53 protein-coding genes and 2 pseudogenes (1 of these 55 running past the window's edge) are annotated in these 57671 nt (G+C 56.2%); 21 read left to right on the top strand and 34 right to left on the bottom strand.

Going from position 1 to position 57671, the window contains the following annotated elements; genetic code table 11:
* On the top strand, positions 1 to 516 hold the final stretch of the coding sequence (pnp, locus tag G547_RS0107445) for a polyribonucleotide nucleotidyltransferase (RefSeq protein WP_027329311.1). The gene continues 1614 nt to the left of window position 1, outside the view; only the last 516 of its 2130 coding nucleotides appear in the window; its start codon lies beyond the left edge, outside the window; its stop codon occupies positions 514 to 516.
* An 88-nt stretch (positions 517 to 604) separates the two neighbouring features.
* Here pnp and G547_RS0107440 read toward each other — a convergent pair whose 3' ends face one another.
* A complete protein-coding gene (locus G547_RS0107440; protein ID WP_027329310.1) occupies positions 605 to 1303 on the bottom strand; it encodes a ChrR family anti-sigma-E factor in 699 nt (232 codons plus the stop codon).
* Complete coding sequence (locus tag G547_RS0107435) at positions 1300 to 1881, bottom strand: sigma-70 family RNA polymerase sigma factor (protein ID WP_051235085.1); 582 nt, start codon at positions 1879 to 1881, stop codon at positions 1300 to 1302. The genes G547_RS0107440 and G547_RS0107435 overlap by 4 nt, the downstream gene beginning before the upstream one ends.
* A gap of 538 nt (positions 1882 to 2419) precedes the next feature.
* Here G547_RS0107435 and G547_RS20555 point away from each other — a divergent pair.
* The 3 genes from G547_RS20555 (at position 2420) to G547_RS20550 (ending at position 7429) form a co-directional block, all read left to right on the top strand.
* Positions 2420 to 4747: a DUF1631 family protein gene (locus G547_RS20555; RefSeq protein WP_051235020.1), complete on the top strand. Its 2328-nt coding sequence runs from the start codon at positions 2420 to 2422 to the stop codon at positions 4745 to 4747.
* Positions 4740 to 5090, top strand: coding sequence for a PilZ domain-containing protein (locus G547_RS0107425; RefSeq protein ID WP_027329308.1), 351 nt, complete (start codon positions 4740 to 4742; stop codon positions 5088 to 5090). The genes G547_RS20555 and G547_RS0107425 overlap by 8 nt, the downstream gene beginning before the upstream one ends.
* A gap of 140 nt (positions 5091 to 5230) precedes the next feature.
* On the top strand, positions 5231 to 7429 hold the full coding sequence (locus G547_RS20550) for an alpha-glucuronidase family glycosyl hydrolase (RefSeq protein WP_036187629.1): 2199 nt from the start codon (positions 5231 to 5233) through the stop codon (positions 7427 to 7429).
* A gap of 234 nt (positions 7430 to 7663) precedes the next feature.
* Here the strand turns inward: G547_RS20550 and G547_RS0107415 are convergent.
* The 5 genes and pseudogenes from G547_RS0107415 to G547_RS0107395 all read right to left on the bottom strand — a co-directional run.
* Positions 7664 to 9001 (bottom strand): annotated as a pseudogene (locus tag G547_RS0107415) (endo-1,4-beta-xylanase); the annotation flags it as partial.
* 18 nt (positions 9002 to 9019) lie between these two features.
* Positions 9020 to 9337 (bottom strand): annotated as a pseudogene (locus G547_RS24035) (cellulose binding domain-containing protein); the annotation flags it as partial.
* 202 nt (positions 9338 to 9539) lie between these two features.
* Complete coding sequence (locus G547_RS0107410) at positions 9540 to 9818, bottom strand: hypothetical protein (RefSeq protein WP_027329306.1); 279 nt, start codon at positions 9816 to 9818, stop codon at positions 9540 to 9542.
* Between the two features lie 96 nt (positions 9819 to 9914).
* Complete coding sequence (locus G547_RS23955; protein WP_281167762.1) at positions 9915 to 10964, bottom strand: glycoside hydrolase family 11 protein; 1050 nt, start codon at positions 10962 to 10964, stop codon at positions 9915 to 9917.
* A gap of 578 nt (positions 10965 to 11542) precedes the next feature.
* Complete coding sequence (locus tag G547_RS0107395; protein ID WP_051235016.1) at positions 11543 to 12721, bottom strand: hypothetical protein; 1179 nt, start codon at positions 12719 to 12721, stop codon at positions 11543 to 11545.
* 176 nt (positions 12722 to 12897) lie between these two features.
* Here G547_RS0107395 and G547_RS0107390 point away from each other — a divergent pair, with 176 nt between their 5' ends.
* Complete coding sequence (locus G547_RS0107390; protein WP_051235014.1) at positions 12898 to 13410, top strand: phosphate-starvation-inducible PsiE family protein; 513 nt, start codon at positions 12898 to 12900, stop codon at positions 13408 to 13410.
* 135 nt (positions 13411 to 13545) lie between these two features.
* On the top strand, positions 13546 to 14070 hold the full coding sequence (locus G547_RS0107385) for a GNAT family N-acetyltransferase (protein ID WP_027329302.1): 525 nt from the start codon (positions 13546 to 13548) through the stop codon (positions 14068 to 14070).
* A 51-nt stretch (positions 14071 to 14121) separates the two neighbouring features.
* On the opposite strand, the gene G547_RS0107380 is transcribed toward G547_RS0107385, so the two are convergent.
* From G547_RS0107380 to G547_RS0107360, 5 genes are all read right to left on the bottom strand, one after another.
* Positions 14122 to 15975 carry a glycosyl hydrolase gene (locus tag G547_RS0107380; protein WP_027329301.1) on the bottom strand — a complete coding sequence of 618 codons (1854 nt, stop codon included), beginning with the start codon at positions 15973 to 15975 and terminating at the stop codon, positions 14122 to 14124.
* A gap of 22 nt (positions 15976 to 15997) precedes the next feature.
* Positions 15998 to 17161 (bottom strand): GDSL-type esterase/lipase family protein, encoded by a 1164-nt coding sequence (locus tag G547_RS20545; protein WP_051235012.1) that lies wholly within the window; start codon positions 17159 to 17161, stop codon positions 15998 to 16000.
* Positions 17162 to 17350: 189 nt separating this feature from the next.
* Positions 17351 to 19162, bottom strand: a complete 1812-nt coding sequence (locus tag G547_RS20540; protein ID WP_036187626.1) for a monovalent cation:proton antiporter-2 (CPA2) family protein — start codon at positions 19160 to 19162, stop codon at positions 17351 to 17353.
* A gap of 13 nt (positions 19163 to 19175) precedes the next feature.
* Complete coding sequence (locus G547_RS22585; RefSeq protein ID WP_051235010.1) at positions 19176 to 20987, bottom strand: DUF4153 domain-containing protein; 1812 nt, start codon at positions 20985 to 20987, stop codon at positions 19176 to 19178.
* Between the two features lie 114 nt (positions 20988 to 21101).
* Positions 21102 to 21914, bottom strand: a complete 813-nt coding sequence (locus tag G547_RS0107360; RefSeq protein WP_051235008.1) for a rhamnogalacturonan acetylesterase — start codon at positions 21912 to 21914, stop codon at positions 21102 to 21104.
* A gap of 180 nt (positions 21915 to 22094) precedes the next feature.
* Here G547_RS0107360 and G547_RS0107355 point away from each other — a divergent pair, with 180 nt between their 5' ends.
* Both G547_RS0107355 and G547_RS0107350 read left to right on the top strand, forming a co-directional pair.
* Positions 22095 to 22490, top strand: coding sequence for a PH domain-containing protein (locus G547_RS0107355; RefSeq protein ID WP_027329299.1), 396 nt, complete (start codon positions 22095 to 22097; stop codon positions 22488 to 22490).
* Positions 22480 to 22794, top strand: coding sequence for a hypothetical protein (locus G547_RS0107350; RefSeq protein ID WP_027329298.1), 315 nt, complete (start codon positions 22480 to 22482; stop codon positions 22792 to 22794). The genes G547_RS0107355 and G547_RS0107350 overlap by 11 nt, the downstream gene beginning before the upstream one ends.
* A gap of 24 nt (positions 22795 to 22818) precedes the next feature.
* On the opposite strand, the gene trhA is transcribed toward G547_RS0107350, so the two are convergent.
* On the bottom strand, positions 22819 to 23484 hold the full coding sequence (trhA, locus tag G547_RS0107345) for a PAQR family membrane homeostasis protein TrhA (RefSeq protein ID WP_051235006.1): 666 nt from the start codon (positions 23482 to 23484) through the stop codon (positions 22819 to 22821).
* A 101-nt stretch (positions 23485 to 23585) separates the two neighbouring features.
* Between trhA and G547_RS0107340 the strand changes: the two genes are divergently transcribed.
* Positions 23586 to 24545, top strand: coding sequence for an HPP family protein (locus G547_RS0107340; RefSeq protein WP_027329296.1), 960 nt, complete (start codon positions 23586 to 23588; stop codon positions 24543 to 24545).
* Between the two features lie 22 nt (positions 24546 to 24567).
* Positions 24568 to 25275, top strand: a complete 708-nt coding sequence (locus G547_RS0107335) for a glutamine amidotransferase-related protein (protein ID WP_027329295.1) — start codon at positions 24568 to 24570, stop codon at positions 25273 to 25275.
* Here G547_RS0107335 and G547_RS0107330 read toward each other — a convergent pair whose 3' ends face one another.
* Positions 25276 to 26835, bottom strand: a complete 1560-nt coding sequence (locus G547_RS0107330; RefSeq protein WP_027329294.1) for a cation:proton antiporter family protein — start codon at positions 26833 to 26835, stop codon at positions 25276 to 25278. It lies immediately after the preceding gene.
* Between the two features lie 107 nt (positions 26836 to 26942).
* Positions 26943 to 27779: a 3-keto-disaccharide hydrolase gene (locus G547_RS0107325; RefSeq protein WP_027329293.1), complete on the bottom strand. Its 837-nt coding sequence runs from the start codon at positions 27777 to 27779 to the stop codon at positions 26943 to 26945.
* A gap of 228 nt (positions 27780 to 28007) precedes the next feature.
* On the opposite strand from G547_RS0107325, the gene G547_RS0107320 reads away from it, so the two are divergent.
* Positions 28008 to 29138 carry a helix-turn-helix transcriptional regulator gene (locus G547_RS0107320; protein ID WP_027329292.1) on the top strand — a complete coding sequence of 377 codons (1131 nt, stop codon included), beginning with the start codon at positions 28008 to 28010 and terminating at the stop codon, positions 29136 to 29138.
* The gene (locus G547_RS22580; protein WP_027329291.1) at positions 29135 to 30007 is read left to right on the top strand and encodes an alpha/beta fold hydrolase; all 873 of its coding nucleotides are present in this window, start codon (positions 29135 to 29137) and stop codon (positions 30005 to 30007) included. Before G547_RS0107320 ends, G547_RS22580 begins: the two co-directional genes overlap by 4 nt.
* A gap of 62 nt (positions 30008 to 30069) precedes the next feature.
* Here the strand turns inward: G547_RS22580 and G547_RS0107310 are convergent, their stop codons facing one another.
* The 3 genes from G547_RS0107310 to G547_RS0107300 form a co-directional block, all read right to left on the bottom strand.
* On the bottom strand, positions 30070 to 30828 hold the full coding sequence (locus tag G547_RS0107310) for an SDR family NAD(P)-dependent oxidoreductase (RefSeq protein WP_027329290.1): 759 nt from the start codon (positions 30826 to 30828) through the stop codon (positions 30070 to 30072).
* A gap of 132 nt (positions 30829 to 30960) precedes the next feature.
* Complete coding sequence (locus G547_RS0107305; protein WP_027329289.1) at positions 30961 to 31419, bottom strand: SRPBCC family protein; 459 nt, start codon at positions 31417 to 31419, stop codon at positions 30961 to 30963.
* A gap of 150 nt (positions 31420 to 31569) precedes the next feature.
* Positions 31570 to 33456 (bottom strand): serine hydrolase domain-containing protein, encoded by a 1887-nt coding sequence (locus tag G547_RS0107300; RefSeq protein ID WP_027329288.1) that lies wholly within the window; start codon positions 33454 to 33456, stop codon positions 31570 to 31572.
* Positions 33457 to 33857: 401 nt separating this feature from the next.
* Here G547_RS0107300 and G547_RS0107295 point away from each other — a divergent pair, with 401 nt between their 5' ends.
* The 4 genes from G547_RS0107295 to G547_RS0107280 all read left to right on the top strand — a co-directional run bounded on the left by G547_RS0107295 (position 33858) and on the right by G547_RS0107280 (position 38735).
* Positions 33858 to 34553, top strand: a complete 696-nt coding sequence (locus G547_RS0107295) for a 3-keto-disaccharide hydrolase (RefSeq protein ID WP_027329287.1) — start codon at positions 33858 to 33860, stop codon at positions 34551 to 34553.
* 3 nt (positions 34554 to 34556) lie between these two features.
* Positions 34557 to 36965, top strand: a complete 2409-nt coding sequence (locus tag G547_RS0107290; protein WP_027329286.1) for a PVC-type heme-binding CxxCH protein — start codon at positions 34557 to 34559, stop codon at positions 36963 to 36965.
* Between the two features lie 366 nt (positions 36966 to 37331).
* Positions 37332 to 38207: a hypothetical protein gene (locus G547_RS0107285; protein WP_157209814.1), complete on the top strand. Its 876-nt coding sequence runs from the start codon at positions 37332 to 37334 to the stop codon at positions 38205 to 38207.
* Positions 38208 to 38228: 21 nt separating this feature from the next.
* Positions 38229 to 38735: a hypothetical protein gene (locus G547_RS0107280; protein WP_027329284.1), complete on the top strand. Its 507-nt coding sequence runs from the start codon at positions 38229 to 38231 to the stop codon at positions 38733 to 38735.
* A 374-nt stretch (positions 38736 to 39109) separates the two neighbouring features.
* Here the strand turns inward: G547_RS0107280 and G547_RS0107275 are convergent, their stop codons facing one another.
* The 9 genes from G547_RS0107275 to G547_RS0107235 form a co-directional block, all read right to left on the bottom strand.
* Positions 39110 to 39607 carry a hypothetical protein gene (locus tag G547_RS0107275; protein ID WP_157209813.1) on the bottom strand — a complete coding sequence of 166 codons (498 nt, stop codon included), beginning with the start codon at positions 39605 to 39607 and terminating at the stop codon, positions 39110 to 39112.
* A gap of 141 nt (positions 39608 to 39748) precedes the next feature.
* Complete coding sequence (locus G547_RS20525; RefSeq protein WP_169449431.1) at positions 39749 to 41155, bottom strand: tetratricopeptide repeat protein; 1407 nt, start codon at positions 41153 to 41155, stop codon at positions 39749 to 39751.
* A 37-nt stretch (positions 41156 to 41192) separates the two neighbouring features.
* Positions 41193 to 41858: a hypothetical protein gene (locus G547_RS20520; protein ID WP_051235002.1), complete on the bottom strand. Its 666-nt coding sequence runs from the start codon at positions 41856 to 41858 to the stop codon at positions 41193 to 41195.
* 20 nt (positions 41859 to 41878) lie between these two features.
* Positions 41879 to 42286, bottom strand: coding sequence for an ExbD/TolR family protein (locus G547_RS0107260; RefSeq protein ID WP_027329282.1), 408 nt, complete (start codon positions 42284 to 42286; stop codon positions 41879 to 41881).
* Positions 42258 to 42683, bottom strand: a complete 426-nt coding sequence (locus G547_RS20515) for a MotA/TolQ/ExbB proton channel family protein (protein ID WP_051235000.1) — start codon at positions 42681 to 42683, stop codon at positions 42258 to 42260. The genes G547_RS0107260 and G547_RS20515 overlap by 29 nt, the downstream gene beginning before the upstream one ends.
* A complete protein-coding gene (locus tag G547_RS20510; RefSeq protein ID WP_157209812.1) occupies positions 42680 to 43921 on the bottom strand; it encodes a MotA/TolQ/ExbB proton channel family protein in 1242 nt (413 codons plus the stop codon). The genes G547_RS20515 and G547_RS20510 overlap by 4 nt, the downstream gene beginning before the upstream one ends.
* Before the next feature lie 119 nt (positions 43922 to 44040).
* Positions 44041 to 44850, bottom strand: a complete 810-nt coding sequence (locus G547_RS0107245; protein WP_084645763.1) for a DUF3450 family protein — start codon at positions 44848 to 44850, stop codon at positions 44041 to 44043.
* 39 nt (positions 44851 to 44889) lie between these two features.
* The gene (locus tag G547_RS0107240) at positions 44890 to 45390 is read right to left on the bottom strand and encodes a DUF2799 domain-containing protein (protein ID WP_027329280.1); all 501 of its coding nucleotides are present in this window, start codon (positions 45388 to 45390) and stop codon (positions 44890 to 44892) included.
* A gap of 195 nt (positions 45391 to 45585) precedes the next feature.
* On the bottom strand, positions 45586 to 47682 hold the full coding sequence (locus tag G547_RS0107235; RefSeq protein ID WP_027329279.1) for a winged helix-turn-helix domain-containing protein: 2097 nt from the start codon (positions 47680 to 47682) through the stop codon (positions 45586 to 45588).
* Positions 47683 to 47962: 280 nt separating this feature from the next.
* On the opposite strand from G547_RS0107235, the gene G547_RS0107230 reads away from it, so the two are divergent.
* Both G547_RS0107230 and G547_RS0107225 read left to right on the top strand, forming a co-directional pair.
* Positions 47963 to 48514 (top strand): hypothetical protein, encoded by a 552-nt coding sequence (locus G547_RS0107230; protein ID WP_027329278.1) that lies wholly within the window; start codon positions 47963 to 47965, stop codon positions 48512 to 48514.
* A 173-nt stretch (positions 48515 to 48687) separates the two neighbouring features.
* On the top strand, positions 48688 to 50004 hold the full coding sequence (locus G547_RS0107225) for a methyl-accepting chemotaxis protein (RefSeq protein WP_027329277.1): 1317 nt from the start codon (positions 48688 to 48690) through the stop codon (positions 50002 to 50004).
* A gap of 8 nt (positions 50005 to 50012) precedes the next feature.
* Here the strand turns inward: G547_RS0107225 and G547_RS0107220 are convergent, their stop codons facing one another.
* Complete coding sequence (locus G547_RS0107220; RefSeq protein ID WP_027329276.1) at positions 50013 to 51428, bottom strand: hypothetical protein; 1416 nt, start codon at positions 51426 to 51428, stop codon at positions 50013 to 50015.
* A gap of 162 nt (positions 51429 to 51590) precedes the next feature.
* On the bottom strand, positions 51591 to 52379 hold the full coding sequence (locus G547_RS0107215; RefSeq protein ID WP_157209811.1) for a hypothetical protein: 789 nt from the start codon (positions 52377 to 52379) through the stop codon (positions 51591 to 51593).
* 276 nt (positions 52380 to 52655) lie between these two features.
* Between G547_RS0107215 and G547_RS0107210 the strand changes: the two genes are divergently transcribed.
* Positions 52656 to 53450, top strand: a complete 795-nt coding sequence (locus tag G547_RS0107210; RefSeq protein ID WP_027329274.1) for a VOC family protein — start codon at positions 52656 to 52658, stop codon at positions 53448 to 53450.
* A 15-nt stretch (positions 53451 to 53465) separates the two neighbouring features.
* Entirely contained in the window at positions 53466 to 53960 is a 495-nt protein-coding gene (locus tag G547_RS0107205) for a VOC family protein (protein ID WP_027329273.1), read from the top strand.
* Positions 53961 to 54111: 151 nt separating this feature from the next.
* Here the strand turns inward: G547_RS0107205 and G547_RS23005 are convergent, their stop codons facing one another.
* Positions 54112 to 54549 (bottom strand): GNAT family N-acetyltransferase, encoded by a 438-nt coding sequence (locus G547_RS23005; RefSeq protein WP_084645761.1) that lies wholly within the window; start codon positions 54547 to 54549, stop codon positions 54112 to 54114.
* A 405-nt stretch (positions 54550 to 54954) separates the two neighbouring features.
* A complete protein-coding gene (locus G547_RS0107195; protein WP_027329271.1) occupies positions 54955 to 55272 on the bottom strand; it encodes an antibiotic biosynthesis monooxygenase family protein in 318 nt (105 codons plus the stop codon).
* A 576-nt stretch (positions 55273 to 55848) separates the two neighbouring features.
* Between G547_RS0107195 and G547_RS0107185 the strand changes: the two genes are divergently transcribed.
* Entirely contained in the window at positions 55849 to 56385 is a 537-nt protein-coding gene (locus G547_RS0107185; protein ID WP_027329270.1) for a hypothetical protein, read from the top strand.
* A 60-nt stretch (positions 56386 to 56445) separates the two neighbouring features.
* Here G547_RS0107185 and G547_RS23360 read toward each other — a convergent pair whose 3' ends face one another.
* The 3 genes from G547_RS23360 to G547_RS0107175 form a co-directional block, all read right to left on the bottom strand.
* Positions 56446 to 56811, bottom strand: coding sequence for a hypothetical protein (locus G547_RS23360; RefSeq protein ID WP_157209810.1), 366 nt, complete (start codon positions 56809 to 56811; stop codon positions 56446 to 56448).
* A gap of 95 nt (positions 56812 to 56906) precedes the next feature.
* Positions 56907 to 57329, bottom strand: a complete 423-nt coding sequence (locus tag G547_RS0107180; RefSeq protein WP_027329269.1) for an RNA-binding protein — start codon at positions 57327 to 57329, stop codon at positions 56907 to 56909.
* A 54-nt stretch (positions 57330 to 57383) separates the two neighbouring features.
* On the bottom strand, positions 57384 to 57671 hold a 288-nt coding region (locus G547_RS0107175; RefSeq protein ID WP_027329268.1), incomplete at its 5' end, for an IS3 family transposase.

Here is a 57671-nt window from a genome sequence, read left to right as displayed (position 1 = left end):
AAGGTGCTGGGCGAGTCGCGTGCGACCGTCAGCGACAACGCCCCGCGTTTTGAAACCCTGAAAGTCCATCCGGACAAGATCCGTGACATCATCGGTAAGGGTGGTGCGACCATCCGCTCTATTACCGAAGAGACCGGAGCCTCCATCGATATCGATGACGACGGTACCGTGAAGGTGTACGCGGATGACGGCGATGCGCTGAAAGCGGCCGTTGCCAAGATCGAGGAAATTACCGCCGAGGCGGAAATTGGCGCGATCTACGAAGGCAAGGTGGTGCGCATCGTGGACTTCGGTGCATTCGTCAACTTCCTGCCGGGCAAAGACGGTCTGGTTCACATCTCTCAGATTGCGGATGAGCGTGTCAACGCCGTTAGCGATTACCTGAAAGAAGGTGAGATGGTCAAAGTGAAGTGCCTGGATGTGGATCAGCGCGGCCGTATCAAGCTGTCCATCAAAGAGGCCAAGGCGGAAGAGCAGCCCGCTGCACCGGCCGGTGAGGAAACCTCCGAAGACTAGCGCTTCGGGGTGTGCCCTCCGTCAAAAAGCCCGCACTGAATCAGTGCGGGCTTTTTTCGTTTTGGGCTGGTATTGCTTGGGATTAGCGTCAAGCCCGCCAGGCAAACAGCGGATTCAGCCAACGCATCAGTGGACCGGTGAACTTCATGGGGGCGTCGAGCACGGTCAGGCACACACAGTCCTCGTTCTGCAGGGCGGTGGGCGAGTGCTTGTGGCTAGGGTCTCGCGCTATGTAGTCCCCGGCGTGATAAACACCCAGCTCGTCAGAGAAGCCGCCTTTCAGTACTACGGTCAGCTCATTGCCGCGGTGGGTGTGTACCGGCACCTTGGCGCCCGCCTTGATTTTCTGTAATGCCACCCGGGCGCTGCCCATATCCACCACGTTGGTCAGATCAAACTTGGCAATTTCCCGGGTCTGTTGTTGCCAGTTCAGCTCATCCAGAGACGCCGGGAGGTAGCGCTCCAGCGGGTTGTGGAACCCGGTGGACTCACGTTTCGGGGGCTCGACCGGCTCCGATTCGATTCGTGCCATCAGCGCCTCGAAACTCTTGTTCAATTCTTCCATTTGAGAGTGGTTCTGCTCCGGAATCTGGTCGTCATTGGCGCCGACGCTCGCGGGGGTGGTTTCTTCCAGCAGCACTCCGCCCAGGGCGTTGAGCTTTCGCAACTGGCTCTGGCACTGGTTGCAATATCCCAGATGGACCGACACGGCCAGGGCCTGGGCCAAGCCCAGACTGCCGGCGGAATAGTCCAGCAACGTGAGATCATCAGGGTGATGTGCACTCATAGTTCAGCTGCCTCTAGCATTACACGTAACTTCTTCATCGATAGCCGCAATCGGCCTTTCAGGGTGCCCAGAGGGACGTTGAGCTCTTCCGCCACCTCCTGGTGAGTTTTACCCTCGTAATACACCTTGCGCACCGCGATCATCTGTTCCTCTGGTAGCTCGCCGATGGATTCACGCATGCGCTTCTCGGTCGACATCGCCTGAATGGAGCGGATGGTGGTGTCTTCGGTCGGTATTTGCCACAGCTCTTCGGTATCAACGGTTATTTCCTTGCTGGTACGACCTTTCTTCCTGAGAAGATCAATCCGCTGGTTTCGGGTGATGGTAAATATCCATGTGGATGCAGATGCCAATGAGCCGCAGTACTTATCGGCGTTGCGCCACACGCTGGTCATTACCTCTTGAACCAACTCCTCGGCCTGTTGATGCATGCCCTGGTTGATGGCGTAAGCTTTTATTCGCGGCGCAAAATGGGCATAAACCTTCCTGAAGGCCATGGTGTCGCCCTTATGGGCAACCTGGGCCAACAGCTCTCCCCAATCGGGGCCGTCTCCATTGGCGGAGCTCGTGTTACTCATTGACTGTGCCTTAGTCCTCAACATACAGCGCCTCGCTCGTCCACTACTTATCGGTGTCGGCCGGGGTCTGCCGGGGTGCTGGGCAGAACATCGGGGTTTTCGACTAGTACGTGGAACTGTCTGGAGCGGATCACTGCCTGAATGAAAAGAATGCCGGCCGGGTGATCCCTGCCGGCCTGGTGGCCGTATCCTGGGCACTACTATTTCTCTACCGAGTATAAGAGATGAGCAGGGCGTTTGTCGCGACCGCCTGTCGACCCTCTCAGCGCTATTGGCTCTTATTCTCTTCAGTTTGTGCCAGAGCAGCGGTTCCTGCGGCGTTTAGAGTTAGCCCGTTTGCCCGACTTCGGTTGGGCTTTTTTTGCTGCCTTAAGACGCTGAAAAGTGTGACAAAAGTCCCACTCTGTGGCACATTGAGAACAATCTACCTATGCTTAGATAACCGGCCTGCACGATGTGGGTAGTGCGCGCAATCCTGGATGATGCCCCGACGAGGACCAAAACAGTGACGATCACGGAAAAGACCACTGGAGCCAACATGACCGATCCCCGACACTCCGGCGCCGACAAGGCATCGGCCAATCCGAATGATCCGCAGGCGGTGCAGCACCTCAAGCACTGCCGTGGCCTTGCTGTGGAGTACGCCCAGCGAGTCCTGCCGGTCTTCTGGCGAGAGTGGTGTGCCCGCCTTGAAGACTATGCCGATCGGGCTCGATCCAATAAAGAGGCCATGGCGCTGTTCGAGTATAAACGGATGCTTGAGGCCTCCCAGCACGAAATCGAGGACGACGTCTGTCAGCGGCTCAGTAACGGCTTCGTCAAGTTCAAAAACAAAATGTTGAACACCCTGACCGGGGAGGAGCGATTCAGCGGGGATATGCTCTCCCTGGTCGAGCACTCCGACCTGGAAGAAACCATCGCCATTACCTCCATTACCCACAGGGCCGATGGCTACTTTTCAGGCCAACTGTGGTCGCTGCATCAACGGATGGCGTTGCTTAACGGGGGCGAGAAGATTGACGAAGCAGGTAACCCGGTCAGCCCCGTGCAGTTTTGCGAAGCGTTGCGCAAAGCACTGCTGAACCTCACTCTGGACAACAAAACCAAAATCATCGGGTACAAAACCTTTGATAAAGAGGTGATTGGTCCTCTGGATGAGCTCTATGAGGAGATCAACCACTACTTTATTGAACAGAATCTACTCCCGAACTTACACTACACCGCCAACCTGGATGAGTCGTCCGAAGGCTCCCGCGGAGAGGATGCCTCTGCCGCAGAGGACGCCGCTCAGAGCGATGCGCCCACACGTGATGGCGTCCCCCAACGGCGGGCCTCCGACCGTCTGCTCAGCGGTATGGCCACGCCGGCTGATACTCAATACCAGGCCGGCCTGTACAACGCCATCCGCTTACTCCAGGGCCACTTGACTCAACAGGCGGCGCCCGCCCCCAATGCTGGTGGTGCGTCCGCTCCCTCCGCGGCGGGTGCGTCATCCGTTAAGCCCTACAGCAATGAACAGCTTGTGGGGGTACTGGAAAACCTCCAGGCCCAGGCGTTGACTCAGTCCCAGGCTCTGACTTCCCAGAATGAAAGTGGGCTGATTACAGCCCCCCAGTCGATTCAGAAGGTCAGCCAACAGATGCTGGAACAGATCGCGGCTGAGAGTGACGATCCGGGCAACGTCGATCCGGGCGACCTGGATACCATTGATCTGGTAGGGTTGTTGTTCGAATACATGCTATCGGATGACAATCTGCCGGACTCGGTCAAGGCTCTGCTGAGCTACCTGCACACGCCTTTCCTGAAAATGGCTTTTATCGACAAGGATTTTTTTGAGCAGACTGACCATCCTGCACGGGTGCTGCTCAACAGTCTGGCCGAGGCCGGTGCCCGTTGGGTGAGCAACGACGGTACCAGCCAGTACGATATGTACAACAAGATCAAAACCACCGTTTTCCGGTTGCTGGCGGAATTCAAAAACGACGTGCGCCTGTTCGCCGAAGTGCTGCTGGAGTTCAACGCCTACACCCACAACCTGGCTCGCCGCCAGGAATTGATGGAGCGCCGTGCTCTGGAGAAAGTTCAGGGCGAGGAAAAGCTGCGTGAGGCCAAGCAAAAGGTCAATGACGAGGTGCGCAAGCGCACCGACAACCGGGAGCTGCCCTCGGCGGTACTGCTCCTGCTGCTTCAACCCTGGTCGGACTACCTTTCCTTTGTCATTCTGCGCTACGGGGAGGGCTCCGATAGCTGGCGTCAGTGCCTGAAAGTCATGGACGAGCTACTCTGGACCCTGGAGCCAAAGACCCTGGAGGCGGACAAAGCGCGCCAGATCGAGATTCAGGGCGGGGTGCTTCGAGCTCTACAAGCCGGTTTCGACAACATCGGCTACGACCAGGGCAAGGGCAAAAAATTGCTTGAAGCGGTCGCGTCCCTGCAAAAAATGGCCCTGCAAAGTCGCCGTCCGGAACCGGCGCCAGCGCCCATGCGTTCCAAACTGGAAAGCATCGCGGCAGAGAAGGCCGGTCAGAGCCGGATAAAGGAAGAGCCGGTCACCGAGGAAGAGCAGAAGATCGTCGACAACCTGAAAATGATCGAATTTGGGACCTGGTTTGAGTACGAGGGGGGCCGGCGCCTGAAAGTCGCCTGGTACAACAAACGGACCCTACACTACATGCTGGTCGACCAACAGGGGCGCAAAGTCGCCATGAACTCCGGTTTGCAGCTGGCGCGTGATATGATCGCGGGGCGGGCCAGGGTTATTGCCGGCAGCACCAAGCCGTTCTTCGAGCGAGCCCTGGAGAACATCTACCAGCAATTGAATGCCAAGGCCGGCGGCGAGTCGGCAGAGGAAGCAGTGCATGGTTGATCATCAACGCCAATGGCAGCGCTACACATTGAGCGATGCCGTCGATGTTTACGACAACTTGCGGGATCTATATCTCGGGCGACTGGTAAACCTTAACAGCCATGGCTTCATGCTGATGGGTGATCAGCCCATGGAGGAAGACAAGCTCTACAAGCTGGACCTGCACCTCCCCAAGGCCATTAACGGCCGCAACAGCATCCACCTGGGTGTGGACTGTCTCTGGACCCGCAACGCTGATCACAACGGCAAACACTGGTCCGGCTTCAATATCATTGATGCCTCCCCCCAGGCGGCCGAGGACATCGAAAGCCTGATCGAACATATCGGTCAACCGGCGGAATAAACCCCTTCCATGACATTTCCCCCCGCCTCCTTCGGCGTCGTCCAGGCGTTGTGCCGACTTTCAATAAGGTAAAAATGACTATAATATGCTGGCGACCCCATAATCCATAAAATGGCCTTGATAGAGAGTAGGTTACCGCTATGAAAAAACTCCTGGCGTTAGGGCTGGCCTTGACCTGTACCTTGGCTACGCTGACTGTTTGCGCTGCCGACGGCTACGAAATGTGGCTGCGCTACCCCCCGATTGAGAATCGCTCGCTGGCCAAGACGTATCAACGCCAGTTCCGCACACTCGTCGTCACTGGCGATTCCGCCGTTGTCGCCTCCGCCGCCAAGGAGCTGGAAAAGGGGCTCGCCGACATGCTGGGCGAGCCACCGGAGCGCTCGGATGAGCTCAGTCGGCGCGGTTCGTTGGTCATTGGCACGCCGGAGAGTTCCGAATTGATTGCCGGGCTTGGATGGGGCGAGCGCCTCGCCAAGCAGGGGCCTGAGGGCTACCTGATCGAAACGACCCGAATCGGACGACGCCCGGTGACGGTAATCGCCTCAGAAGGTGAGCGTGGGGTGCTCTACGGCGCGTTCCATCTGTTGCGTCTAGTACAAACGCGACAAGAGGTTGAGCCGCTGGCCATCGCCGAAGCCCCAAAGGTACAACACCGGGTGGTCAACCACTGGGACAACCTGAACCGTCTGGTGGAGCGTGGTTACGCCGGTTTGTCTCTGTGGGAGTGGGGGACCTTGCCACAGTACGATGAAAATCCCCGCTACGAGGACTATGCCCGGTTCAACGCCTCCCTCGGCATCAACGGCACCGTTATCAATAACGTGAATGCCGACCCGCGCATTCTCACCGACCAGTTTCTGGAGAAAGTCGCCGCGCTTGCGAGCGTGTTTCGCCGCTACGGTATCAAGACCTATCTCTCGATCAACTATGATTCCCCGCGCGCCTTCGGTGACCTGGAGACCTCCGACCCCCTCGACCCAAAAGTGCAGCAGTGGTGGAAAGATCGGGTAGAGAAAGTCTATAAACACATTCCGGACCTGGGCGGCTTTCTGGTCAAGGCGGACTCCGAAGGTCAACCCGGGCCCCAGGGGTACGGACGCAACCACGCCGAAGGCGCCAACATCCTGGCCGAGGCCCTGGAGCCATACGGCGGCGTGGTTTTCTGGCGGGCGTTTGTTTACTCCCCGGAGCAGGGCGACCGCTTCCGTGAAGCCTACGACGAGTTCATGCCGTTGGACGGCAAGTTCAAAGACAATGTGATCCTACAAATCAAGAATGGCCCCATCGACTTTCAGCCACGCGAGCCTTTTTCACCGTTGTTCGGTGCTCTGAAAGACACCAATATTATGTTGGAGCTCCAGGTCACCCAGGAGTACTTCGGTTTCTCCTACCATTTGGCCTATATGGGCACCCTGTTTGAAGAGGTCCTGGATACCGATACCTACGCCAAAGGTGAAGGCAGTACCATCGGCAAACTGCTCGGTGGTGAGGTGTTCGAGTACGAACAAACGGGTATGGCGGCAGTCATCAACCCCGGCACGGACCGCAATTGGACCGGCCACCCGTTTGTGCAATCGAGTTGGTACGCCTTTGGCCGACTGGCCTGGGATTACACCCTGAGCTCTGAAGAAATTGCGCAAGAGTGGATGCGGATGACTTTTACCAATGACGGGGCCTTTCTGGATCCGATTGGTGAGGTCATGGCCATGTCACGTGAGGCGGGTGTCAATTACCGCAGCCCCTTGGGACTGACCCATCTGTACGCTCAGGGCCACCACTACGGCCCGGCGCCCTGGCACGATACCTCCGGTCGCCCGGATTGGACCGCGACCTACTATCACCGCGCTGATGAAGAAGGTATCGGTTTCGACCGCACCGAAACCGGCTCTAACGCCATTGAGCAGTATCATGAGCCGGTCACCGAACGGTTTGGTAATCTCGAAAAAATTGATGAAGACTACCTGCTCTGGTTCCATCATCTGGGCTGGGACTACGAAATGGATTCTGGTCGAACACTCTGGGAAGAACTGGTGCACAAATACGATAAAGGCGTCGAGCAGGTGCGTCAGATGCAAGCCCAGTGGCAGGGCATCAAAGGGTTGATCGACCAGCAACGTTATGAGCACGTGAAAGCGTTGCTCGAAATTCAGCTGCGCGATGCCATTCGCTGGCGGGATTCGTCCGTCGCGTACTTTCAAAGCGTGAACGGCCTGCCTTTGCCTGAAGGATCCCCCGAGCCTGAACACACGCTGGATTACTATAAAAAGCAGGAGCACCGGTTCTATGTGCCGGACCCGTGGCATCCGAAGGGCGACGACCGCACGGTCGATTACTGAAGCATTCGCTCCTACCGTTGAGGCGCTTCCGGGTTACCGGATTCGGAGGCGCTAACGTCTTTTCCATTCTGGGAAGCCGCGCTTGGCATTAACACAAAGCAATAGAGCCTGCTCAGGACGATGCGCTCGTCAGAGTGCATTTGCCGATAGAAAGGGAGGTTGTTTTTGTGAGGGTGGAGCAGGGGTGTGACAAGCTCTCGTTCCATGAGAGCTTGTCAGTTCTAGCGGTGGGTTTTAACGGTTCAGATAATCCATCAGCCATTCCATCGCGGGGCGAGGCTGGCCGTTGCTCTGGATCAGGCCTGTGCCTTCCCTCCAGGTCGCGCCGACTACGTAACCCCAGAGAGTGATGCCGACCACATCCGGATGATTATAGAAAATCGGGAAGTGTGTCTGCATGTATTCAAGCTGTAGCTGGTCGTTGGACTCTTGAATGTCATACTCGGAGATGTACAACGGCAGACCCAGCGAGGCAATCTGGTCCAGCTTGTCCTCGATTTCCTGTGCGGTCCAGACTCTCGGGTTATACAGACCATGTGCCTGAAGACCCAATGCATCCACGTAGCCGGAGTTCACTGCTGGGCGGATCATGTCAATGATGGCATCGGTATCCCAGGTCATGAAGTTGTAATCGTTGTAGATGAGAACCGCATTCGGGCAGTGCTCTCGAGCCAGGCGGAAGGACTCGGTAATCCAGTCGCTGCCAAAGGCATTTTCCGCGTAGTTGGCCGGTGCGTGAGAGGGTAGGGCCTCGTTCACCACATCGATCATCTCAGTCTCCGGGTAGCGGTCGCAGTAGTCGCGGATCCACTCTTCGATTTCCGCCCGCTGTTCTGACGCACTCAAACCGTCGATCCAACCCGGGCGTTGGCTGCCCCACACCAGTACGTGAGCCTTGACGGGAATGCCGTTGGCGCGCGCATAGTCGTAGATGGCATCCAGCGGACCCCAGTTATACTGGTCGCGAGTGCCTTCAACCGAGCCCCATTTGCCTTCGTTTTCCGGAGTGATCTGATCCCAGTACTGGGTGAAATCGGAGCGCACGCTACCGCTGGTGGTGATGTTACCCACAAAGAAACCCGGGAAGTTCGGGTTGCCCGGATTGGGGGCGCTGCTGCTTGAGCTGGAAGAACTGCTGGAGCTTGAAGAAGAGGAGCTTCCGTCAAACGGATTGCCGAAGCCGATGGACCCAGTGCAGTGCAGCATTTCCGAGTAAGAACCCGCACCGCACTCACCGTCCCAGGCACCGGTATTGTCTTGCTGATCTTCGGCTTGGTAGGTGACGCCATTGACAATAATGTAATCCACCTGCACGTCGCGATCACCGGAATCATTGGTGAAGGCCACGCGAAGCTCGCCGGAGGCGTCGGTGGTTACACTGTAATTCATCATGCCGGTGGCCAGAGTCCAGGTTTCAATGGTCTGGCCGCCGATTTCCAGACTGACGCTCTCATCGCCCACTGTGCCGCTCATCTGTACGGTGATGCTATTGCTACCGCCGTTGTCTGGCGAGCTGGAAACGCTTGAACTTGAGCTTGAGCTTTGGCTGCTCGCGCTGGAGCTATTGTCGTTGCCACCGCCCTGAACGCTAAAATCGGAAATGCTCGCGGGGCTTCCGCCGTTTGCACAGAAACCGAAGTTGGTGCTGCTCCCGGGAGCGACGGTTGAGTTGTGGGCTGCGGGCGTGACCGTGGTGCCGCTTTGATTTCCGTTCCACAGGTTGTTGATGGTACTGCCATTGAGGTTGAGATCCACGGTCCAGCTGGTGATGTTGGCATCGCCATTGTTGGCGATATCAACGCTGGCACAATAACCGGATCCCCAGTTGTTCGTTACAGAAAGGGTGGCCTCTCCCGGACCGGAGGTCACGGCATTGGCCGCGCCGGAAAAGAGAAGGCCTGCCGACATAAAGACAAGCGTATTGCGCAATTTGTGTTTCATAAAACACTCCTGTTGCTGTTATCAGATAGGTGTTGATGACAGGCAACGTACCGTTGCCGATTACCGGAAAATAGAAATTCCGCGTCAAATACATCAAGCATAGAAACGAAGTTATTGTTATATCGCTTCCTTACTACAACAGCTAAAATGTCCATTGAATGAGGATATTTCAGGGCTCGCTTTCCATTGCGTCACCACTTGAATCGTCGCTTCCTTGTGAGTGGGGATCGGTGCTTCCTGCATCGGCATGATACATGGGGTTGTCCTGATTTTTTTTGATACAGTTCTCATAGGCGCTACTATAATCGGCGGCGTCATTTTGCTCGGCTTCACGCGCGCACATTTCTTCTACGGAGTAGGCGTCACTCTGGTAAATGTCAACTTGAGCGAAACTGGATGTGCTCAGTATCAAAAAAAGAAAACTACTTAAAATTGCCAGCACCCTCATAGTTGCACCCCGTTAATGTCGAGACGGTTCTTGGAAAAAAGGGGGGCTCCTGAGAGCCCCCCGATGACTACCTGTGAGTGAGTGAAGGAGATTGACTTACAGGTTGCCGTACCCAATAGAACCGTTGCAATGCAACCATTCACTGTTGGAGCCACCGCACTGGTTGTTCTGCCAGACGCCGGTGTTATAGCTCTGGTTTTCAGACTGACGGGTGGAGCCATTCACCTGAATGTAATCCACTTGCACATCCCGGCCGCTGGCATCGTTTTCGTATTGCACTACGATGCCGCCGCTGGCATTGCCGCTCCAGGTGTAGTTACTCATGTTGGTAGACAGCGTCCAGCTGGCAACGGTGGTGTTATTAACGCGCAGGTTAATACGTTCATCACCATTGGTACCCCGGGCGCGGACGGTAATGTCGTTGGACCCGCTGCCGCCACCGGAATCGCCGTTGCTTCCGCCACCGGTGTTGCCACCGCCGCCACCGGTACCGGACTGCCAAACAGAAACGTTGGAGCTGCCACTGCTTTGCCAGCCCTCAGTGGCCAAGACCTGATAATTATGGCTGCCCAGGTTCCAGCCTTGACGGGCCCAAGCGTCCACGTGGTTCTGGAAAGTGATGGTGTTGTTATTGCCCTGTGGGCGTTTGGAGGTCCGAACACTCCAGTATTGGTAAAAGGTGGTGTTCCCTTCAATCGAAGGTTTGTTGACACGCTGTGTCCGGTACAGGTCGTAAGTGCCGCCATCGGTGGTCACGGTGCCGGCGGGAGTGCCACCCGGTGGACGGTAGCTTCCCCAGCTGTCGACGACGTAGTACTCAACCAACGGGCCGGTCGTCCAACCGTATAGTGTCAGATAAGAGTTGCCAGAAGGTGAGTAATTGCCGGCGTTATAGCCGATGATGCGGTTGGACGCGCCGGTGCTCCAGCCTTTGCCGCCCACGAAGTTGCCGGTGTTTGACCACTCGTAACTGTAATTGCCCTCGGAGCCGAGAGTCATACAGGCGGAACCACCGCCATCGGTCCAGTGGGTGTAGTAAAAGCCTCCATTGTTACCGGTCTGATTGTCACAGATGGTCTGGGCGGTTGCGGTTGACACACCCAACGCTGTGGCGCCAGTGAGCAGGGCGAAGGAGAGTGATTTCACCCATCCCCCTTGCTTTGATATGACGTCAAGAAACTTCATAATGAATCCTCTTTGCTTAAATTTATTGTGTGCTTACTGACCGTGCGTATTTATCGGTGCAAGTTATGACCGTGTTCACTGTCAGTAATGCTCGAGGCCTTGTCTGATATGACTCACTGCGCTGATTCGTGAGACCGAAACAGTCACCGGTTATTATTTGAAAGTTGCGGTGTAGTGCTCGGCGCCCATGCCAATCCGTGTCTTCCACTTGCCGAAGAGCGGTTGAACCAGCAGGCGAAGTGTCGTTAACCGTCACCTTAAAGTCAATATAACCATAATTGCCGAGAGGGTGTTACACTTTTATATATTCAGAAAGACTATAAGATGCTTCAGGCCGGGTTTGTATGAATGTCATACAGCTCTCTCGCCCAACATAGGAGAAATCATGCTTGTGGGTCGTTTGGTGATGAGAACGAAGAAGCGCCGGCGGGAAAAGGTCAATGGAGAGGTGTCGTCTGATATCGCTTTTAATATTTCAAATTGGTATATGGCGTTCAAAGAATGTAATCGTATTCAAAACGCTGTTTTTCTGTAATGGTCTAGTATTTTCCCGCGCTGTTTCCGGTTTGGCACCAACGATGGGTTTTCATTGACGAAGACGCACAGAGCTCTTTCTGAGCCAGCCTTGTGTCGGTGACGTAGTAGAGCGTGCGCAACCCAATGTCGGTGCGGCCGACATTGTGGTAAATCATGCCAACCAAAATGTCTTCCGGGCTGAACAGGGCCTGGTGTTGTGCGAAGTAGCGGGCGGCCTTTCCGAGCTCACTGTCGGTGAGCAGATCAATGGCGCGTCCCACGCCGATCTGATAGGCCTGGGTCAACAGAAGATCATAGAGAGCCTCACGCTTTTTGAGGGGAAGGTGACCGAATACCGCGTCAAACGGTTCCTTCAAGTTTCGATGGTTCTGCTCCACCAGCCTCAGGGCGCAGTCCACCTGCACCATTCGATGCAGCCGATATGGCTCGGGAACCTGACAATCGTTCAGAACCTTCGGTCGCAGCTGCATAATACCCTGAGCGGCTTGGCGGGAGAGTGCGTCTTTCTGCCCGCCACTTTCGATGATGGTCTTCCCGAGAAACGTCGCCATGGTCCCGTCGGGAAAGCTGAACCGACCTTGAGCTTTACGATGTTCGTAGACAACCTCAAACAGTTTGATCAGGGAAACCGGCTGATCCTTCGCGCCGACGGTCATGCCGTCCCAGGTGCCCCACAGCCGATACTCTTCGCTTGTTCCGGTCAGTCTGTCGATGGCTTCGTTCATATCAACAAACGGTTGGTGGCAGGCCAATGCGAACGGGTAGCCCCGGCTGGTGGTCGAGCCAGGGCTCCATAGCTTCACCCTGGACTCCGCCACCAGCCGGGCTCGCGTCTGGTTAAGCCGCTCGACAGTTTCTTTGGATGAGTCCGCGTTGTCGATATACGCGAGAAACTGGCCCCTTCGGTCAAACAGGATGTGGCGGTCAGGCTCGCTGCAGTAGCCGGTGCTGAACAGGACCCAGGTTCGGATGGTGGCAATATTTTGAGCTACGCCCTGGCTCTCCCAGTAGGGTGTCTGTCTCACCACCTCCAGCCAGCTGTCCTCCAGAGCAGTCGAGTTCTCAGGAGACTCGGTCGATGCAATTGCCGGGAGCTGTGAAGCCATGCCAAGAAGAAGGGCGAAACGCTTGGCGACGCTCTGCAGAAGTATACGGAGATGGCGTTCTGGTGTTTCATTCATAGGATTAAGCGTGCTTTTGGGGCTCTCCCAACGTAGCATGGATTCCAGTCTGTGGCGTCGCCGTTGCGCATATTCAGTCTACTCCGATTTGGCAACCCTCGGGGCAAATGGTGGTATATAATCCGGAAAGGAGCAAGGTGCTCCAGCGTCTATGTCTGCTTTTGTGGAGTGCATGAATGGCCGAGAAAGAAGAGGGGGGCGCCTCATCGACGCCCCCTGAGAAAAAGCATGAGTTGCACCAGGAACTACCGATTGATTTCCCGGATCAGTTCTTTCGGCAGCTCCACAGGATCATTCGGTTCGCCATTCGAGTTCTGGCCGTTCTGATGGTCGCCGTCATTCTTTGGGGCGTGGGTGATGTGATTTATATCATCTATGATCGCCTGATGACCCCGCCGCTTTACCTGTTGGATATCAACGATATCTTTTACACGTTCGGTGGTTTTATGGCCGTACTGATTGCCGTTGAGATCTTCATCAATATTCGCCTGTATCTTGGGACGAACATATTTCCCGTGCAGTTGGTGGTTGCTACTGCCTTGATGGCCATTGCCCGAAAAGTGATCGTGCTGGATTTCGACGAATTGACGCCTCTCTACCTGATTGGCATTGCTGCCACGACGCTCGCCTTGGGGCTAACCTACTGGCTGCTAAGGCAGGGCCAGCAATACGACCGGTGGGACGATTGAGTCCTGCCGTCGGGTTTCCTCAAGGGCTCAACTTCAGTGAGGCCAGACTTATTAATAAGCATTGCCATGCGATAGGTATTGTTTGACTCAGATCAACGGTCGTCTCTTCCCGTTATCAACGCACGGAGCATTACTATGGAACAGCCGATTCTCACAACCGACAGACTCACCCTGCGCCCCTTCAAACAGCGCGATGCCAAGCGTGTACAGGCGCTGGCGGGCGATTGGCGGGTGGCTCAAATGACGGTCAATATCCCCCAGCCCTATGACGCAGGCATGGCGGAAAACTGGATCGCGACGCTGGCACCGGCGTTCAACCAGGGCGATAAAGTCGTTTACGCCGTCACCCGGCGTGACGCCGAAGAGCTTGTCGGCTCGGTCAGCCTGACAGACTTTTCCGGGGAAACCGGCAGCCTGGATTTCTGGATGGGGGTCCCCTTCTGGGGGCGAGGCTACTGCACGGAAGCGGTTCAATCCCTGGTCCATTATGGCTTCAGCCAGCTCGGCCTGTCGGCCATCCATGCCCACTACATGCGCAACAATCTGGCAAGCGGCCGGGTATTGGCCAAGTGTGGATTTCAGCACAAAGGCGAAGTGATGCTGAACTCCCACGGCATGATGCGCCGCTTACAACAATGCGAGCGCTTGCGCGACCGCTAAAAAAAGCCCGCATTACGCGGGCTTTTTTTGGGATGGGTGTGGCGGGTTCAATCAGAACGCCGGTAGTTCATCCAGGGTGATCACCCGTTCGTGGTTATAGACATGCTCCTTGTGGGGCTGAGTGTTGTAGTACTCGCCGGTCCAGAAGTTGGAGTCGTTAGTCACGCCCTCGGGGGTATCGACGTCATTCCAGACCATAAAATACAACCACCAGGCTCCGTCTTCGGCCATCAGGTCCGGGTCCGGAATATTGCTGTTCTCACTCAGTGCGACCATTTTCCGTTCGTGGGGATAATTGGCCGTCAGCTCGTAGGTGCCGATCTGGGACTCATAGTTCTGAGCGCCGTCGTAAATATCGTGGCTGACGATATCCACGGTCTCGTCACCGGGGTACCAGGCGGCGCTCTGGCCATTCCAGACCCACAGCAGGTTGTCCAGACCGTGGTAATTGGTTAGCCGCTCGTACAGGTATTGCCACAGAATCACTTGGGCATAAGCGGCGGGCACATCGTCGGTGCGGTCGTTGCGGCCCCACCAGAACCAGCCGCCTGAGGCTTCGTGCAAGGGGCGCCACAAAACGGTCACGCCAGCGTCTTCCAAGGTTTGCAGCTCGGCGGCAATCATATCCACGTCCGCTTCAATGTTGGCAAAGCTGGTGCTGGTCCTATCCAGCTCACCTTCCACCACCGGAATCACAAAGTCAGTGTCTTCAGTGTAGAACTCGCCGATTTCGCCTTCCGGCGCGTTCGGGTCACGCCAGTGCCAGGTGAAAGTGACCAGGCCGCCGCGCTCCCAGTGCTCGATGGCTTCCTCGGTCTGATTCAGCCCGGAAATACCATTCCAGTACAGGCCGTAGTTCATAAAGTCGTAGCCCATGATGGCGGGCGCCTTGCCGGTGTCATTGATCACCCGCTGGAATTGGTCAATGGAATCCAGCCAGGTTTGGTCCATTTGCCCGGACAGCATATGGTTGCCCCATTGGGATTGCAGGTAGCTGTACACCGCTTCGGTGGTCTCGTTGGCACTGGGGTTGACCGGCTCGTCGCGCATCGGGCCTTGGGTGTTGCTGCCCATTCCGGGGCACATGCTTTCAGACAAGCACACCGAGCCGCCTTCGCTGCCCCAGCTTCCGGTGTCGGTATTGCACAGCGTAATTTCCGACTCGCCGATCAGGCAGTAGGGAAAGTCACCGGCACCGGGGTCGGCGTCAGAGCCGTGCACGATGCAGGAATAGCTGTTCTCCCAGCCCCAGCCGTCGCCGTCGGGGTCGGAGGCCGCCGAGCGGCAGTAGGGCCAACCGTTGCTGGTCGCATTGGGAATGACCTCGCCGCCCTCAGAGCTGGACGAGCCGCTTGAAGAGACCGAAGACGACGCGCTGGAGGAGAGTGAAGAAGACACCGACGAAGCGATGGATGAAGACACCGACGAAGAAACCGCCGATGACATGCTGGATGAGACAGCACTCGAGGCAACCGAGCTGGCAACGCTGGAGGACTGGCTCGCCGAGCTACCACCTCCGTTGACCGTCAAGCCGGTGAGTTCCGCCAGGTAATCACTGCCGGTGCTGTTGGCACAGAAACCGAAATTGACGCTGGCCCCCGCGCGAACCTCGCGGTTGTACCCCATGGGCGTGACGGTATCGCCACTGATGTTGGCGCTCCACAGGTTGTTGATCTGGGATTGCTTGGTATCCAGGGTCAACGCCCACGAACTGACCGCGGCGCTGCCATTATTGTTGACGCTCACAGAGGCGCAATAACCGCTGCCCCAATCGCTTTGAATGGACAGAGTGGCGCTGGTGCTGTTATCTCCACTGACGGTATTGGCTTGAGCCGCCCCGCCGCACAGTAACAGAGTGGCCGCCATGGCACTTCGCCAGGCGGACAGTTTGAAAAAGGGTTTCATAAAACGCTCCTGTTGTTATTGCTTAAAGATTGACGACGCCGCCATCACCGTACTGGTCGTTGCAGGTGATGCGTCCTATACAGCTTTGGCTGTTCTCATAGCCCCAGCCTTCGTCCTCAGTGGCGCACAAGGGGTGAAGGGTGCCGTACCAGTCGCATTGCTGGTTGGCTGTTTCGCTGGAGGATTGGTCACTGGAGGAGTGGCTTGAAGAGGAGGCGGCAACGCTGCTCACGGCGCTGCTGCTTTGCGCCTCGCCTTCTACGCCGTAGGGCGCTGGTTGGCTATCACAGGTGCTATAGCCAATGCAGCTTTCATTGTTCTCCCAGCCCCAGCCGTTGGTCTGGCCGTCGCACAGCGGGTAATGAGTGCCGTACCAGTTGCATTGAAGCGGGCCGGGGGCACTGCTGGATGAGGACGCCGAGCTGGAGGTTGAGCTGCTGAGGCTACTGGAACTGGCAACGCTGGATGAAGAGCTGGCGTTGCCGCCCTCCAGAACCTCTGCGAGTGGGCCGAACCAGGCGTCGGCGATTTTCTCGTCGCCGCTGGCGTTGGGGTGGACCCCGTCATAGGTGTCTGCGTTGTAATCAAAGCCGGTGTACTGATCCACCACAATGATGGGCGAGGCGGCGGTACTGAGGTTGTCGGCCCAGCCCGGGATCGCGCTGTTCAAGGCTTGCACCCGCTGGTTGCACTGAGCGCAGGCCTCGTTAGGGTCCATGGGAATAATTTGTGCGACCAGAATGGTCATGCCGGGATTACTCGCCCGCATCTGTTCCACCAGTGTGGTGAAAGCGTCCAGAATGTCATTGGTGGGGCGATTGCTCCAGACATCATTGGTACCCAGGTGCATGATCACCACATCCGGGTCTGTTTGCGCCAGCCAGTCGGGCAGCAGATTGTCGTAGGCAATGTTGGTGGCGAGGTAACCGCCGTGACCTTCGTTATCGCCGTCGTGCGCGACGCCACAGCCCTGAGGGGGCAGCGTGCCCACGAAGTCAATATCGGTATGGCCGGCGTCCTGAAGCTGATTCCACAGTAGGGCTCGCCAGCAGCCGGGGGAGCCGGTAATGGAATCGCCCAGTGGCATGATGCGGGTCTGGGCTGTGGCGGCGCCTGCGAATAGAGCGGTAACCATTGCCGATAGCAAAAGCAGAGTATGAAATAACCGCTTGTGAGAGTGCGTCATAGCGCTGTCGCTCCTGATGACAGTGAGTGAAGGTGGCGCGCTGATCCGCTTTTATTGGAATGACAATCGGTTACAACGGCCGGCGACAGTCTAGTGGCCAGGGCAGGGCCCGGAACATTAGCTGTGTCTCACTTTGCTCAGGTCATCAGAATAATTTGAAATAAGAAAAAACTTTCAAATTTCAACGCTTTATTCACTCTCCTCTTTTCGCTGGCGATCCTCCTCAAGAACGCGTCGCAGGCTTTCCAGGTTCTGGTTCACGGCTTGTCCGTAGCGCTTCTCATCGCCCCACAATGGCGCCAGTTCCTCAAAAGTGCGCTCGTCGTGCTCGCCAAACATCTGGGCGTGTCGGGCAGCCAGTTCCGGGGTTTGCCCCAATGCGATGAGCGCGTCTTCCCCCACCTTGAGCGCGGAGTGGAAGGTCTCCCGGCGAATGGCCTGAATGCCGCGTTTTCTCAACTCATAAGCGTGACTGCGATCGACCGCTCGGGCGATCACTTTCAGCTCGGGGAAGTGTTTACGGGCCGTATCGACAATGGACAGTGACTTGACCGGATTGTCGACGGCCACCACCAGCAATGAGGCGTCGTTCGCGCCGGCCTGCTCCAGCAAGCTGCGCCGGGACGCGTCCCCGTAGTAGACCTTGTTGCCGTAGCGGCGCACCAGGTCCACTTGCCCCGGGCTGCTGTCCAGAATCGTCAAAGGGATCTTGTAGCTGTTCATCATACGGCCAATAATCTGCCCAAAACGCCCGTAGCCGGCGATGATGACGCCCTTCGAGGGAGAGGGACGGTCGTATAGTCGGTCGGATTTTCGCTGGCGCAGGGAGGAGAAGCGGTCAAATGCCATAAACAGCAAGGCGGTGCCGACCATGGTGACGGCCACCACCAGATTGAGCACCTGGGCGTGGCCTTGACTGAGCACGCCGGCGGTCAGTCCCGCGGCGGAAATGACAAAGGCAAACTCGCCGCCCTGTGACAGCGAAATACCGAAGAGAACTTTCTCCGAAGGGCCGAACCGAAAAGCCGTGCCGACGCCATACAGGACCATGAACTTGATCAGCATCAGGGCGAGGGCGGCGCCCAGAATCAGGAGCGGCTGGTCGACCAGCAGTGGGTAGTCAATGCTCGCTCCCACACTGAGGAAAAACAGCCCCATCAGCAGCCCTTTGAAGGGGTTGAGGTCCGCTTCAATTTCATGGCGGAACTCGCTCTCGGCCAACACCACGCCTGCAATAAACGCGCCCAGCGCCGGTGATAAACCGATGGCGGTCATGGCGAGCGTCACGCTCACCACAATCAACAGAACAAAGCCGGTAAACAACTCGGACTGCTGGGCGTTGGCGATCACCCGAAACACCGGGCGCAACAGATAGCGAGCGATGACGATAATGCCGACGATCACCAACAACGTGATGAGTGCCTGCCAATACGCCGGAAAAGCGGACAACAGGTCATGTCCCACGGGCGTCTCGGCGCTCGAGCCGTTGCTTCTGGCCAACAGGGGCACCGCGGCCAGTATCGGAATCACGGCAATATCCTGAAACAGCAACACCGAGAAACTGTTTTGGCCCACGCTCGAGCTGAGCAGGCCCCGTTCTTCGAGCGTTTGCAGCACAATAGCCGTGGAGGAGAGTGCGAGCGCAAGCCCGATCAAAACCGCTTCCGCCGGAGCGACGGACATCGCCGTGGCCACCCCGGACAACGCCAGTGCGGAAAGCACCACCTGCGCCCCGCCCATGCCCAAAATGGCGCGGCGCAAATTCCAAAGCCGGTGAGGGCGAAGCTCGAGCCCGATCAGAAACAGCATGATCACCACCCCGAACTCGGCAAAGTGGAGTACCGATTCCGGATGACTGACGAAGTTCAACACGTGCGGCCCGAGCAGGCTGCCCGCCACCAGGTAGCCCAGCACCGAGCCAAAGCCCAGACGTTTGGACAATGTCACGACAATCACGGCGGCACAAAGGTAAACCGCGACGTCAATTAAAACATGCTGCATGGTCTTGTCTCAGTCAGCCTTGTGGATCGTGGAGCGCCGTTGCGGGCGCGGTATCGTTCTCGGGAACCAGATACTGGCGGATATACTCCTCAGACAGGTTCAGTTGGTAGAGACACTTGCCGTTGGTCCACAGCAAATGGTCGCCTTCCACCACCTTAAAGGGGCGGTCGAACGCCACCTCCGCGGAAGCGTCACAGCCAAAACGTCGCGTCGTGCCGATGACTAACCATCGGTCGCCTTTCCAATGCCACACTGGCCATTCTCCCCAATGCACCCGGCTCGAGGTAATGGCGCGGTAGCGCTCTCCCCGGAATGCCAAGTCCCCGATCACGCAATGACGTTCGCCCTCCAGGCATTGACGGGTGCTGTGCTCCTTCACATTAAGCGCGTCAAGGAAGTCATCATTGACCTCGGTTGCGGGCAGCAGCGCGAACTGGGCCCGGCGCCAGTCCGTATCGTTTTGTGTCACCGGTGCGATGCGACGCTCCCAGCGAGTTTTCATGGTCAGTACCTGCTCGATACGGGTCTTCAGCGTGGGGTGTTCGGTGACGAGCGATGTCTTCTGAAGCTCTTTTAACGCTTGCGTGCCGTAGGCGCCGAGTTCGAAGCGCAGGTAATCCTCATCAAAATCCGCCGGTGCGGTGGTACCGTTCAACAGGCGCTCGACCTGGCTGTTGGCAGAGAGTTTGTGGAAATCCAGTAACGGCGTATGAACCAGAATAAGCGCCAGCGCCAGAGCCCCTCCCACCCATGTGTTCCATTGACGAATCCGCACAATCGGCAGTGTTCGGTAACGCAGAATGAGCGCCGCGTACCCCAGGCTGAACAGAGCGATAAACAGCGCGACCAACAAACCCCACAACCGACTGACCGTCAGGCCGTACTGATCAATGCGAAGTCCGAGCGACCAATTGGCCAGAAAGACCGTAATGGGCAAAACCACCAATGTGAGCAGCAATAAGCGGCGAAGCCAGGGCAGGCCCTCGAAGGGCTGTTCGTGTTCAGCCACCACGGCGTTGAAAAAATAGAGAATCACCGTCGCCAGCGACAGCATCAACAGGGCGGCAAAGCCGGTATCCCACAGCGGCTCGACGCCGGTGAAGGGTAGGGCTGCAAGAAACAATACCAGAATAAACGAGGCCAGTGGCAGTAACGCCCGAGTGAGAATTTCACACAGATTGCGAACTGTGGCGATCAGGTTCTCACGGTCGCGGATCAACCCCAGGCCCCAGCCGCCCACCAGCCCGGTGACGGGATAGATAAACTCCGGCTCGCTGAACAGCTCCGCGAAAAAGTCGATGTCTATCACTTTGAACAACTGCGCCCAAAGAAAGAGCAACAACCAGAATACGCCGACAAACAGCGCGAGAAAGCCCTGAGTCAGTGCGATGCGCCAGGAGTTATCCAGTAAGCCGGCGTAGTCCAGGCGCTTGTGTTCGCGATGGGTGCGAAAGAAAAAGCCGAGAATAAACAGCGCGATTACCAGAGCGCACACCAAAGAGGGGAGGCCACCGTGGTGCTGGAAGGACTCGGCGCCCTCCGGGGTACTGAGCCACCCCGCTTGCCAACCGAGCCAGAACAGCACGCCCGCTAATACCGCGGCGGCCAGGGCGTTGGCTCGGTCTCGCCAGTGGATGGCCCCGAGGTAGAGAAACAGCGGAACACCGATTGCAACGGTATAAAGCGCGTAGAGCCATTCGGGCGCCGTGGCGGGCCAAACCTCATGAGTGATGGCCTTGTGTAGCAGCAGAAGGCCTAAAGACTGCACTGTGCCGAGTACCATCAGTGCCAGCCGGTTTTCCTCTGAAAGCCCATTATTATTCATTGTCTCTCCATACCCGGTGTTGTCGTCGGTTTTATGATAGCAGGGTATGGAAGGGCGCGGGTAAGCGGTGGCTAACGCACCCCCGGGTAAACTCCGCGGGAGTGCGGCTGAGAGTTAATGGGTGTCGGCGATGTCCTTCAGGCCCTCGTAGACCAGACGAGCCACTGCCTCGGCGCCTTCAGGTTGGAAGTGGGTATTGTCGTCCTGCCCGTCTGGGTAGGCGGAGAACGTGCCAGCTGGCAGATTCATGAAGTAGGTTTCGCTAACGTACTCCTCGCCCTTATTGGAGAAAAATGCCTTCGAGCGTTCCTGCAGATCGATCCACTCTACGCCTTCCTGCATGGCCACTTCCCGAGCGGCATCGTCGTATTCACCGTGGTCGTTTATCAGCTGACCGTCTTCCCAGGGGTAGTTTCGGGCCACCGGGGTCATCAGGATCGGAGTCGCCCCTCGAGCGCGGGTCTGATCGATAAACAGGCGGAGGTATTGCTTATAGCCTTCCACAGTCACATAGCGTTCGGTTTTGTTCACTGCGGCATCGTTGTGACCGAATTGAATCAGCACCAGATCGCCCGGTTTGAGGTCCTCGTCAATACGCTCCCACCGACCTTCCTCGAAAAAGGTACGGGTGCTGCGACCCCCGCGGGCCCGGTTTACCACATTCACACGGTCGCCCTTGATCAAGGGCCGAAGGGCTTCAAGACTGTCGCCATTCACAAAGGGCTCCAGCTTCTGGCCCCAACCGGTGACCGGGTGGCGGTTCTCCCAGTAATCGGCGTTGAGGGTATGGTCCGCCGCTGTTGAATCCGCGGCCAGGTAGATGTGCGTGGTGTCATCGGCGTGCGCGGCAGCGGGAGGGGTGGTGGCACAGGCCTGAAAGGCCCAGGCGGCCGTAGCGGCTACCATCAGCCGGTTGAATAGCGTCATTCTCTCGTTCTCTCTCAATTGATAGTTTTGGCTTTTTGAGCGCACGGTTCGTTGCGCGTGCACCGGCAGGAACTATACAAACATACTGACGTTCGAAGCAACGCTGCCCCAACTGTTTTTGCCCCGACGGAGTGCTATGATTGGGGCCCATTGGCGCCACACAACCATAAGGAGCCCGCTGTGAGCGAACTGTATTCCGAACACCCGGTGATGTTTAAGAACAATCCCATTGGCTTTATCGCCAGTATCATTCTGATTCCTGTTTTCGGCCTGGGGATTCTGATTCTGCTCTGGTGGTACATTCAGACCCGAAGCTCCAAGCTGACCGTCAAGGAGTACGACATTCTTTATGAAGAGGGGCTGCTCAGCAAAAACCGGGCGGAGTTCAGTATCAACGGGATTCGTACCGTGCGGGTACACCAGAGCTTCTTCAATCGCATTTTTGGCGTGGGCACCATCCAGATTTTCACCGCCGGGGACAAACCCGAAATCGAAGCCAAGGGCATGCCGGAGCCCAACCGTGTGCGGGAACTGATCAAAGCGCAGCAAAACGGGGGAGCCAACCGTGGTCGGTGAGGAAGATCGGAACGATAAAAACGAGTCCCGCAAGATAGCCATCGTACTGATCTCGCTGCTCGTGGTGGTGGGCGTCGCCGCCATGCTGCTATTGCCGTCGCTGTCCGAATTCGCCGCCACGCACCTGCAGCCGGGCTTGGGCCTGAAAACCGCCGCGATCATCGCCTTCTTCGTGACCGTGGTGTTATTTCTGGTGTTTGCGGTTTTCTCCGGCGACGGCCTGCTTGGTGAACTGCAGTTTATGCTGCTTGGCTTCTTCCTGTTTTTTCTGATCTTTTGGCTGATGATCGCCTGGATTTTTTAAAGGGCCTTTTTCAGTAAGCCTGCTTCAGTGAGCATAGCCAAACACGGAAACAAAGTGGCAGAAAGTGCCGCCCAGCACAAACAGATGCCACACGAAGTGGGCAAATTTGAGTCGGGCGTCCAACACATAGAACACGATGCCCAGCGTATAGGAGACCCCACCCGCGGCCAGCCATGCGATACCGGCGGCGGGCACCTCCCGGGTGAGCGGGTGCATGGCCACCAACACCATCCAGCCCATGATCAGGTACAACCCCACCGAGAGCACTGGATGGTGCAGCTTCCTCATGCTTTTCATCAGCACGCCAAAGGCCGCCAGCGCCCAGATGATGCCAAACAGCGTCCAGCCCCAGGGGCCGCTCAGGGCGCCCAGGGTGAAGGGCGTGTAGGTGCCGGCAATCAGCAGGTAGATGGCGGAGTGGTCGATATCCTTGCACACCCGCTTGGCGCGCCCATGGGGCAGCATGTGGTAAATGGTAGAGGCCAGATACAGCACGATCATGGTCCCGCAGAAAATGCTGACGCCCACCACAAATGCCGGGTCCCCCAAATGTAGGGCCCGAATAACCATAAACGGCGTTGCCACAATAGCTGCGATAAAGCCGATGGCGTGGCTGATGGTATTGGCTGTCTCTTCCCCGACGGTTTGCAGTCGGCCCTTTAGGGCCCGAACAGCGTTCTCAGTCGTCACTCCTCACACCTCTCTCAATCGACATAGTTTCAGTGTAACGCAGGCAAAGCCGTGCTCGTAATGGTAAAGTTCGCCCTCTTTTGGTGCGTGAGGGCAGTGGCGTGATTTTATCGACTTTCTGGCAGACATTTCGAGCCTATTTGGGCGTGGAGCGAAACACCACCAGCCATGCCGAAAAGTGCCTGTCAGCGGTCGGCGCCTTCCTGGGCATTCTTTCTGTATGTGGTATCTCTTTCTGGTACCTGTCCGACACCGGCGCATTGCTGATGCTCGCCTCCATGGGAGCCTCGGCGGTTCTGTTGTTTGCCGTGCCCCACGGTGCCCTGTCTCAGCCTTGGGCGCTGTTGGGTGGCCATCTGCTGTCTGCCGCGGTCGGGGTCAGTTGCCAGCGCCTATGGCCGGACGCCGCTTTGACGCCGGCTCTGGCTGTGGGGCTGGCGGTCGGGTTGATGTACTACCTGCGCTGCATTCATCCCCCCGGCGGCGCTACCGCTCTTGCTGCCGTCATTGGCGGGGCCAGTGTACACGAGCTCGGTTACCAGTATTTGATAACGCCCGTGCTGTGGAACTCGCTGGCGCTCCTGGCCGTAGCGGTCCTCTTCAACAGCGTTTTCCCGTGGCGGCGTTACCCGGCGCACTGGGGTCATCGCTCGGCCCGGCGTGCTCAAATGAAAGCCCCGGCAACTCCCGTTGTCCTGAGCCAGGAGGATCTGTCGGCGGCGATGTCTCAGCTTAACTCCTATGTCGACATCACCACCGAGGAGCTGGTGGAGCTGATGCAGTTGGCGCGCGAACATGCCGAGCGGCAGGTTGAGCACCCGCAGCGAATTGAAGCCGGTCGTTTCTACAGCAATGGTGAGCTCGGCCACCGCTGGTGCGTCAGGCAGGTTATTGACGCGGCCAACCTCAACGAGCAGCGCCGGGATCAGGTGATCTATAAAAACGTTGCCGGCGAGAACGCTTACGAAACGGGTATTTGCCAGCGCGAGGCGTTTCGACAATGGGCCCGGTTTGAAGTGGTGGAATCTGACGGCCGCTGGGTTAAGCTGGGAGGCAATTGAGAAACCAGTCTGGAGTCAGAGAATGCGGTTGGCCATATTGGATGCGGATATTCTGAGAGAGGCATTGCGGCCGAAGTACCATAGCTATGGTCGAATGTTTGTAACCCTGTTTGAGCGGCAACGGCCAGGTTGGGCCATGGATGTTTATAGCGTGATCGACGGGGACTACCCGCGGGACTTTGAACAGTACGACGCTGTTCTTATCACCGGCAGCCAATACGACGCCTTTTCTGACGAGCCCTGGGTTTGTGAATTACGCGACTATGTCCAGGCGCTGTTTCGGGCGGGAAAGCCGATGGTCGGGGTGTGCTTCGGTCACCAGCTATTGGCCCATGCCCTGGGCGGAGAGGCCGGACGGGCCGGAGCCGGGTGGGGCTTGGGGGTGATGAGTTATCCGGTGCTGGCCAAGCCCTCCTTTGTTGATGACACCGCGCCAGTGGCCCTGATTATCAGCCACCGGGATCAGGTCAACCGCCTACCGCCCGAGGCCGAGCGGCTCCTCAGCAATGATTTCTGCCCGAACGCGGCCTTTTACATTCCCAATCGGGTTCTGGCCATTCAGGGGCATCCGGAATTCAGCGTGGAATACGCCCGGGCGCTGTTGGAGTACCGCAAAGACCAACTCTCTTCGGAGCAGCTCACCCAAGTGGAGCGGAGCTTTTCCATCGCCCATGAAGGTGAGCGGGTTGGCCGGTGGATGGCACGGTTTCTGGAAGACGCCGTTGGCTGATCAGGCCTCGGGCTTGCCTTCCAGCATGTAGTGACCGACGTGCTCCGCGAGGCTGGTGCCCGCCTCGTTCATGGTCAGGTAGGTCCGGTTCGCGCCAGCGGCGTCGATGCGGTTGGCCTCATCCTCATACAGGCTGTGAGAGACAATGTAGCCGGTGAAACCGTTGGCGCGCAGCTTCTTGGCGGAGATGATTTTCGCCTCCGAGTCACTCATGCTCAGCACCACGGAGCGGATGCCGCTCATATCCAACCCGGCCCAGAAGGCCTGGTCCTCGGCGTCCGCGAACAGGATGTTTCGCCCCGCCTTCAGGTGCTTGTCCACCTTGCCGGGGTCCGAGTCCAGCGCCAACAGCCGATAACCCTGTGACTGCAGTCGGTCATAGGCGGCGGTCCCGGTTCGGCCCATCCCCATGACAATGATCTGCGCATCGCCCAATGAAACGGGGACCTCATCGGGGTGCCAACTGTCGCGCTCCAGCCGCCGCAAGCGGGCGCCCAGGCGCTCGTACAGCGGGTGGGCAATGTGGTTCAGCGGTGCGGACACCACGAACGACAGCGCCAGGGTCAACGCGAGCGGCACCAGCCACTGCGGAAGTGCGACACTCGCCACAATCAGGCCGAACTCGCTATAGTTGGTCAGGCTCAGCCCGGTGAGAAAGGCGCTGCGCGAACGCAGCTTGAACACCAGCAGCAACAGAAAGAACAGAATGCCCTTGAGCGGTAGCAGCAGCGTCATCACCAGGGCGAAGATGATCATGCCCCTGTCCGGCAGCCCTTCCATGCCGATCTGCAGGAAAAAGCCCACCAGAAACAGCTCCTTGATACTCCAAAGGGAGTTGGACAGCTCGGTAGCCCGAGGGTGGTTCGCCAGCAGTGCCCCAAAGGCAAGGGCGCCCAGTTCGGAGCTCAGGCCGACAGACTCAAACCCCTGACCACCGACGACCAGGGCGAGCAGCAAGCCGAGCAACACCAGTAGCTCGTCGTGACCGCTCTGGTCCAGCAGGCGGTAGATCAGTGGGCGCAACAGTGGAATCAGGAGAATCAACAGGGCCCAGGCCGAGGGCGTATCGCCGCTGGCAATGGCCATCACCACCAGGGCGATCAGGTCCTGCACAATCAGAATCCCGATCGCCACCCGGCCATGAAAGGCCCGGAGCTCGCGTTTGCTGTCCAGGGCTTTGGCCGCCAGAACGGTACTGGAAAAGGCCAGGGCGATGGCCAGCATCCCGGCGGTATAGGGTTCCAGGTCAAGCAGCCAGTAAAGGCCGGGGGCGAGCAGCAGGCAGGACACCGTAAAATGCAGCAGCCCACCGCCAATCACCTCCGGGCGCACCAGGTTGCGAAGGCGCAGTTTCAGGCCCACGGTGAACAGCAGGAGCAGTACCCCAAGGTGCGCGATATGGTCCAGTATTTTGCCGTTTTCTTCCGGCAGTGAGAGATAGGGGGAAGCGGCACTGATGGCAAAGCCCGCGGCCAGGTAGCCAATCAGGTTGGGGAGCCCGAGACGGCGGACGGCAAACCCCAAAGTGAAGGCAAAGGCGATCCAAATGGCTTCCAGCATGCAGTGCTCCCAAAAAGCGGTGTCAATAACGCCCTAGTATATCGGAGGATGACGCAGAAAAAAGCCGGCGCACGGGGCGCCGGCTCTAGAGGGGGAAGCCGTCGAGCTTAATAGGTACAGCTGTCCGGGTCGTCCGCCACGAAGTAAGACTTGTAGTTGCCTGCCTGCGGGTCCATGCACCCCTCAAGGTTCAGTAGCCGCACCGAACGGAACTCGATAGGCGCGCTTTCGGCCTGCAGCGCAATATAGCCCTCAGTCAACGGCGTACCGTCGTCCAGTTGCATGCCGCTGTAGCGAATCACCTCCTCGCCCTCCACTCGGTGAATGGCCAAATCATCCCCATGCACCTCCACTTCGGCCGTCACCCACTGGTCACCGTGGTAAGTCTCGCTGGAAGACTCAATAATGTGGTCGGTCCGCAACTCGCCCTGATAGACCGCATGGGAGCCGGGTGTAACCAGGTTGGAGGTGTGGCGCTGGTCTTCCCCGTTGCCGCCGAGCAGTTGGACTTCCATGCAGGCCGGGTAGCCCTGGTCGATGGCCATTTCATAAGGGGACTGGGCGTGATACATGATGCCATTATTGCGAATGGCCCATTCCGGCGCGCCGTCCACCTGCTCCCCGACAAAGCGGTATTCCACTTCGATGCGGTAGTGGGAGAACGGCTCTTTGTAGAAGATATGACCCCAGCGTCCGGCCAATTCGTCGTACTCATCGTAGCTGACCACGATCTTCCCGTTCTGCACCGAGAAGGTGTTCAGGACATTCTCGCCCACCGGATGGCCGGCAATTTTGATGATCCAGTCGTCCAGATCCTCGCCATTGAACAGCTCCACCCATTCTTCCTGCTCAGCAGCGGCAGCCGTGGTGTTTGGGCCCGTGTTGCAGCCGGTCAGAGCAAGCGCGGTCAAACCGACCAGGGGGAGGAGCTTGGTCAAATGCATGGTATTGCCTCTTGTCTATTATGATGGGTGTCTGGGAACCGAGTGAGGGAATAATGCCAAATTTATTATTTGGAAACAAATTTCATATAAAAAATATGAGCCCACAATATGATGGCCATTCTTGTGGTGCCGACTCTTCGACCCAGTCCGGGACCGAAGGATGAAAGTCCTGCCAGAGTGTGCTTTAATTTCCGTAGAACATCCATAACCTTTCCAAGGAGAACGGGTGTGCGCCCCGACCCGCTGACCGCACCGGCACTGCTCGACACCCTCTATGAGGGAGCCATGAACCCCGCCCGCTGGCCAGAGTTTTTAACCCAGTTGGCTGCGCTGTTTCACACGGGCACGGCCACACTGCGTGTCGCCGACAGGTCCGCTCCCTCCGTGTTGCAATCCTATACGGTGGGGTTTGATCGGGACGCCAACCAACGCTACCTGCGTGAGGGCGTGGAGGAGGATCCGTTTCGCAAGGCCCTGGAGGACGCGCCGCTTGGCAAGATCCAGCTCAGCCACGATATTATTGCCGACCAGGCGTTTGAGCGTAGCGAACACTACCAACAGGTTTTTCGCCCCAGTGGCAACTTCTACGCAATGGGAGGGCACTTCGAGCGCCGCTCCCGAAAAGCGGTGTATGTTGGCGTTCATCGACCTCGCGCCGGTGGCCCTTTTTCTGAGCAGGAGCGGCAGTGCCTCGAGTTTTTTCCGCCCCATTTGCGTCGCGCCGTGCGTCTGATGGGCATGCTCCATCAAATGGAGGAGGCCCTACAAAGGGCGCGTGCCGCGCTCGATCAGCTGCCGTTCGGCGTCTGGTTTGTCGATCAGCGGCTGCGCTGTGACTGGGTAAACCACCCCGCGGAAGAGGCGATGCGCACCGGCGCCTTTGGCTTGACACTACACTTTGACCGCTTGATGTTAACGGACCTCGTTGAGGCTAAGCGATTGACCTCGGCAGTCAACGCTATTGCCAGGGGCATCAGCCAAGTGGAAACGGTGCGCCTCGGGCTGACTGGGGCCTCGCTCCTGTTGGTCGCCCAAGAGGGCCTCCCCACCGCCCACCTCCTGGGTGGCCTCCAGCACCAGGGAGTGCTGATTGTCCTTCTTGATCCCGAGCGCCCTTTGACGCCGGATACCGAACGCCTGCGAACCCTGTACGGGCTCACCCCAGCGGAAATTCGCTTACTGACGCAACTGTTCTGCGGTCGGGACCTGCAAGAGGCCAGCGGCGCGCTCTCCATATCCATTCATACCGCCCGCTGCCAACTGAAAACCGCCATGCAGAAAACCGGCGTCAGCCGCCAGACGGAACTGCTGCGCAAACTGATCGTCACCACCGCCAGCTTTACCTTGAGAACTCCATGACCCTTGCTCAAACCTTGTCGCTGCCCGACGGCCGCGTGTTGTCTTTTCGTGCCCAGGGGGACGCCGCGGGCTACCCGGTGTTCTACCTGCACGGCATTCCCGGCTCAAAGCAGGAGCCCTTCCTGCCCGCCGACACAGAAACGCTCTCTGGTATCCGTTTGATTACCATGGACCGTCCCGGCTATGGCGGCTCGTCTCCCTGTGAGCATTACGATGTGACGACCCACTCGGCGGATTTGTGCGCCCTGGCGGATCATCTGGAAATAGGACGCTTCGCGCTGTTCGGGTTTTCCGGCGGTGGGTTCTACGCGCTGAACAGTGCCCATCAACTGGGAGAACGAGTCAGCCGTGTGGTGCTGGTGGGAACGCCGGCCATTCCATTGCTGCCGGACCCTCTGAACGAGGCGGGGGAACTCACCGCATCGACCTGGCAGCAAGCGCGGGATAACCCGGAAACCCTCCCCGATCAGTTGCGGCCCCTGGTCAGTGACGCGCAGGGGCTGGCAGAGACTCTGTTACAAGCGCTTTCCAGTGCCGACCGGGAATTATTCGCCGATCCGCATCACTTTGCTTGTCACCAGGATAATATGAGTACCGCTGTCCAGCAGGGAGCGAAGGCAGCCGCCATCGCCATAGCCCGTGACATGACCCTGATGATGCAGCCCTGGCCATGGGACTCGGCCCGCTTGCCGCAGGCCGTGCACATCTTCCACGGCACCAGCGATGGACTGCTGTCCACACAGCATGCGCAAGCTCTGGCTGAGGCCATTTCCCACAGTCAATTGGAGTTGGGCGAAGGCGAGGGCCACTACGCCGGGATCTGCGGCTCACGTCTCCGGGACCTTTGTCTGCAGGCCTTGCCTCAATAGCCTACGGCATTTTGTGGACAAATCTGCTGGTGCTTTTTCATCGGCGTGAAATGTATCTATTATTATGTGAGGTTGAGTCCACCATCCGACAGAATGATTTCACCGGTCAGGTAAGTACTGGAAACAAGCATCGAGGCAATATGGGCAATCTCGCTGGGTGCGGCGCCACGCTTCATTGGCGATTTCTCTCCCCATAGTCTTTGCGCTTCTACCCAGTTTTTCGTCATGGGCGTATCCACAAGGCCGGGCGCAATCGCGTTTACCCGAATATCAGGAGAAAGATTCAGGGCGAGAAGCTTCGTCACATGATTGAGAGCGGCCTTGCTGGCCGCGTAGGGAATCGAAGCGCCCTTTGGACGCACACCCGCGTGCGAGCTGATGTTAATAACGCAGCTAGGATGCTCTTTTGTTGAAGAGGCTCTTAGAGCGTTCTCCGACTCAGCTATGAGAGTCCACGGGGCGATAACATTCACTTCGTAAAGGTCGCGCCAGATCTCTGGAGTGGCGTCCTGTAGTGAACCATGAGGAATCATAGCGTTGATGCCCGCATTGTTGACCAGCACATCCAGTCGGCCATGCCTCTCAAGAACGTCGGTTATCAGGTGTTTGGCTTGGGCTTGATCCGATAAATCGGCCTGAATGTAGGTTGCGTTGGGAGTGGCTTTTGCCAGTTTCTCGCCTTTTTCTACCGATAGTCGTGAGTGAAACACGACAGCAAAACCGTCATCAGAAAGCCGCAGCGCTATCGCCTTGCCAATGCCCGACGTGGAGCCTGTAATAAGGGCGACTCTTCCCTGGTTATCTTCTATATTTGAATTCATTGTTTTCCCGTACCACCTGGAACCTCAGCGGCGTTGATATCGATGGAGCCTCCTGGCCAACACTGCAAATAATAGGCGGGAGTCCGTCTATTTTCTCAGCTGCCGCTGGATTACCCAATGGCCGCTATTCTATCACCCGTTGTCGGGAATCTCTGGTTCCACGAGCTTGGCGAGCTGCTCCAGTGACTCTTGCCATCCCAGGTAGCACATTTCCTCTGGAATAACCGACGGTATCTCCGACTGAACAATGTTCAGCTCTGTTCCACAGGAGACGGTTTTCAGATCTATGGTAACCACCATCTCCCCGGGCAGGCTCTCGTCGTCAAAACGGTCTGTGTGTATGATCCGCTTATTGGGCGATAGCTCCACGAACTTGACGGTAAACGAGTGGCTGTTGCCGGTCCCGAAATTGGTGAATGACATGCGGTACCCACCGTCCACACGCATGTCCATTTCGTGAACCTTGCCGGTAAAACCGTAGGGCGGCAGCCAGTACTCCAGGCCACTTTCGCTGGTAAAGGCCTTGTAAACCCGCTCAGCGGGCGCCCGTAAAACGCGATGTAGGCGAACGGTGCCTGTATTGCTTGGCATATAAATCCTCCAGGTGATGGTCGGTTTGTTGTCGAAGTAGAAGCGTTTCATCTCGCTTCTACTTGACTGGTCGTCTGACGAGCGATCAAATCGACAGTCCATAGCTCTATTTGTACCAACAGAGAGGCGGTTACTCGAGGCTGACGGTGCTTACCAGGTCCAGAGTTGCAGGCCAATCATGCCGTAGCTGGCCAGGTACAGCGTCATGGCCAGATGCAGCAGGCTCAATATTGCCATGGGATAGCGAATCCGCCGTTTGATGGCGCTGTGGCGCAGGCGTACCAGATTGAAAACGCTCCCTGTCGACGCCAATCCGTAACCCAGCGTGAGCACAAACAGCGACACTGACAAATGGGACCAGGCGACGAAGGCGGTAAAATCCAGGGAGGAAGACGCTATCACCGCGGGAGTTGCGAACAACAGGGCGCTGGTCAGCGTGGGCCAAAAACGAAGGCTGACCGACGGATGGCGGAACGTTTTTCGGTAGAGGTGGAGCGGAACCCAGAACAGCGCATAGACGATCGCCAGCGCACTGAGCAGGAAAACACTGCCGAAAAACAACAGCTCCCCCCATACCAACAGTGCCGAGGTTTTTTTGTAGAGTGTGGTTCTCACCTGAACGGTATCGCCTGCCAATGGATCCTCCACCTGAGCGATCGCGGGCAAGCCCGTCCATTGTTCGATCAGAACTTGATCATTGAGTGCGTAATCATTGCTCGCCGACTCCCAGCCGCCAGCCAAGGGAAAGCGGTGCAAGAAGGTCTTATCGGTACTGAACGTCATGGCACCCAGAAAGGCTGGCAGAAATTCCATGCGTTGCAGTCGCGGGTTGATCGGGGTGTATAGGCCATCCAGCTTGCGGAAGCTATCCGGCAGGGGCGGTGGGTCCAGTTCGGGCTTGGGGTGCTCGCGCAGCAGGTAGGCGCGAAGGGCCTGCCCCAGCTTTTGAATGGCGGCCGGGTTGCCCGTCGTCATCAGCGCATAACCCCCGTTAATCTCTGGCGCGTAGGAAAAGTCCGAGTTGGCCCCCATCACGCCGCCGTTGTGGCCGTGAAAGCTCACACCATAATCTTCGAAACCACTGGTGTAATTGGCCAGACCGTAGCCAGCAGTAACGCCGAGCTCATTGGCGAGTGTGGTTTTGGGGGTTTCCATCCGGTCGATCGAGGCTTCCGGGAGTAATCTCTGACCATTGAGCTCGCCGCGTTGCAGAAAGAATTGCAGCAGGTTTGCCATCTCCCTGGCCGACGCATTGATCGCGCCAGATGGGCGGTAAATTATGTGCCAATAGTCCTGCGGCTCACCCTGCACGTAGGCGGTGGCGGAGCGCTGCAAAGGGTTCTCGGGCTTGCAGTAGCTGGCGCTTGTCATCCCCAAAGGGGTAAAAAACTCTTCTCGCACATAATTTTCAAACGGCATGCCAGTGATTTTTTCCACCACATAGGCGGCTACCGCCGGGCCGGTGTTGCAGTAAGCGCTCCGGGTTCCGGGTACCCAACGGGATTCGCGCGACTCGGGAAACAGGGTCAAAGCCTCGGCCAAACCGATGGGTTGCTCATCATTGTGAGCATACTCGACAAAGCGCATATCGTGCCAGCCGGTGGTGTGCTCGAGCAGGTGTGCCAGGCGCACCGGGTGCTTGTCCTCCCAGCGATTCTGAAATTCGATTTCCGGAGCGAGCTCACGCAGGGGCGTGTCCAGGTCCAGACGGCCTTCCTCAACCAGTTTGAGTACCGCGAGTGCCACAAACATCTTACTGGTGGAGCCAATGCGAAACAGAGTGTCGGGTGTCGCCGGGATCTGTTGCGCCTGGTGCGCTTGGCCCATGGCGTCCAGCCAGACCAGCTCGCCCCGGTCCACCAGGGCGACCCCCAGCGCCGCTACCCCCTCTTCCTGCTGGATGTCGGCCACCCTCTCCCGTAGAGCTTCCAGTGTGTTGATGGGCTCTTCGGAAAAAGCCGTCGGCGCCAGCAAGGTAATGATCAGGCTTGTGCTGATTCGGATGAACCACTTTATGAGTATTGCGTGATTGCCCATTGACACTGTCCTGGTAGATTACTGGCTCGTTGAAGAAAAAATTCAAAGAACGGCGCACTGTAAAAAGTGTCGGTTCGTCAGGCTTTTGCTGTTCGGTGGCGGCTCATTGGTGCACAAAGAATCGAGCAATCTGGGTCGCTCGACTTTTATTGAGAATAGGTAGGCGACTAAAAGAGTGGCTAGTGCGGCTACGAAGAGAAGTGTTCCAAAAAATAGTCTCTTGATCATGCTTTGTCCCTGTAAGCGTCATTTTTATAAGAGGAAAGTGCCACATCGCTTGCCGTCTGGCAAGCGTTCACAACGCCTTCCTTTATTTGTATGATAAGATTCCGGTTTGCAGGGGCTCGATTCTGGCAGGGCCCCCGAAATATGACAAAATACATAACGATAAGGACCCCCTCATGCGCCAACTGCTCTGCCTGGCCGCTCTGGCAGGCTCACTGCTATCGGGCCCCGTATTCGCTGAAAAGACCGACCTGACCGCTGATCCCGAGCTCTGGATGAATGTGACCGCTTTCGGCGAGGCTTACCGCGTGGGAGCCGAGCTCCACCTGCTTTCCACGGATAACTGGTTCTACCTCACGAAAAAGCGTTACGAGGACTTTGAGCTGACACTGGACGTTCAGGTTCCGAAGCTGGAAGAGTACGTCAACTCCGGCATCATGTTCCGGGGGCAGATCGCCTACGAGGGCGACATTGAAAGCTACTACGCCTATGGCTATCAGGCCGAGGTGGACCCATCCGATCGACGCTGGAGCGGGGGCCTGTACGAGCAGGCAACCCCCCGTCAGTGGTTGTTCCCCGTGCACCCTGAGCGCTCGGCTCCGGGCGAGCACCTCAAGGAAAACCACTCCCCGCAATGGACGCAGGAAAAAGCCGACGCATTCAGGGTGGGGGAGTGGAATCACTATCGCATTCGAGCGGAGGGGCCTGAGATCAAAATCTGGGTGAACGATGTGTTGACCACTCATGTGACCGACACCCGCTTCAGCGAGGGACATATCGGCATCCAGCATCACGGCAGCCGTGCTTTCGCCGAGAGCGGCAGCACCGCCAACACCATCAAATTCCGCAATATCGCCATCGAAGAGTTGTAAATCATGTCGTTTACCAATCCGCTCCGGTTTTCGCTGGCGCTGCTATGCGTCGGTGCGTTGACCGTTTCCGCGTCGGAGGCCCCCGAACCAGCCGATGCCGCTGAACCGGAATTCAAAGGGGACCGGGACGGTCACGAAATGCGGGATGTGATTCCCAAGCGGGATATCCCCTCGGCACCGATACTAAACGTCGAGCAGGCGCTGGAGCGCTTTCAGGTGCAGCCCGGTTTTGTGATTGAACCGGTGGCGGCGGAGCCCAGCGTGTTCAATCCTGTGGCACTGGCATTCGATGCCAGGGGACGGATGTGGGTCGCGGAAATGACCACCTATATGCCGGATGTGCTCGGCACCGGCGAGATGGAACCCAACGGCAATATCGCGGTTCTGGAAGACACCAACGGCGACGGCGAAGTGGATAAGCGCACCGTCTTCCTCAGTGATATCGTTCTGCCGCGTACCGTTTCAATCGTTGAAGGAGGCATTTTCTACGCCGACCAGAGCGCGCTCTATTTTGCCGAAGTGCGAGAAGAGGACGGACGCTTGAGTCCTGGCCTCCACGAGGTGGTGGACGCTGAGTACGCCAAAGGTGGCAGCGTAGAACATAAGCCCAACGCCATGCTCTACGGAATGGACCATTGGTACTACAACGCCCGGAGCGACCGCAAATATCAGGTGCTTCCCCACGAATCGGTGGTGCCTTCCGGCGCGGAAGAAATCTACCGCAACCCTTATTGGAAACTGGTTCGGGCACGCACGGAATACCGTGGCCAGTGGGGGCTCAGCATGGATGACTACGGGCGCCTCTATCACAATGGCAACAGCTCCCCCATCCACGGTGAGTACCTGTTGCCCGGCGCGCTTCGGCGTAACCCGGGCTATTGGCCCGACGCCGCCGCGCATCCCATCGGCGGCCACCAGGTTCATCCCGCGCGCATGAATCCCGGTGTCAACCGGGGCTATATGGAAGGTGTTTTGGTCCCCGACGGTCCGGACCGGGGCAAGCTGGTCAATTTCACGGCAGCCAGCGGAAGTCTGGTCTATCGGGGCAGCAACTTCCCGCCTGAGTACTATGGTATGGCGCTGACCCCAGAGCCTGCTGCTAACCTGGTTACAGCCCGACGCATTCTCGAAAGGGAAGGGCTCCTGGCCGGCGAGCCATTGTTCCCTGGCCAGGAGCTGCTGACCTCCACCGATGAGCGCTTCCGCCCGGTCAACCTGTACAACGCCCCTGACGGGACCTTGTACCTGGTGGACATGTACCACGGCATTCTGCAACACCGCGAATTTCTGACCAGCTACCTCGCCGCCCAGATCGCGGACCGCGAGCTGGACAAAAACAACAATACCATGGGGCGTATCTATCGCTTGCGTTGGAGGCAGACCCCGGCCGCCGAGGTGTCGGACCTCACTCGACTGTCACCGGATCAGTGGGTCCCATTGCTCGGCCACCCGAATGCCTGGCACCGGGATACCGCCCGGCGCCTGCTGGTTCATCACGGACCGACCCCGGACTTAGTCACCGCTCTGAAAAAGCAGCTGCGCGGCAGCAAACGTCCGTTTGCCATCATCAACATCCTGTGGACACTGCGTGGGCTCAACGCCATTGACCTGGCGACCGTGAAACGCTTTATCCAACACGAGCATGACTGGGTCGCCATCACTGCTGCCGCAGTGGGTGAAGCTTTGCCGCCGGCTGAGCGCAAGGCTTACCGAAAGCAATTGATGAAAATGGCCAAATCCGGTTACCCCCGTGCTCTGCAGGCGGCTGTTTCCGTCGCCGCTATTGAAGGTGGGTTCGACATTTCACGGTTCGTGCTCAAGCACTACGAAACCCAGCCCTACGGGCGCGCGGCGGTCGTCAGTGGGTTGGGCACAGAGGCCGGGGCATTTATCGCCAGTCTGGAGAAAGGCGACGTCGATGAGCAAACCGAGTACCTGCTGAATAACCTCGGCAAGCGCCAGAGAGACGAAAGCAACCGCGCCCAGCTTTCAGCCGAGGGGCAGACGCTTTATGACCTGGGCAAACAATTGTTTAACGGCAAAGCGGCCTGCGCCTCCTGCCACGGCAGCCATGGTAACGGCCAGGACGGCGTGGCGCCGACCCTGTGGGAAACGCGGTGGGTGCGAGACCCTCAACGTATGGTGCGCGTAATGCTGCATGGGTTGAAAGGGCCGATCATGGTGGGGCCGTTTGAATGGAGTACGCCCAATGTAATGCCGGGCTTTGCCGCCCGCCCGGATATCTCCGATAAAGAGCTGGCTGCGGTGGCGACCTACATTCGCAACAGCTGGGGCAATGCGGAAGACACCAACGGCGGACTCGAAGGGAGTACGGTCACCGAGATACGTGAAGCCACAGAGGGCCGCTCAGAGCCCTATACGGCGAAAGACTTCCAGCCGATGAAAAACTGAGGGTTTTCGACGGAGGCAGACTGTATTGCCTGTCTCGCCTCCGGACGCTTCTACCTTTGCCCATAAAAAACAAAAAATTTCCTTACCGCACGGATAGTGACAGACGTCTCCGACAGCTCAGAGTTAACGGGTTTTGGCGTTGAAGTACTCCCTGAAGAAAACAGACGCGCCAAAAAAACCAAGCCAAAAATTTCCGTCTATCACCGTACCCTCTTATTCGCTTAATGAAGTTGACCGATTAGAACACGTTGACTATAAGAGTGGATAGTTAAGAAAACCTGAAGAGCGGTCCGCGCTCCAAAGAGGATTTTCTGGCTGAATCATAATTATTGCTCTATGTCATTCGACCCTCTGAGGGAGGCAGACATGTCAAAAAACATTCGACTCTTTGTGTTATTGGCTATCCTAAGCACGGCGATTGTGAGTTGTGAGATAACGCGAACCGTTAGTGAAGACGACACACCAGTGTCCGGGGATACGGTGTACGAACTCTATGCGCCGCAGTCCGATATGGATAAAGCATTCAATATCGTATTCGTTCCCGATGACTCGTACGGTGACCTTTCAGTGCTGGCAAACCGTCAAGATTTCGTGGACGATATGACCGACGTCATTGAGAATGCGTACTGGCAAAACCGAGCCTACTTCAACGGATTCCTTCATTTTAACTACTACTATATGACCGAGACGGGAGACGTTCAGGCGCGCTCACCGGACGTCAATGGCAATTTTCGGTGCCCGACGGTTACGTGGCCAGCCGGCGTCAATACAGATGCCGCTTTCGCGGACCAATTGATCCTGATTCATCAGAACAATCTCAGAGACTGCGGCGGAGGTGGCCGGGCAACGGCAGAACCTACGAGCTATCGCACGATAGTTCATGAAACAGGCCACGGGCTTTTTGGTCTTCCGGATGAATACTGTTGTGACAGTACTTATTCGGAAGTTAAGCCCGTTCTTTACGCCACTGAATCGGCGTGTAAAAACGATCCTGATAATTCTGCTTGGCGAAACTGTGTGTCGTTAACGTCTTCTCGGGACGGTTCTACTTGGTGGCGGTCACAAGGTGACATCACCAATAATCTGATCATGCGAAATGCCGGAACAGAGGTGTGGGAATCGGGACCTGCAGACTGGTTCATCATGGAAGAGGCCTACCAATCGCTTGGCTCATCACAGGTCTCGACACCCGATGTGTTTGCGCCCGACCGCTGGGATTACGACGTACCGCCCGCTCCATGATCAAGTAGAGGATTCAATGCCATGAAACTGAACCTGATATCCGGCCTGTTGCTGTTGGTGCTAGCGGTACCTGCAGCCACTCAAGTGACTGGTGACACGACAACGCGGCCTCCTACCGTTCCGGTGGAAAAAATACCGCGCACCGTAGAACAGCCGAAGAACGGAAGGGAAGTAGCTGTGCTGTCCTTAGCCCTGGAATTCTCCGATGGTGAGCTCCAGAACGCACGCAAGCTTAGCTCGAAGCGAATAAATTCCTTCGCGCCGAAAGTCTTCTTGCGAAAAAGTGGTGACTGGAAAGTTACCATCAACGGGCGGGAGAAACACAGCTTCTTTGTGAATAACCCCGGTTGGCGGGAAGCGGAGCCAGACGAAGCGTCTGGCAAAGAATACGAATGGATCCCGGCCAATGGTGTGGTTGAGTGGTCCCTCGCTGTACCGCTTTACAAAGATGGTCAACCAATTGTCGCCCATTCTATAACGATTAGTGATGTCGAAACTGGTCGAATCCTTTTAGAAATGGAAATATAGGAACAGTGAGTTGCCGCCGGAATTTTCTGGCACGGTGATGGAGAGAGCTACTCCACACTACGCTGGCTCCGGCGGCCGGTCATTTTTCCATGAAGAGCCAGACTATGATTTGGGGCTCCAAAAGCCTGTCAAATGAGTTATCTGAAGGTGATACACTCAACGCGAAGCCCCCCGCCCAATCTATCTCGTAAAGTGTCCAAGTGGAATGACTATGCTCAGTTGAACTTGGGTATCCTGCTCCAGGGAGAAAAACGCATCATAGTAGAGGCCAATACCAGCGTACTTGCCTAGAACCGCAGAACCTTGAAGCGGAATACCGAATCAGAAAAACAGAGAGAGGTAGTGACAGAAAGAAGCAGCCATTCTTTTAGGCCTCAATAGTGTGAAAAATGTCTCTCCTCAGAGAACAGCAAGCTGCTGCTGAAGTAGGGGGACGATTCATTTGCCGTTCCGATGCCTCCAAGGGGCAGTCGAATGCCCAAGCCAAAATAGTGGGAGTTTGTTGAAATATGAATAAAATGGTAACCCAACTGAATGCTCTCCGAGGTGGATACATAGCCCATGTACCAGCCTTTTTGGTGTTTTATGCCAATATTTAGGCCAAGGCTGGTGTCTTCATAATCATTGCTTTCCCCGACGGAAACGCCAGCAAACGGTATCCATTCAGCTTGGTTGAGGTTCAGCTGATAACCCAGGTTCACATCCCAGGCTCTAATGTCGACAGACGGCGAGTCCGAATAGTCGTAGGGATCACTGTGACAGTGGTATGCCTCGCTCCCAGAATGACATCCGTGCACGTCGGTGCCCCCCGGGTGCGAAAGCACACCGGATGAGAATATCGTTAATGCGAAAATGGCAAAACGGCGCATCATTTTAAACCTCTTATCAAGGGTATAGAAGTTCTTTCGGTGTCATCAAGTTGTTTTAAATTGAGGATGCTGGTCTCTCCGGCCATTGCTGCCGCTCCCCTAAAAAGCCTGGTCATGAGATTGTGAACCGCTGTGCATTCCCTTTCAGGGGGAGTGCTGGTTTTCCGACTTTTGGGTGTTAATTGTCTGTTCCAGTATCGCGATGTTGCGGCCGATGTCAGTCATGTTCGGGTAGGCGGCATGGGCGGTGCGCAATACTTCCAAAGCGCTTTGGTAGTCTTTCAACTCGATATAGATACGTGCTCGTCCGAGTAGAGCCGGTTTCTTAGTTTCCGAGAAAGACTCGGCTCGACTGTACAGTGATTCCGCCTCGACGTAGCGTTTCTGGTTGAAATGATAGTCCGCCGCAGAAATCAATGCACTGGCGTTGCCGGGATCGGCATCAATGGCCAACGTATAGTGCCTGGCTGCTTGGGTATGGTCGCTAAGGCCCCGAGCAGTGCGGGCTTTGAGCAGCTCATACTCTGATCTTTCAGAGTCTGGAACCGTCCCTCTCGCTTCATAGGCGGTAAGGAGCTCATTGAGCTCCTGCCAGCGGTCCTTGCTCTCGAGCCACCCCGATACTTTATTCAGGAATGCCAGGTCCACTCTTCGCTTGGACATGTAGCTCTTCAGAAGGACCAGGGCTCGGTCGTAGCTGTCCAGTTGCATATGCAGTTGTGCAGCAGCTAGCTCATTCTCGGCGTCATCGTTTCCCATGGCGAGAGCGGTTTCCAGGCTGGCCAGGGCCGCGAAGTCCTTCTGTTGCTCCAGTTGAAGAAAGGCCATATTCAGCCACAGGTCCGCATTGTCGGGAGTGGCTGAGAGCATTTCCCGGAGCAGTCCCGTCGCTGCCGGATAAAGATCGGCCCGGGACAGGGCAGAGAGTAGGCCTCTCTGCCATTGAGCGTTCTCTGGATCGAGGGCCAACGCGTTCTGGTAAGCGGCGATGGCGGATTGAGCGTTGTGCAGCTTGAGGTTCAGATAACCCAGTTGGCCATGGATGAGAGGATTGTTCTCTCCAAGCGCTATGGCCTTGGCGAAGTGCTTTCGCGCCTTCTCGTGCTGTTCTGTTACCAGGTAAAGCTGACCCAAGTCGCTGTGGGCCCGAACGAACTGAGGCATACGGATAAGTACCGTTTCGAAAACCTCTTCGGCCCTGTCGTATTCCTTCAGGTTAAAATAAATCTGGGCTTTGAGATGCAGGAGGGCAGGGCTGAGCTCCAGGTCGAATAGCTTATTCAGTTCTTCGAGCGCGGCGTCGCGGTCGCCCTTGTCCAGAAGGTCGCGAAGTCGTGCTGCCATTTCCAGCTCATGTTCGGCGATACCCGCTTCGCGCTCCATATACGGGTTGGCGAACTGAGGAAATACGAATTCAGGCTCGCTCAGTTTAATATTGATGTCGGCTTCCTGTGCGCTTGCTCTCAGTGTTGTGGTCAGGCCCAAAAGCAGGCTGGCTGAAACAACCATGGCGCAAAGTATACCGGGTTTGGATGAATGGGATGCTAGCATTGCGCCTCCAATTACTGACCCGCGGTGATTCATGGCGTTAAAGCTCCCTGAACCTGATGGTAAAATAATACTCGCCATTTACCGGATTTCCGTCCTTTTTCGGTATGGTGAATTTAACCGCATCAACATGTTTTCGAATGACTGGCACCATCTGAGGGTAGCCCGCATCAACGATTCGCTTAATGTAGGCTTCGCCTCGCGTATCAATGATAATATCCACTTTGGCCTCCACCACTCTGATGCCCTCCTGGATCAGTTCCCGGGGGATTCTGGAGTCCCGGCTGCTGACAATCTGTGGCACTTCATCCAGTTTTTCTACCCTGAACGACCGGCTATTGCCCGACATTTCCGTGTCCAGTTCCATCATGTTCCGATCCATCTCCGGTTGCTCAATCTGCTCCACTTTGACATTGGCCAAAGTGGGTCTCTCTGAGAACTGCACCTTTGGTCCGCTCTGGTTTCCAATCTGGTTGATGGACAGTTGAGATGCGGTGGTTTCAGTCCGCTGCGCACGCTTCGGGGGAGGTGGCGGCGGCGGTGGAAGCCCCACCTCCACATCTCTTATGATGACGCGCTCCGGCTCCTCCGGATCCACGTTGGAGAATACCGTCAACAGACCGATGATCCCCGCTGAAAGAAGAACGGCCAGTGCCACTGCCAACAGGTCCCTTAAGCGTCTCTTCATAAAGTCAGAACGGGTCATAGTACTGGTTGGCCCCCCTCTTAGCGCTCAACCGTTGCGATGCTGACATTGTCAGCACCGGCCAGCTTTGCCTGATCGATAACGTCCACAAGCTTTGAAGTCACCACATCTTTGTCAGCCTGGATTATCACTGGACGGTCCCGCTTGCGTAGAGCGACTGAAACGGCGCTTCGAATGCCGGCGACGCCGACGTTGGTTCCCGCATACACTACCTGGTTGTCCGAGGTAATGGCGATCAATATGGCGGAACGCTCTAATGTTTTTGTGGAAACGGCTGATGGCTTGTTCACGTCGACCCCGGTCTCCTGAACGAAAACTGAAGTCACGATAAAGAAAATTAGAAGAATAAACACGACATCCAGCAATGGAGCCAGATCAATCTCGTGCTTTTCCTGCTCATCAAGCCTTTGGCGTAAATCCCGATGCATGATGTTTTTGAAACTCCAATAGATACCGTTGAAAGCGACTGTTAAGGGTTGTCTGAAGAATTATCGCTGGAACGACAAGGGCCAGTCCTAGCTGTGTAGTGAACATGGCCTCGGAGATACCGCTGGCAAGCAGCGTATTAAGGTCCAGTGCCATATTATAGGACAGCGCTCCAAAGGTGCTCATAAGGCCATTGATTGTGCCCAATAAGCCCAGCAGAGGCAGCGCCGAGCTGACGACTTTAAAGCTGCGGCTTGACGTTCGTACGCGGGCGGCCCATTCGCGACTGGTCGGCATCAAAAAGCATAGCTTGATCAGTTGGCTGTATATCGCCACCGCCAGGATGACAATGGCGATAGCGATAGGGCTTCTGAACACGATCAAGTCACCCCAATTCATGTCGTGACGCCGCCGGCTCGTTCGCTGGAGTGATTGTTGAGTGCAATCGCGGTATTTTCCAGGTGGTGCATATAGCTTTTCGTCTTTCTGGAGAGCAACGCACTGACCACCAGTGCAGGAATTGCAACGATCAGGCCCAGCTCCGTGGTGACGAGCGCTTCCGAGATGCCCCCTGACACAGCGGCAGGATCGCCGCTACCGAAGATAGTCAGCATTTTGAAAGTTTTGATCATTCCGGATACGGTACCCAGCAAGCCCAGCAACGGTGCTATGGCGGCGGTGAGTGCGATGACACCCAGATATTTTTCTACCTGACGGCGGGACTCAGCCAAGTGTGAGAAGAGACTATCGTCGCGACCCTGAGAGGGAGGCTGGCTCGCGATAATATCCACTATTCGTTGATATGGCGGATTATCGCTCTTGAAGACATTCTGTGCCCAGCCGAGTGATTGGGGGGTGTTTGTGGTGAGCGCCGTTTCAACCTTATCCAACGTGGCCTGAGAGGGGTGTGACAGTCGTCCCAGCTGAATGGACTTGACAATAGCGATGCCCAAAGCAAGAGCGCCGGAGAATAGGATGGGTATGATCCAGAGCCCGCCTTTCTTTACATGTTGCACCAGGGTTTCCTTGTTCCGGGCAATCTCTATCGCTCTGCCCTGGGTAGGGTCGAAAACAGGCGCTCCGGCCCCCGAGCTGATCAGTTGGCGAAGCTCCTCGTGAGCATCACTGTCAAAGGTGTAATAGCTCGCTAGGTGCCGGCTCGGTGACACCTCGTAGAGGCCTGAGGTATCTCCTTCTGAGGATACGAACCAGCTTGCCGGGCCCACCCGTATTGCCTGCGCGTGGATGAACTCACCGGAAGAGACGGCGATCTCAGTTTCCTCCCAGGAGGGGCTTGTAGCTGAATCCAGGTAGGATAGCGACCAGTCAATAATAGCGGAACCGGTATCGTCTCCCTTGGGGCTTACAAGGTAGTTTTCGGAGACCAAGCTGACATAACGTTGTAGCAGGTGCCGCTGATAGTCTTCCTGGTCTTGCCATCGTTTCAGCCGTTCCTGCAGGTTCTGTAAAGACAGGAGTTTCTCATCGGCTTCCCTCTGGATGCTGGCCGCCGCTTCGCGAAGCTGTGCTACCTCACGCTCGGCGCTGGTCAGCCGCTCGGCATAGGCGCGCTTTTCCTTGTTTATGCTGAGAGAGCTGGATTCAAGCTTGTCCTTGGCCGTTTCGATTTTTTCCATAATATCATCGGAAAAATCAGATTGGCCGTAGCTTTGTTGGCTGAATAGCCCAACAACGATAAGAAGCAAAGTCGATAGCTTAAATTTCACGTGGCAAATCCATCTGGTTGGTTGGCGCTTCAGAGAGAGCCGCTCGGGGGGCTTTCAATGGCAAGTGGAAGACTTGTCAGGGTGGCCTTATCCGGATTCTTGGCCACTTGAATTAAAGCCGTAATTTCATTGGAATCAAGGGTGTCGTTCAGAACATTCTGAGTGGCTTCGTTGTGCCACCAGCGCCAACCTCCAGGGCGGGATTCGCCGTAACCATAGTGGCTGCCATCGGCGCTTACGTACCAGCCGAGAGAGGCTCCCAAGTACACTTGAGTCACCATGAGTCTGGTTTTCTTTCGGTCGTTTTGTCTCGGCACCTCAATATTGCCCGAGTGGATCGCAAGCCGCTGTTCGAACTCGTGGAACTCGGTCAGCAGAGTCAGAATTCCGTCCAGCCGGTCACTGAGGGCCATGCTGTCGTCGCTCAGGCGTTTGAGTTTCATCTCCCAACTCGTCTGTAGTGGCGGGGGAAGGCGAGGGCGCTCTGCGCTTAGCCGGTGCACTGCCACATTAATACTCTTTTCCAGTGAGTCTTGTCGTTGTTCGAGTGCGTTCTGTTGAGCGAGCACGTCGGAACGCTCACTCTCGGCATCAGTCGTGGAAGATTTGTGAGAGTCTATTACCTGACGAAGAGTCGCCGCCTCTTCCTCGAGCAGACGGATCTGTTGATCGAGAATGATTTTTCGTTCTTCCCAAGAAGAACGTAATTTTCCCCGCTGGATTTCCAGGCTGAGCCATTGTTCGACCAGGGCGTTGGGGTTCGGCTGCTCGGCTTGCAGGGGCACGCACGCCAGCACCCACCCTATACCTAATGCGGCAGCGACGAAAACTTTATACATAGGGTTGTAACTCTGCTGATCAAAGAATTTTAATGGCGATTACTGGCTTCGACCGGAGCCCGTGCTTTGTCTTCTTCCTATCTCGGATTGCTGGGTTTCCATAGCTTCTTGCTTTTCTTCCAGCGCGCGCTTGAGGCCTTCTTCTTTCCAGTACTCACCCAGACCGTTCTGGAATCCCGCATTGAATTGTTTCGCTAATTCTGGAGGGCAGGTGTCGGGCTTTGACTCCCCTTCACGTCCCAGTTCATAGCCTTTTTCAAAGGTGCAGAATTCTTTTATACCTTTGAGAAATCCGCGCTGGTACACCTTCGCGTCTTTTGAAGAAAGATTGTCCCCGCAGCGGTTCTTGTAGACACTGAGCAACTGGATTGAAAAGCCATTGGTGGCATCGAAGTAGCCGTGCTTGGCCCACTCGTTATTTTGGCAGAAGGCCGCCCAGTCTTTTTCAGTAACGTTTTGGCAGCCGAGCAGGCCGACTAACCCAAAGGCCAGCGGTAGGGCTAGAGAGGTGCGGGTAAGGAAATTGCAACGGACAGCCATAACTCATTCCTTTGGTTGTTGTTGAAGTCGCTATTGTCGCTATTAGTAATCTTATAGTCTTGTAGACACTACAAGGCGTTTTACAGAAAATCAAGCATAAAAGTGTATATCTCTTTACCTTCTGTTGTTTTTGCGGTTAAGCGGAGTATGTCCGTTAAAACAGACGACAGAGCGCCGCCGGTCGGTTCGGTTCACTCAGTCCACCGTTTCCAATAACACCCAAATATCCGACTCCGCCAGCTCGCAATGGTGGTACAGCACACCCTGCTGGGGATGAACTGATTCGGTGGATACCTGTTGCTGCTCGCGGGAGAGGTAGATTGACGTTTGCTCCCTGGCAAAATCCAGACGGAAAATGTCGGATTCGCGGCAGCGGCCGCCGGTGACGTAGAGCACCCCCTCGTCCGCGACGCCAAGCAGTTTAGCGTTTTGTTCCAGAGCGGTGGACAGTCGCTCTGGGCGTTCGCCCTCACGCAGGACCCACAGGCTACGCTGGCCCACGTAGTTGAAATAGATGTCGCCCCGGTAGTGGACGGCTGAACCGATGGCGCCGAACGTCAGTTGTTGTTCACTGCCACTCTCCAGGTTGATACGCCAGAGATTCCGGGCCTCGCCACTCGAGCGCAAGGCCACCAACCGGTCGCCCTCCGGCGTGAGTGACAGTGGCTCCAGGTCGCCGGCGTCGCCGAGCAGGATCGTACTGCGCTGCTCGTTCAGGCGATAGGCGTATAGGTTGCTCCCCGCCTTGTAGAGGAGCCGCTCGCCGTCGCCGCTCCAGTTGATGGCCTCTACATCTCCGTCGATCCTTGGGCCGGGAATCGGCCGCTCGCCGTCGTCGGTCACCAGCCACAGCTGAGTCTGTTGGTCGCGCACAGACGCGTATACGAACGTGTCTCCCGATGGTGAAAAGCGCGCGATATAGTTCAGGTGTTCCGGGTTGGCAATCTGCTGGCGCGTGCCATCGGGTTTGAGTTGCCACAGGGCTGTTCGCGGCCGGGACCGCGCGTAGAATATGGCCTGTCCATCGGCCCGGTATCGATGATGTGTCAAGCGGACATGGATTTTGTCGTCGTGTTCAATGAGGCGGGTCTCGCCATCGCGATACAGCAGGGTCAACGTCTGCTCGCCCGGCGCATAAAGCAGCACGCCGCTGCCGTCCGGGATCCAGCTCATTTCCACGGTGTTATATTCAAAGGCATGGCTCGCCTCGCGCTCGCCGTCCGGCCCGAGCAGATCGATCCGAATGCCCCCGCTGTGCTGGCTGGCCACGGCGACCTTGTCCTCGTGTACCCGGCTGAGTAACGGGTTGCCCAGAAACGCAGCCGAAGGGGCCACATCCAGCCGTTGGGCAGAAAGGGAATAGTGGTAGCGCTGATTGAGGGCGGCATCGCCCTGGCGCCCCACCAGCTCAACGGTGGTCTCATCCCACCAGGTGGCGCTGCCGAGGTGACCCTGCCACTGACTGAGACGGTGCTTTTCGAGCACCCGTCTCCGCTCCAGGTCGAGCCGGAAGATGTGTAGGTCGTAGAGCTGAGGCTCCCGACCGAAAAAGCTGAGGGGCTGGCCCTCATCGTCAATTCGTTCGATGGCCAGCAGGCTGTCTCCGCTGGGCGACCAGCTCAATTCGAGCCACTGACCGTCCGTGCTGGTAAGGCGCCAGTCCTCTCCTTCGGCGTCCCGCACTAATAGTTGGTATTCACGAGCGCTGCCGCTCGCGAGCGGCAATACCTGGATGTAAGCCAGGTACTCTCCGTGCGGGTGCGGCTCGGGGGCCGTTTGGTGGCCAGGTCCGTCGATGAGAGGCTGCGCTCCGGCAAAGTCGGTCCGGTGATGCTTGTCGAGCCTCGGGCCGCTGTGTTGCACGGACAGGTAAAGGCCTCCCAGTAGTGCCAGCACCAGGGCCCCCAGCAGCGCAGGCCGCCAGCGCCGGCGGGACGGTTGGCTCTCTTGGTCGGGAAGGGCCTGCGCGAACACCGGTTGAACCTGAAGCTGGTACCCCTTCTTGGAGTAATGGGTGACGATGTCCTGCTCCCCCAACAGCTCCGCCAGTGCCTTGCGTAGCAGGTTGATGCTCTTTTGCACTGAGCCATGCGTCACCACCCGACCGGCCCACACCTGCTCCACCAGCTCCTCCTTGGGCACCACACGCTCTGAATGGCGAGCCAGATAGTGCAGCACTTCCATCACCTTGGGCTGAAGCCGCAGGGTCTGGCCGTGGGCCTCGATCTCGTTGCGCGAAGGGTGCACTCGCACTTGGTCGAGAGAGAATGAGTCCGTATCGTTATGCGTCATGGGCCTCTGGCCGGTTATTGTTCGGAAACAACGCTTACCAATGGTTACTCGGTGAGTCAGTGTAGCCTCATTTTGCCCGATACACTCCACAAACAGCAACTTGAAGGCTGCTGGGCTTTGCTCGTAAGTGACTATTTTTAAAAGACTTTTAAACGGTAAGCGAAAAGTCAGCGAACCGTTTGCCCGCGGTCAGTGCAAACTGGTCGAGAGACTCTATATTGCGGGTATGGCGACCGGCATAAGGGTCGGTACCAATCACCCCGATGGGAGGAGTTTGACCATGAAACGTTTGAATCTCTTTGCGCTGGTATTGCTGGGTTCTCTGGCCGCCGCCGCTTCGGCCGAGGAGCGCCCGCCCCAAATCTACTTGAACGAAAACCTGGGCTTTAATATCGAGGGCTATAACTACGTCCAGGACGAACTGCCCTGTGAGATCGAGAAAAGCCTGGTGAGCAAAATCCTCGAGCGCGCCGCAAAGCGGGGCCTGGCAATGCAGGCGGCAAGCACTGCAGATAAAATCCAAGGGGGCGATACGCCTGTGTTGGCCATCGATATCGAAGGCCTGGCGCTGGGCAGCAAGGAGTTCACCTTCGGTATGGATTCCAGCTCTAACCTGCCGGCGGTGAAGGTGACGGCAGGGCTGATTCACGCCACCGAGCCCAACAGCGTGGTTACGGCCAGCCACAGTTGCGCCTTTGCGTCGCTCACGGAGTTCACACCCAGCAGCAGCGTGCTGGACATGGGCACCACTCACACCGTCTGCTCGGCCACGCAAAAGTGCCTGAATGACTTGAGCAACGATATCGTGCAGTGGGTGGTGCCACAGCTTTGATCGTTCTGTAGCCCTGCGTTTTAAGCGACGAGCCACTGCATGATTGATACGTTTGAGCCGATCCCATAAGCCGTGCCCGCAAAGTCGCTAGGGGGCTACCAGTATTCCAGCCCGCCTCAAGCCCGGCGTTATCCTGCCGATAACAGGGGATTACCGTTTATGGGAGTCCCCTGATGTTCAATCGCCGCCTCAAACAGGAAGTCGAAGCGCAGCGCGCAGAATTGGCAATGCTGCGCCAACTGACCGAACAGATGGACCGGGGCACGCTGTCTATTACGCTGAATGCCGACCTCTGCATCTCTGTCGTCAATCAGGCCTTTGCCGATGCGCTCGGTTACCGGAAAGACCAACTGCTGGGAAGGCCGATGTCGGAAATTGTGCCGCCCTATGTCCCAAAGCTGGCTTGTTTCCGAAACTTTAATCAGGCCATCGCCAGGGGCGAACCCGTCAGTGACGACTACCGTTACTTGCGTGGCGATGGTGGCCCTCTGGTCTGGCTGAACGTTCACTGGTTTCCGGTACGAGGGGCGGACGGTAAGCTTGCCTACGTGCAGGGCTATGCCCGTGACGTCACCAAATCCGTGGAAGGTGCAAAAGAAAGCGAGGCCTTCATTGATGCGCTGATTCGTTCTACTGCGGTCATTCAGTTCAACCTGGATGGGATCATTATCACTGCAAATGAGCAGTTTCTGAGGGCCATGGGCTACCGGCTAGAGCAAATTGTCGGCAAACACCACCGGATGTTCTGTACCCCGGAGGAGGTCGACTCACCTGAATACGCCGCTTTCTGGGAAAAGCTCAACAACGGACAGTACGTGGCGGATCGTTTTAAGCGTATCGACAGCCGTGGCGCCGAAGTGTGGCTTGAAGCCACTTACAACCCGGTTTATGACGCCGAGGACAATCTCTCAAAGGTCGTGAAATTTGCCAGTGTGGTCACGGACGAGGTAGCACGGGAAGCCCAAGTGCGAGAGGGCGCCAGCGTTGCCTACGAGGTGTCACAGCAGACCGATGTCAGCGCCCAAAGAGGCACGACAGTCGTCAAGAAGACCGTCGAAACCATGGAGCAGATCGCCGCACAAATGCAGGCGGCGACGCAAAGTATTGAAGCGTTGAGTAAACAGTCCCTGCAAATCAACGCCATCGTGCAAACCATTGGTGGTATTGCCGCGCAGACCAACCTGTTGGCGTTAAACGCCGCCATTGAGGCCGCCAGAGCCGGTGAACAGGGGCGAGGGTTCGCCGTGGTGGCCGACGAGGTACGCCAGTTAGCGGCTCGCACCAGCAACGCCACTGAAGAAATCGTGAGCGTCGTCGAGAAAAACCAATCGCTTTCAGATGAGGTCATGCGTCAGATGTCAGGCACCCGACAAGAGGCCGAGCATGGCCTGGATCTGGCGAGCCAGGCGGGCGCCGTGATTGTGGAAATTCAGGAAGGCGCCAAACAGGTGGTGGACGCGGTAGAGCGCTTCGCCAACCGGTTGCAGTAGCGGAAGGCTCAGCGCTTTCGGAAACGAGTGTGCAGGCGCTTCAGCGCCTTTCTGTTTGCCTGCTCCTCCGCGCTGGGCCACTCTACCTTCTTGGTTTCGCATTTGACGATACCGGAGGTTCCCAGGCGTAGACGCCACCGCTGGGCTGTGGAGTAGCCCTGGCTGACTTCGGTAGTGACCAGTAAGAGATCGTAATCATGTTGCTTATCGATGGGGTGCGCTTCAACGGCACAGGGCGGGTCATCCTTGTCCGTCCAGGTGAATACCTTGTTCCTGGTGGCCTGGATTAGTGAGCAGAGCTCCTCGCAATCCAGGCTGAGGCGCTCCTGAATCTGGTTCTCAACCAGCGCGGCCTTGTCCAGGTTCAACATGGAACGGAAGCAGATGATCTGGCGGTCTTCATTGGCGGCCCATGTGCTGGAATGATCCTGAATCTGCTGCGGCAAGTCGGGCCGTTTACGATAGTCCAACCATGCAGTCTCTAAGGCGAGCAGCTTGTTGGTGTAGGGCATCAGCAAGCGAATTTTCCAGCGAGGCCGTCCTTTTCGCAACCAGCCGGTGAGGCGCGCTATCATGTCATCGCGCAGCAAGTCCCGCAGCGCATAGGTCAGCGCAATGGCAAGAAGAAGTGCCAGTGACAGCTGCTGACTGTTCGCGCGAGTATTGAACAGGAAGTAGGTGAACAACGACATGATAAGCATCGTCGTCACCGCTTTGACCAACTTTCGCGTGCCAGAGCCCAATTCGCTCACCTTGGAGCGCAGCACCACCGGGAACTCCAATAGCCTCAGGTAGAGACTCATTCGATTCCAGAGGCGGGTCGGGTTGCCACCGAAATCCGGCTCGTACTTCATCTCGCGCCGGTACCGATACTCCTGCTCCAGAAACTCCCTGATGGACTGCTTCAGGTCAGGATTGAGCCCCGAAAACCCCTCCATGGCCATACACTCGAGCAGGAACTGCTCCGCGTGCCAGGAAAAATAAACGTCCACCAGTCGAAAGTAACGGTGATGACTGTCTTGCTCCGGGCGGGACTTTCGTAGCCGCAGGGCGAAGTTCTGGATCAAGCGAAGTGCCCGCTTTACGGGCTCGTCCGCGAGCTCCGCGTTCAGAATCTGTTGACGCAGGTGGTCTATCGACGCTCGATACTGGAACAGCCAGGACCCATATTGAATTTCATAATGTGGTGAGAGCAGGGTGAACGAGCTGCCGGACTTTCCCGCTCGGCTACTGTCGGGGTGCCCCAGAAGACGAAAGCGGTGCTCTAGCGCCTTGAAAAAGAACTGCTGCTCAGAGAGCGTCCACTCAGAAAACCGCCCCTCATAGGGCGTAAAAAGATAGAGCTCAACCTTATATTTTCCTGGCCGCTTCAACGCACGTGTAAACTGCAGGCGATAATCGCCCTTGCGCCTTAGTGAAAACACGACACCCTCGATACACTCCTAATCATCACCACGACTCGTCGAACTCACCAGTATAACCCTTGTACGCATGCCAAAGCCTCCTTACCAGAATTGGAGCTGACACAAAGGCTATTGATATTAAGTTATTGATTATATTTATCTATTAATCGCCCTTTGTCACGGTCAGTGGCGATCCAGTGTTCTTTGCATAGCGCGCAGCATACTCTCCCCCTCGGTTAATTGCCCTTTACAGCGGGTTGGTAGCTCCCAGCCGGTTGTTGTTCCCCACTTATCATCTGCGCTACGCATGCAAGTGCCATCGCCGAGGTCTACCCAGGTTTTGCCGGAGGCATCCTGCCAACTGGAAAGGTCGGACGTTGCGGTGTTCTGCAAGCGTTCGCGCCTGGTGCGGGCGTTTCTGATCTGGTCCCTGAGGCCCGGGTGAAACACATTGCCAGGAGGTGATTCGCTGGTGGCAGGTAGGTGGTGCGGAGTTATATCCAGAGCGTGAATATCAAGCCGGGGTCCTTGCTGGGTAATCTCTTCGGTCGCCGCTGTGTTTTCAGGTGACGGGGGAACTTCTGGTGAGCTGAGTTCTTCCGCCGCCAGAGAGTCTTGCTCCAGCTCGGTTTCTGCTACCGCTGTGCTTTCAGGTGGTGGGGCTGATGTGATGGGCTCTTCCGCCGCCGGGGACTCCTGCTCCGGTGCGGCTTTTGCCGTCGCGGGGGCTGTCGCGGCGGTAGTGAGATTGATGCGCAGGCTCGGCGCGGTGGCGGTTGCCTTCACCGCTGCTGGCCGGGGAGTCCATAGCGTCAGCAGGGTGGCGTGCACCAACACGGAGGCCAGTAAGGTGAGCCACAGAGTTTTTCGGGCGCCCTGGCGCGAAGGCTTATCCTCGCTTAGAGCGCCCTCTTGGGCCATGGAAGACAGGTGCAGAGGGCACACATCCTGTGCCGGTAGAGCTTGATCCATAAAACAACTGGCGTGATGGTCGAGTCTTCACGGACTGGCCGGCGCTTTGATAGTTCCCCGGACCTGCCGCCGAGGCTTATAGTGTGAAGAACGGGAAAGCATTGCTTACGAGCCTTGGCCGCTATCAGGCTCGACAACATTCGAGAGGTTGAAATGAGAGCATATCGACTATGCCGGTCAGATCAGTATTGTCTATGATGGCCCTGTCGAAATCATCCCCTGGCCATCGACTAGGACAGTGATAGCACTCACCCCTCAGCCAAAAAGGAGAAAGCCATGCCCAACCAACACGGCGAATTTATCTGGTACGAACTGCTCACCACCGATAGCGAGGCCGCGCTGGCCTTTTATAGTGCCATTCTGGACTGGCAGGCCACCGACAGTGGCCAACCCGATATAGACTACCGCATTCTCAGCGTCCAGGACGAGGAAGCGGGGAGACAGCGTGATGTCGCGGGCCTGATGCAACTGACCGAAGAGATGTGCCAAAGCGGCGCGAAGCCTGTGTGGCTGGGTTATATCGCCGTGGACGATGTCGATCAGACGGTCGCCTACATCGTCGAGAGGGGTGGCAGTGTTCAATTGCCCCCGACCGATGTTCCCAATGTCGGACGTTTCGCCATGGTCAACGATCCGCAGGGCACTCCCTTTTATGTCATGAAGGGCAGCAGCAATGAGACCAGTCTGGCTTTTGCCTCCGACAAACCCCGCGTGGGACACTGTGCCTGGAATGAACTGATTACCACTGACCCTGAAGCCGCCAAGGCCTTTTACTTCAAGGCATTTGGCTGGACCAAAGACGGCGAGATGGATATGGGCCCGATGGGAGCCTACGAATTTATCCGCCACAACGGAGTGATTGGCGCCATCATGCCCAAACCGAAAGACATGCCGATACCAATGTGGCATTACTATTTCCGCTGCGCTGATATTGACCTCGCCTGTAAGGCCATCACTGACCATGGCGGACAGATCATCCTCGGGCCCGAAGAAATTCCCGGTGGAGACTTCATGGTCAAAGGGTTCGATCCCCAGGGAGCGTTGTTCGCCCTGGTGGGCGCAAGACACTAAAATACAGGAGCCGATATGACTAATTTCGTTACCTGCCTGTGGTTCGACCACGGCGAAGCCCGCAAGGCGGCCGAGTTCTACGCCGCGACCTTTCCCGACAGCTCTGTCGACCGGGTCAACACCGCCCCCGGTGATTTTCCTGGCGGTCAGGGAGGGACTGAATTAACGGTCGAATTTACAGTACTCGGTCGGCCGTTCATCGGCCTTAACGGGGGTCCGAACTTTTCGCCGAATGAATCCGTCAGCTTCATGGTAGTCACCGAGAACCAGGAAGAGACGGACCACTACTGGAATACCATCATCGACAATGGCGGCGAGGAGAGCGACTGTGGCTGGTGCAAGGACCGATGGGGCTTTTCGTGGCAGATCACGCCGCAGCGGCTCCTTGACCTGGTCACGAGCGATGATGCGGCCGAGGCCCAGCGCGCCTTCGAAGCGATGATGACAATGAAGAAGATCGATATTGCCGCCCTTGACGTGGCAGTGGCCGATACCTCTCTGAGCAGATAAAGGTCGGCGGCTAGTAAGTGGGGATTAGGTGTGTCTACTTTTCTTGGGAAACTTGGATACATAACGTCCGTATACGGGGCGGTTGGCTGTAACGTAGCGAGGAACGAGCGAAGTAAAAGCCGTCCCAGCCACGAAGTGGCGAATACGGTTGTTATGGTTGAAGTTTTTTAACATGTGAAGCCTTGCCTATGCCGCCCTCTTTATAACCTATAGCTAAATAGAATGCACTTGAGTTCGGGTCATCTGTATAAAGTTGAAGGCTGCGAAAAGTTCCTCGAGCGTAGGTTTCGACTTCCGAGACTAACTTTCTCCCAACTCCGTTCAGGCGATGCGTTTCAGCTACATATAAATGACGCACTCTCCCCACTTCAGTGGATTCCTGGTATGGATCAATGTTTAGACCGCAAATGCCAACGAGTTTACCGTCTATTCTAGCCACGAATAGCCCTTCTCCTGGCTTTGCAAATGTATTTTTACCGCCAATATACAAATTTTGAAGCCTTTGAAGTGCTCCAAAGTTTGCCCCCAAGCTCTCTTCTAGCAAGAGATGAAAGTCCTTAGGTAATTTTTGTATACGGTCTATGATCATCGGGAAACATAACGTCCGACTGCCTGGATGACAGCCGCGTGTTAGCTAATAGTAGCATGGTAAAAGAGTTTGCTAATTCCTTGCTTCGGGTAGTTTCGGAGGCAGCCGAAACAGTCGAATCCTAGACTTTCGTAAAACTCCGTGCACTGAAAAGAGAAGGTGTCTAGGAAAATATCTCTGACAAAAATTCCTACTTGGTTATGGTTATCTTCTGTGCCGAACGCTTTATTGAATTCCTTGAGTCCAGTCATTATCAATTCGACATCAGTCGAACTTGGATTTTTGCAAACCTCGATATCCATAAAGACTCGCTTTCAGCTAAAGCCGCAGTATACAATAAACTTTTATCTTCAAAGCAGCGTTAAACTTGTCCGGTTCAAGAGGTGCGCGTACATAATTACTTTGTTAAATGCCATATTCACGCTCCACTTTTGCCACGCGAACTCGAAAGCTTGAATACCATTTTTGGCGACCAAGCCGTTGAGCTTCTCGGTGTTCCGCATTCCTTCTCCATTGGGAAATCGACTCCTGGCTCTCCCAGTAGGACACAGTGATGCCCAGCTCCTCTCTCACCGACTCGACCCCAAGAAAGCCCGGCTGTCTTTCCGCTAACTCCAACATTCTGTCCGCCATTTTCCCGTATCCGTCGTCATCTTCGGTGCGATGGCTACTGAATATAACGGCATAGTATGGCGGCTCAGGAGTTTTGGCTATATCGGACATAGATCCCTCTGTGCTTAACATTGTGATACTGCGCATGCTCGATATCATTCCGTCTATTCTGGGAACTATTTGTTCTTTCCGGAATTTTTTGATAAGGGAGCGGAAAGCATGCAATCCCTCGTAGTCATTCGCGCATTGTGGAAACGCAGCGGCCGTATCGGCTGATATCTTTGGACGTAAGTTGCCATATAAAATGCCTTCTGGCAAGCCTAAAGGCTTCTGTCGCCGGCCGAGCAGGCTAACGAGCATGAAGCCCGAAGCGTTGGAAGAACTCCATGAATGCAGCTCTCTCAGACTGGATAAGGTGCTTGGGCAGACCAAGGTCGTTGACACGGGGATTCTGGATACACCTATGTGGCGGTGGCCGGATCAGAGAACTTCGTCCTGAGTGTGAAACCGAACGTCTACTTCTCCTAAGCAGTGCTTTCGCCTGCCTGAAGAGAAATTCGACGGGTCGAGCAAGGGTCGGGCTAGTTCAAGGAGCCGGATGTAGAGTATGCGCTATGTCATATTCTTGGGTGGGGGGCTGTGCCACAATAGCGACAACTGACAAGGAATCACACGGAGGAGTCTTATATGAATGACACATATAAACGTTCTAGAAAATTTTTACTCATATTTTTTGTTTTAGGCCTTTCGGTACCCGCTTCGAGCGACGACGATCGCGACACCAGCAGGCTATCAATAGGGGTGGGATACGGAGCGCTATTTGGTGGCTTGGGGTTCAATATAGCCCAAGTCGATGAGAACAACTATCGATACCTATCGTTGGGTGTCATTTCGGCATATAGAAGTGACTATGACGGGCAGAAAGATAGCGATATTGCCTATGGCGTAGGTATAGGTTTGATCAGAACGGATATTATTCTTCCGGATTCTGGTAATCATGGTCTGGGCTTGTATGCTGGGGCCGTGGGCGCCGATACCCGCTGGGAGGATGCTCCGCGCCGAAAGGAATCTCTGGTTACCCGCTATGGTGGAGGCGCCACTTATCACTACTTTGCGGCGGGTCCCAAATCCCAAGGGTTGGTTGTCGGCATTTCCCTGTTGTTCAGTCCTGCATCGGATGAGAACGAAAGCAACGTATTGGCGACGTTGGGCTATAGGTTTTAAAAAGATGTCGTTGCAGATTGACGTGAAGCCAAGGCTAAATGCCGCCTCTTTTACACTTTTTTATGAGTCTGACAGATCAAAGTGAAAAACTATGTAATATCGATCAGATTCTGGTACGTTTCTGTTGATATATAACCATTTTTCCAATGCATTTTTGGCAGACTTGCCAAATACTTTTCCTGTTTCGTGTTCAATTTTTATATTTTTTGGGGTTGAAGCTGGCTCTGAGCGGTCAAGCGAAAATGTAAGCACAGCACAGCCGGAAACAGGTGGTTGAGTTCCTTTATTCGGATAATCTGGAGCCACTTTAACCACGGGATTTTCAGCGTGAACGGCACTCAAGGTGCTCACATCTTCACAGCTTAGTTCGCTGGCGATCCCTTTGCCCGCCAGCATAAGAAAAAAGGCTAAAAATAACACTCTCATAATACACTCCAATGTACTCGTACGCCGCACACGAAAACGCGAGGTTGCGGGCGTCCGTCGCCCGACAGGGGGCATATTGCCGCGTATGTTTAGTCTTATTGGAACAGCTTTTGTGTACTGTCGTCCCAATAAACGGCATTTACTATCCACTCGCTTTTTGGCCTGTAGAATACGCAGATAAAACGCACCGCATGCTTTTCAAACTTTCCAATGAAAGTGTGCTGAACAAAGCTATCGCCAGCCTCTTGGGAACCAATGAAGTCTGATCCCAATATATTCCCAAATCGAGAGGCGACTGTCTTTAGTTGAGACTCTGTTTGATAAGCGAGGTTGCTAATCTCTTCCTCCGGTAAAGGCCAATACGGCTTTAATATTTCGTAGGATTCTTTCGGATTTCCGGCGCCGAAAGCGTTAGCTGCCTTTTGGCATAATTCCTTGGTGCCGCTGATATCAGTGATAGGATCAGCCCACGCTGAAAGCGATACCACCAAACCAGCAAAAGCAATGATATATTTCAATGATCTCTCCTTATTGTGTATGGTAGTGTTCCCCACAAAAAGTAGACACCCTAACTATGCGGCCAGTGCCGCCTTTTCCTCGAACGCAACTGGACTCATGCCATCGTTCGCTGAATGCCTTCTTTTGCGGTTGTAGAATATTTCAATATACGCAAAGATCCCCGATTTAGCATCCTCTATCGAGCGGTAATCTTTAGCGTAGATCAACTCAACTTTCAAACGACTGAAGAACGACTCCATCGGGGCATTATCCCAGCAATTTCCTTTTCGACTCATGCTCGGCCTAACTCCTTGTGCCGCCAGGTAATCAACGTATTGTTGCGATCGGTACTGAACACCCCG

Origin of the sequence: Marinimicrobium agarilyticum DSM 16975 (assembly GCF_000423345.1) — a bacterium.
In the GTDB taxonomy this organism is placed as follows: domain Bacteria; phylum Pseudomonadota; class Gammaproteobacteria; order Pseudomonadales; family Cellvibrionaceae; genus Marinimicrobium; species Marinimicrobium agarilyticum.
The sequence above is the reverse complement of the archived record's forward strand: the minus strand, read 5'-3'. Positions and strand labels throughout refer to the sequence as shown.

Coding starts and splice junctions, on each gene's coding strand:
- G547_RS0107440 (WP_027329310.1), bottom strand. CDS start 1,303: ATGAGTGCACATCACCCTGATGATCTCACGTTGCTGGACTATTCCGCC.
- G547_RS0107435 (WP_051235085.1), bottom strand. CDS start 1,881: ATGAGTAACACGAGCTCCGCCAATGGAGACGGCCCCGATTGGGGAGAG.
- G547_RS20555 (WP_051235020.1), top strand. CDS start 2,420: ATGACCGATCCCCGACACTCCGGCGCCGACAAGGCATCGGCCAATCCG.
- G547_RS0107425 (WP_027329308.1), top strand. CDS start 4,740: ATGGTTGATCATCAACGCCAATGGCAGCGCTACACATTGAGCGATGCC.
- G547_RS20550 (WP_036187629.1), top strand. CDS start 5,231: ATGAAAAAACTCCTGGCGTTAGGGCTGGCCTTGACCTGTACCTTGGCT.
- G547_RS0107410 (WP_027329306.1), bottom strand. CDS start 9,818: ATGAGGGTGCTGGCAATTTTAAGTAGTTTTCTTTTTTTGATACTGAGC.
- G547_RS0107395 (WP_051235016.1), bottom strand. CDS start 12,721: ATGAATGAAACACCAGAACGCCATCTCCGTATACTTCTGCAGAGCGTC.
- G547_RS0107390 (WP_051235014.1), top strand. CDS start 12,898: ATGGCCGAGAAAGAAGAGGGGGGCGCCTCATCGACGCCCCCTGAGAAA.
- G547_RS0107385 (WP_027329302.1), top strand. CDS start 13,546: ATGGAACAGCCGATTCTCACAACCGACAGACTCACCCTGCGCCCCTTC.
- G547_RS0107380 (WP_027329301.1), bottom strand. CDS start 15,975: ATGAAACCCTTTTTCAAACTGTCCGCCTGGCGAAGTGCCATGGCGGCC.
- G547_RS20545 (WP_051235012.1), bottom strand. CDS start 17,161: ATGACGCACTCTCACAAGCGGTTATTTCATACTCTGCTTTTGCTATCG.
- G547_RS20540 (WP_036187626.1), bottom strand. CDS start 19,162: ATGCAGCATGTTTTAATTGACGTCGCGGTTTACCTTTGTGCCGCCGTG.
- G547_RS22585 (WP_051235010.1), bottom strand. CDS start 20,987: ATGAATAATAATGGGCTTTCAGAGGAAAACCGGCTGGCACTGATGGTA.
- G547_RS0107360 (WP_051235008.1), bottom strand. CDS start 21,914: ATGACGCTATTCAACCGGCTGATGGTAGCCGCTACGGCCGCCTGGGCC.
- G547_RS0107335 (WP_027329295.1), top strand. CDS start 24,568: ATGCGGTTGGCCATATTGGATGCGGATATTCTGAGAGAGGCATTGCGG.
- G547_RS0107330 (WP_027329294.1), bottom strand. CDS start 26,835: ATGCTGGAAGCCATTTGGATCGCCTTTGCCTTCACTTTGGGGTTTGCC.
- G547_RS0107325 (WP_027329293.1), bottom strand. CDS start 27,779: ATGCATTTGACCAAGCTCCTCCCCCTGGTCGGTTTGACCGCGCTTGCT.
- G547_RS22580 (WP_027329291.1), top strand. CDS start 29,135: ATGACCCTTGCTCAAACCTTGTCGCTGCCCGACGGCCGCGTGTTGTCT.
- G547_RS0107310 (WP_027329290.1), bottom strand. CDS start 30,828: ATGAATTCAAATATAGAAGATAACCAGGGAAGAGTCGCCCTTATTACA.
- G547_RS0107305 (WP_027329289.1), bottom strand. CDS start 31,419: ATGCCAAGCAATACAGGCACCGTTCGCCTACATCGCGTTTTACGGGCG.
- G547_RS0107300 (WP_027329288.1), bottom strand. CDS start 33,456: ATGGGCAATCACGCAATACTCATAAAGTGGTTCATCCGAATCAGCACA.
- G547_RS0107295 (WP_027329287.1), top strand. CDS start 33,858: ATGCGCCAACTGCTCTGCCTGGCCGCTCTGGCAGGCTCACTGCTATCG.
- G547_RS0107290 (WP_027329286.1), top strand. CDS start 34,557: ATGTCGTTTACCAATCCGCTCCGGTTTTCGCTGGCGCTGCTATGCGTC.
- G547_RS0107285 (WP_157209814.1), top strand. CDS start 37,332: ATGTCAAAAAACATTCGACTCTTTGTGTTATTGGCTATCCTAAGCACG.
- G547_RS0107280 (WP_027329284.1), top strand. CDS start 38,229: ATGAAACTGAACCTGATATCCGGCCTGTTGCTGTTGGTGCTAGCGGTA.
- G547_RS0107275 (WP_157209813.1), bottom strand. CDS start 39,607: ATGATGCGCCGTTTTGCCATTTTCGCATTAACGATATTCTCATCCGGT.
- G547_RS20525 (WP_169449431.1), bottom strand. CDS start 41,155: ATGCTAGCATCCCATTCATCCAAACCCGGTATACTTTGCGCCATGGTT.
- G547_RS20520 (WP_051235002.1), bottom strand. CDS start 41,858: ATGACCCGTTCTGACTTTATGAAGAGACGCTTAAGGGACCTGTTGGCA.
- G547_RS0107260 (WP_027329282.1), bottom strand. CDS start 42,286: ATGCATCGGGATTTACGCCAAAGGCTTGATGAGCAGGAAAAGCACGAG.
- G547_RS20515 (WP_051235000.1), bottom strand. CDS start 42,683: ATGAATTGGGGTGACTTGATCGTGTTCAGAAGCCCTATCGCTATCGCC.
- G547_RS20510 (WP_157209812.1), bottom strand. CDS start 43,921: ATGGAAAAAATCGAAACGGCCAAGGACAAGCTTGAATCCAGCTCTCTC.
- G547_RS0107245 (WP_084645763.1), bottom strand. CDS start 44,850: ATGTATAAAGTTTTCGTCGCTGCCGCATTAGGTATAGGGTGGGTGCTG.
- G547_RS0107240 (WP_027329280.1), bottom strand. CDS start 45,390: ATGGCTGTCCGTTGCAATTTCCTTACCCGCACCTCTCTAGCCCTACCG.
- G547_RS0107235 (WP_027329279.1), bottom strand. CDS start 47,682: ATGACGCATAACGATACGGACTCATTCTCTCTCGACCAAGTGCGAGTG.
- G547_RS0107230 (WP_027329278.1), top strand. CDS start 47,963: ATGAAACGTTTGAATCTCTTTGCGCTGGTATTGCTGGGTTCTCTGGCC.
- G547_RS0107225 (WP_027329277.1), top strand. CDS start 48,688: ATGTTCAATCGCCGCCTCAAACAGGAAGTCGAAGCGCAGCGCGCAGAA.
- G547_RS0107215 (WP_157209811.1), bottom strand. CDS start 52,379: ATGGATCAAGCTCTACCGGCACAGGATGTGTGCCCTCTGCACCTGTCT.
- G547_RS0107210 (WP_027329274.1), top strand. CDS start 52,656: ATGCCCAACCAACACGGCGAATTTATCTGGTACGAACTGCTCACCACC.
- G547_RS0107205 (WP_027329273.1), top strand. CDS start 53,466: ATGACTAATTTCGTTACCTGCCTGTGGTTCGACCACGGCGAAGCCCGC.
- G547_RS23005 (WP_084645761.1), bottom strand. CDS start 54,549: ATGATCATAGACCGTATACAAAAATTACCTAAGGACTTTCATCTCTTG.
- G547_RS0107195 (WP_027329271.1), bottom strand. CDS start 55,272: ATGTCCGATATAGCCAAAACTCCTGAGCCGCCATACTATGCCGTTATA.
- G547_RS0107185 (WP_027329270.1), top strand. CDS start 55,849: ATGAATGACACATATAAACGTTCTAGAAAATTTTTACTCATATTTTTT.
- G547_RS23360 (WP_157209810.1), bottom strand. CDS start 56,811: ATGAGAGTGTTATTTTTAGCCTTTTTTCTTATGCTGGCGGGCAAAGGG.